Origin of the sequence: Desulfosarcina sp. (genome assembly GCF_046496365.1) — a bacterium.
Classification (GTDB): domain Bacteria; phylum Desulfobacterota; class Desulfobacteria; order Desulfobacterales; family Desulfosarcinaceae; genus Desulfosarcina.
Genome location: NZ_JAWOHB010000175.1, coordinates 1 through 43,840, shown reverse-complemented (window position 1 = coordinate 43,840; position 43,840 = coordinate 1). Strand labels below are relative to the sequence as shown.

Sequence of the window (43,840 nt, the reverse complement as noted above, 5' to 3'; positions counted from 1 at the left end):
AGGTGCGCCTTCAGGGAATCACTGTTGGCCACCGGGATTCGTTCGAAGCCATGACCCGGGCCATAGCCCAGCATCAGGTAAAGCCAGTGATCGATCGGGTATTCGCCTTTGAAGAACTTAAAGAGGCCATGGAATATCTGCGGCAGGGGAAGCATTTCGGAAAGATCTGCATCCGGTTTTAATCTTGAAGGTTCCGTAAAAAGTCGAAATTTCAGGTTTATTGTCATCCTCGCGAAGGCGGGGATCCATAAGATTCAGATAGTTATAGACTCCCGCCTCCGCGAGAGTGACACTGTTTGTGACTTTTTACGGGTTCATCAATCTTGAAGGGGAGATAAAAATCGGCGTTGAAGCATCAAATTCCGGAGCAAGTGATGAAAGGCTTTCAATCCTTTTGCCAACTGGCGGTGCCGGCCAATCGTAATGACCATCACGGAAGCAAACGGGGCCGTCAACATAAGTGGGTGCTCAGCGGTGTGGCATGCAGGCGCCAACATAAACCGCCCCTTTTTTTCTTGCGGTGATCGATGGTTCTGGATATGTAAATGCGTTGCCCTGTCAACGCACCCGTTTTACGTCGAAAGGAACCCAGCACCATGACCGAGGCATCCATCCCCCAGCGGATCATCATCGGCTGCGACCATGCGGCCTACCGCTTGAAAGAAACCCTGAAAACGGCCCTGCAGAAGCAAGGAATCGCCGTCACCGACGTCGGCACCTACAGTGAAGCCGCCATGGATTATCCCGAAACCGGCAGGGCTGTGGCCCAAAAGATCTCATCGGGTGACTTCGACCGGGGGATTCTGATCTGCGGCACCGGACTGGGCATGTCCATGGTGGCCAACAAATATCCCCACGTGCGTGCAGCCCTTTGCAACGACCTCTTCTCAGCTGCCATGAGCCGGCGACACAACAACGCCAATATTCTGGTCATGGGTGGTCGGGTCATCGGTGATGGTCTGGCACTGGAGATCCTGAAAGCCTGGCTGGAAACCCCTTTCGAGGGGGGGCGGCATCAGCGCCGGCTCGACCGGTTCGACACGATTTGATCGGCAGACGCGGCACCCTGCCGGCAGGTAACCGCGGCCGAAGCCGAATGCCCCCGCTGAAAGCCGCTCCTGCGACGAAGCCGGCGGATGAATAGAAGGAGAGACGCAGACGTTGAACACCGACCTGATTCGAGCAACCGACCCCGAGATCGCCCGCGTGATCGAGAATGAAGCGATGCGCCAGCAGTCTCACCTGGAACTGATCGCATCTGAAAACACCGCCAGTCAGGCGGTCATGGCCGCCCAAGGAAGCATCTTGACCAACAAATACGCCGAAGGCTACCCCGAAAAGCGCTATTACGGGGGTTGTGAATTTGTCGACCGGGCCGAACAGCTGGCCATCGACCGGGCGCTGAACCTGTTCGGCGCCGAAAGCGCCAACGTGCAGCCCCATTCGGGATCCCAGGCCAACATGGCCGCCTACTTCGCACTGCTCGAACCGGGTGACACGGTGCTGGGTATGGATCTGGCCCACGGTGGCCACCTGACCCACGGCGCCGCGGTCAGCTTTTCCGGTCGGTTTTTCCGCTTTGTCCATTACGGAGTGAACCGGGAGACGGAAACCATCGACTATGACCAGGTCAAACACCTGGCCCGGCAGCACCGACCGAAGATGATCGTTGCCGGTGCCAGCGCCTATCCCCGGTTCTTCGATTTTAACGCCTTTTCGGAAATTGCCCGCTCAATCGATGCCCTGCTGCTGGTCGATATGGCCCACATCGCCGGCCTGGTGGCAGCCGGCGTACACCCGTCCCCCATACCCCATAGCGACGTGGTCACCTCCACGACCCACAAGACCCTGAGAGGCCCCCGGGGCGGGCTGATCCTGGCCCGGGAAGCCTGGGGCAAAAAAATCAACAGCCAGGTCTTCCCCGGTATCCAGGGCGGCCCGTTGATGCACGTCATCGCCGCCAAGGCGGTGGCCTTCAAGGAGGCCCTGGGCTCACCCTTCAGGCAATACCAGAAAAACATTGTGACCAATGCGGCCGCGCTGGCCGAGCGCCTGAAAGCGCAGGGACTGGACCTGGTATCCGGCGGTACGGACAACCATCTCATGCTGGTCAACCTTACCCGTCTGAGCATCACCGGCCGGGATGCGGAAGCGGCCCTTGGGCGCGCCGGCATCACCGTCAACAAGAATGCCATCCCCTACGAAGCCCGCAGCCCGCATGTAACCAGCGGCATCCGCATCGGTACGGCGTGCGTCACCAGCCGGGGAATGCTGACCGAACAGATGCAGGCAATCGGCGGCCTCATCGCCGATGTCCTGCGCAATCCCGACGACTCGTCCGTGATCGATAAAACCAGGCGTCGTGTGCAGACCTTGTGTGATGCATTTCCCCTGTACCCCCGGACAGCAGGTCTGGAAAGCTAAAGGAACCGGTTTCATGCGCACAACCACCAGCGGCAAACGATCGGGATATCTCTCCTGGGACGACTACTTCATGGCCGTGGCCCTGCTCTCAGCCCAGCGCAGCAAGGATCCCAACACCCAGGTGGGCGCCTGTATCGTCAATGGCCAGAAACGCATTGTCGGGGTCGGATACAACGGTTTCCCCACCGGCTGTTCCGACGACACCCTGCCCTGGTGCCGAGAGGGAGACTTTTTGGACACCAAATACCCCTATGTCTGCCACGCGGAACTCAACGCCGTTTTGAACAGTGTGCCCGGCAATCTCAACGGCTGCGCCATCTATACGGCCCTTTTTCCATGCAACGAGTGCGCCAAGGTAATCATTCAGGCAGGTATCCGCGAGGTGGTTTACCTGTCCGACAAGTATGCCGTCACCGACTCGGTGCGCGCATCCAGGCGCATGTTCGACCAGGCCGGAGTGAGCTGCCGGCAACTGGAACCGGCCCATGCGACCGTGACCATTCGGTTGACGGACGACGGATGATGTTCAATTGGCTGCATCGTTGTTCGGTTCTTCAACGTGTCGATTGGAAACGGACCCAATCAGCGGCAGGGCCGGGTTGTGGCCATTGGTTCCTGAATGCCCGTCAAGGGTTGCATGCAGGCGGCCGGCAACCATTGATGCAGCCAGGCAGGCACGTGCGCGGACAGGCCGGTTTTATTCAACCGGTATCGTCACGATTCTTAAGCAGCCAGCGGGAGGGTTGGTCATGAAATGTCCATTTTGCGGGGATTTTGACAACAAGGTCATCGACTCACGGGTCAGCAAGGACGGCAGTGTGATCCGGCGCCGGCGGGAGTGCATCGACTGCACCCGGCGCTTCACCACCTACGAGCACATCGAAGAGATTCCGATAATGATCATCAAAAAGGATGGCCGCCGGGAGGTCTTCAACCGTGAAAAGGTGGGTTCCGGCATCCGCAAGGCCTGCCAGAAGCTGAGCATCAGCATGAACGTCATCGAAGAGTTCATCGACGATCTGGAACGGGACCTGCGGGAGACCGGCGAAAAGGAAATTCCCTCCCACGATATCGGCGAGCGGGTCATGGTCAAACTGCATGAACTCAATGACATCGCCTATGTGCGCTTCGCCTCTGTGTATCGCGAGTTCAAGGACGTCAACGACTTTGTTTCGGAACTCAAGCGCCTGTTGAGTCATCCGGCCAAGTAGGAGCGAATAACGTTCGCCCCCGCGGTTGGGAAATCAATTATGGATAGGATTGCGTGAACATGATTCCGTATGCACCTTAAAATCCATGGAAGATCGAAAATACATGCTACAGGCCTTGGACCTGGCCGAAAAGGGCCTGGGCCGGACCTCGCCCAACCCCATGGTCGGCGCCGTGCTGGTCAAGGACGGCCGGGTGGTGGGCCGGGGATATCATCAGCGCGCGGGAGAACCCCATGCCGAGGTCAACGCCATCGACGATGCCGGTGAGCATGCCCGTGGGGCGACCCTTTATGTCACCCTGGAACCGTGCAACCACTTCGGCCGCACGCCGCCCTGCACCCGCAAGATCCTCGATGCCGGAATTCGGCGGGTGGTGGTGGCGATGGATGACCCCAACCCCGGCGTCCAGGGTGGTGGCGTCAGATACCTGCAGGACCAGGGCATCGACGTGACCACAGGCGTTTGTGAAAAATCGGCCCGGACACTGAATGAGGCGTTTATCACCTGGGTCACCACCGGCAGGCCCTTCGTGATTGTAAAATGCGCGGCCACCCTCGACGGACGCATTGCCACACGCACCGGCGATTCCCGCTGGGTCACCGGTCCAGCCTCACGTCAGTTCGTTCATCGACTCCGCCATGCGGTCGACGCCATCATGGTCGGCGTGAAGACCGTAATAAAAGACGACCCCAGCCTGACCACACGCATGGATGGTCAACCCGGCGCCGACCCGACACGCATTATCCTGGACACGCGTTTGTCCATCCCGCTGACATCCAAGCTGCTGCGCCTGAAGTCCCATGCGCCCACCTGGATGGTTTGCGGGGTCAACGCAGCGGCAGAACGCCGAGCCGCATTGGAAAACGCCGGGGCACGGGTCGTCACCGCCCCGTTAAAGGGCCGCCGCATCGACCTGTCAGCCCTGATGCGGCAACTGGGGGAAATGGGTATCACCAGCCTGCTGATCGAGGGCGGGGCCACGGTCATCGGTTCAGCTTTTGCAGCCGACATCGTGCATAAAGTCTGTTTCTTCTACGCGCCGAAAATACTGGGGGGTGATGACGGCGCTCCCATTTGCCGGGGGGCGGGACCCGAACACATGCGCGAGAGCATCGCCGTCCATGATTTGTCGGTGTTCCGATTCGACGCGGACGTCATGCTGCAGGGCTACCTGAAACCCCTTTGATTCATTGACAACAACCGTTTACACATTATTTTTACGAACATGTTCACAGGAATCATCGAAGGCTTAGGCACCATCACCGCCATCCACCCGTCCGGTCAGGGCAGCCGGATTGCGATCACTTCGGATTTCGATCTTACGGGAACCCGCATCGGAGACAGCATTTCCGTAAACGGCGCCTGCCTGACCGCCGTGATTCTTCACGGCCGGCGGTTTAGCGTGGATGCATCCCCCGAAACACTGATGCGCAGTGTATTGGGCAGGATAAAGCTCGGTGAACGGGTCAATTTGGAGCGGGCACTGCGGCTGTCGGACCGACTGGACGGCCACCTGGTTTCGGGCCACGTGGACGGCATCGGCACCCTGAGCAAAAGAGAGCCGCTGGCCAACGCCATCGTCATCACTTTCAGCGTAGCCCAGTCCCTGGCCCGTTACATGATCGAAAAAGGGTCCGTGGCCGTGGACGGCACCAGCCTGACCATCAACCGCTGCGACAGCACCACTTTCGAGGTGAGCATCATCCCCCATACGGCCGGTTTAACCACCATCGGCTTGAAAAAGGTGGGTGATGCGGTCAATATCGAAGTCGACATGATCGGCAAGTACGTTGAACGTTTTGTTACCAACCGGGGGTCGGGGGACCGCCGGGCCGGGGAATCCGGCGGCGGCATCGACATGGCCTTGCTGGCCAAATCCGGATTTATTTGACCATTGGACAACACCGGCTCCTCGCCTTCGCGGGGATGACACAATCACCGCAACTTCGACTTATTGCGATTCGATCAAAATCAAAGCACTTCAGGAGAAAGATCCAGCATGTCAAAAATTACCATCGATCAGGCCATCGAGGATATCCGCAATGGCAAAATGGTCATCCTCGTCGACGATGAAGATCGGGAAAACGAAGGCGACCTGACCATGGCGGCCGAAAAGGTGACTCCCGAAGCCATCAACTTCATGGCCAAGTACGGCAGGGGCCTCATCTGCCTTTCACTGACCGCTCAAAAATGTGCCCAGTTGAACCTGCCCATGATGGTGCAAAACAACACCAGCCCATTTGAAACCGGATTCACCATCTCCATCGAAGCCAAATGCGGGGTCACGACCGGCATCTCGGCCGCCGACCGGGCCACCACCATCGCAGCTGCAGTGGCCGAAGACGCCAAGCCCGGTGACCTGACCCGGCCCGGCCACATATTCCCCCTGCGCGCCCGCGATGGCGGTGTCATGGTGCGGGTGGGGCAGACCGAAGGGAGCGTGGACCTGGCCAGACTGGCCGGTCTCAAACCGGCGGGTGTCATCTGCGAGATCATGGATGACGACGGCACCATGGCACGTATGCCCGCGCTGGAAGAATTCAGCCGGCTGCACGGCATCGGTATCTGTACCATCGCCGATCTGGTGGAACACCGCATTCGAACGGAAAGCTTCGTTCACCGGGCCGCGGAAACCATCATCCCCACCCTCCACGGCGGGGACTTTAAAATGATCGCCTTTGAAAACGACGTGGACAACCTCACCCACATCGCCCTGGTGAAAGGGGAGATCGATCCGGAAACCCCAACCATGGTGCGCGTACACTCGGAATGCATGACCGGTGACATCTTCGGCTCCATGCGCTGTGACTGCGGTGACCAACTGCACAAGGCCATGGAAATGGTGGCTGCCGAAGGGTCCGGGGTTCTGCTCTACCTGCGCCAGGAAGGTCGGGGCATTGGGCTGATCAACAAACTCAGGGCCTACGAACTGCAGCGCTGCAAGGGCATGGACACGGTGGAGGCCAATCTCAAGCTGGGGTTCAGGGATGACATGCGAGACTACGGCATCGGCGCTCAGATGCTGGTCAACATCGGTGTACGCAAGATGCGCCTTTTAACCAACAATCCCAAAAAGATGGTTGGGCTCCAGGGATATGGACTCAGCGTTGAGGAGCAGGTGCCCATCGAGGTTGAACCGAACGAGTACAACCGGTGCTATCTCGAGTGCAAAAAACTTAAAATGGGCCATACGCTCAGTTTTGACGAAACCGTTAAACATCAATAAGGAGAGGAAATCCGTCCTATGCCGAATATCATCGAAGCCGGCCTGGTTGCCAAAGGCAAGCGGTTCGGTATCATCGCCAGCCGTTTCAACGATTTTATCACCGACCGACTGGTGGGAGGCGCTTTGGATGCGCTGACCCGCAGTGGAGCCAAGGACGCGGACATCGATCTCGTCAAGGTTCCGGGTGCCTTCGAAATTCCCATGGTGGCCCAGCGCATGGCCAAAAGCAAAAAATACCATGCAATCGTGTGTCTAGGGGCGGTTATCCGTGGCGCCACCCCTCATTTTGACTACGTTTGCGCCGAAGCCTCCAAGGGCATCGCCCAGGTGAGCATGGAGACCCAGGTGCCGGTCATTTTCGGCATTGTCACCACAGACAGCATCGAACAGGCCATTGAACGGGCCGGCACCAAAGCGGGCAACAAGGGCTGGAGTGCGGCCATCGCCGCCATCGAGATGGCCAACCTGATGGAGACGGTGGACAAGGGATAGCCATGGGAACCCGCCGATTATCCAGAGAGCAGGCCCTGCAGGCCCTCTTTTTTATGGACATGCACCGCGACCCACTGGAGGACCCCGTTGGACAGTTCTGCAGCAGTTTTGCCCAGGACAAACCCACCCAGCCGTTTTTCCACCGGCTGGTGGATGGGGTTCAGGAAAACCGCAAAACGATCGACGCGGTGATCGAACAGTTCTCCAGCAACTGGAAACTGGCGCGCATGTCCTGCGTGGATCGCAATGTATTGCGCATCGCCGTATTCGAACTGCTTTTTTGCGCCGACATCCCACCCAAAGTTTCCATCAACGAGGCCATAGACGTGGGCAAGCGCTTCGGCACGGATGAATCCGGCGCCTTTATCAACGGCATCCTGGACAGCATCCGGCTGGCCATGAAGGCAGACAGGATCGCCTTCGTACCCAAAACCACCGAATGATGGCTGCCGACCCCGGCAGCGGGCGTCGATTTAATGATCAACGACTAATTTAGGATTTTGGAGGTACGCATTGATTATCCGTCAAATGGCCTTGGGCCCCATTCAGGCAAACTGTTTCATTCTCGGATGTAAAAAGACGCGCCAGGCCGTGGTCATCGATCCCGGGGACGATGCCGACCGTATTCTGACCAGCCTGGCCGGGGAGCGGTTGACCGTCGTCCATATCATCAACACCCATGGCCACTTTGACCACGTAGGCGCCAACAAGCGGCTCAAAGAGACCACCGGTGCAGATATCCTCATCCACAGTGCCGACGCCCCCATGCTGGCACAGCTGTCGGCCACGGCGGCCGCCTGGGGACTGGCTGCGGAAAATTCACCCCCGGCAGATCGGCTGCTGGAAAACGGAGACACCATCTCCTTCGGCACCCATACCCTCAAGGTACTTCACACGCCCGGCCACACCACCGGCGGCATCTGTCTTTACACCGAATACCCCCACGCAGGCGCCCAGGAAAAGGCGGTATTTGTCGGCGACACCCTCTTTGCCGGCTCAATCGGCAGAACGGACTTTCCCGGCGGCAATTTCGACACCCTGATCAACAGCATTCGTACCCAGCTCTTTAGCCTGGATGAAGAGGTCAAGGTTTATCCGGGGCACATGGGCAGCACCACCATCGGGGTTGAAAAACGGACCAACCCTTTCTGCGGGATGGGGTAATATGCCTTTTCCCATCTCCCGGAAAAAAACCCGCCGCATCACGGTGGGGGGTGTTGCCGTGGGGGGCGGGGCGCCCATCAGCGTCCAGTCCATGACCAACACCAAAACCGATGACGTCACGGCTACCGTGCGACAAATTCAGCAGTTGACCCAAGCCGGCTGTGAGATCGTCCGTGTGGCCGTTCCCGACCTGTCGGCTGCCGATGCCATCCCCCGGATCAAAAAACAGATTGCCATACCCCTGATTGCCGACATCCATTTCGACCACCGTCTGGCCATCACATCGGCCAAAAACGGTGCGGATGGCCTGCGGTTCAATCCCGGCAACATCGGCAGCCGACGGCACATCAAAGCCCTGGTCGATTGCGCCAGGGACCACCGGATTCCCATCCGCATCGGCGTGAACGCGGGCTCCCTGGAAAAGGATATCCTCGATGCGTACAAGGGAGCCACCGCTGCAGGCATGGTCGCAAGCGCACTGCGGCATGCGGCCCTGCTGCAGGATCTGGATTTTCACGAAATCAAGATATCCATCAAGGCATCGGACGTGCCCCGAACCCTTGAAGCCTATCGATTGCTGTCGCAAAAAACCGACCTGCCCCTTCATGTGGGGGTTACCGAAGCAGGGTCGCTTTATTCGGGCATCGTCAAGTCGGCCCTGGGTATCGGCACCCTGCTGGCCGAGGGTATCGGGGACACCTTGCGGGTGTCCCTCACCCGTGAACCGGTGGAGGAGATCCGGGTGGGCTACGAAATCCTTCGGGCGCTGGACATCCGCCACCGCGGGCCCGAAATCATCTCCTGCCCCACCTGCGGGCGATGCGACATTCCCCTTTTCGACATCGTGGACAAGGTCGAAAAAGCGCTGATGACACACACCACACCGGTAAAACTGGCAATCATGGGCTGCGTGGTCAACGGGCCCGGAGAGGCCCGCGAAGCAGACATCGGCGTGGCCGGCGGCTGCGGTGTGGGCATCCTGTTTAAAAAAGGGCGGATAGTCAAAAAATTTCCCGAAGAACGGCTGGTGGAGGTGATATTAGAGGCAGTAAACGAATTTGAGCGGCAGGCCGCAACCGAGCGGACAACACTTTCCAAAACCGATAAAAACAGTTAGGAACGACACATGGGGAAACCGCACAAAAACGCCATCTCACCTACGCGAAATGAAGACTATCCAGAATGGTATCAGGAGGTTATAAAAGCATCAGATATGGCTGAACGCGCGCCGGTGCGGGGCTGTATGGTCATCAAACCCTGGGGATACGCCCTGTGGGAAAACATCGTGGCCCGGATGGACCGCATGTTTAAGGCCACCGGGGTCAAAAACGCCTATTTTCCGCTCTTCATTCCGATCAGTTTTCTGGAAAAAGAGGCTGAGCATGTGGAAGGGTTTGCCAAGGAATGCGCCGTGGTCACCCATCACCGGCTGGAGAAGGGGCCCGGCGGCGGACTGGTCCCCGGCGGTCCCCTCACCGAACCCCTGGTGGTCCGTCCGACTTCCGAAACCATCATCGGCGACTCCTTCTCCAAATGGGTGAGCAGCTACCGCGACCTGCCCCTGCTGATCAATCAGTGGGCCAACGTGGTACGCTGGGAAATGCGTACAAGGATCTTCCTGCGTACCAGCGAATTCCTGTGGCAGGAGGGGCACACCGCCCACGCCACGGACACGGAGGCTATCGAGAGGACCAAGATGATGCTGAAGGTTTATACCCGCATGGTCCAGGACGATCTGGCCATGCCGGTCATCGAAGGCCGCAAGACTGCGGCGGAACGCTTCCCCGGAGCCGTGGACACCTTGTGCATCGAAGCCATGATGCAGGACCGCAAAGCCCTGCAGGCGGGAACCTCGCACTTTCTGGGACAGAACTTCGCCAGGGCCTCCAATATCCGCTTTCAGACCGAGAACGAAACCGAGGATTTCGCCTGGACCACTTCCTGGGGGACCTCCACGCGCATGATCGGCGGTCTGATCATGACCCATGGTGACGATGACGGCGTCATCATGCCGCCGCGGGTAGCACCAGCGCACGTGGTTCTGCTGCCCATTTTCAGAAGTCCGGACGACCGGCAGAAAGTAATGGATTATGTCAACGGCCTGGCTGGGACCTTGAGAGAGACGGTCTACGCCGGGCGGGATCTGGTGGTGGAGATAGACGACCGGGATATAGGCGGCGCGCGGGGATGGGACTGGATTAAAAAAGGCATTCCCGTAAGGGTGGAAATCGGACCGCGGGATATGGCCGAAGATTCCGTTTTCTTCGGCCGGCGAGACCGATCGCACCGCGATAAAACCGCCCTGAAGCGGGAGGCCTTCGTGGCCCAGTTGCCCGACATCCTCGACGACATCCAGCGCAACTTGTTCCAGCGGGCCTGCCGGTTCCGGGATGAACACACCCTTACGGTAGACGACCGCAACGATTTCTATGCCTGGTTCACGCCCAAAAATTCGGAAAAGCCCGAGATCCACGGCGGCTTTGCCATGTCACACTGGTGTGGGGAAGCGGCCTGCGAGACCCGCATCAAAACGGATCTCAATGTCACCATCCGCTGTATCCCTTTAGATGCGCCCAAGGAGACGGGAGCCTGTATCTGCTGTGGCAGACCGAGCCCCATGCGTGTGGTCTTCGCCAAGGCATATTAATGATTCGAATCACCGACATTCTCGACAAGGTCCTCGAAAACCACCCTGATGCGGAGGTGGACATCGTCGACCGGGCCTATATCTTCTCGGCCCGGGTCCATGACGGCCAGATGCGCCTGTCCGGTGAGCCTTATCTCTCGCATCCGCTGGAAGTAGCCGGCATTTTGGCGGACATGAAGCTGGACTCGGTAAGCATTGCCGCAGGCCTGCTTCACGATGTCATTGAGGATACCCACGCCACGGAAGCCGAAATTACTGAAATGTTCGGCCCTGAGGTGCTGCACATCGTCTCCGGCGTAACCAAACTCAGCAAACTGCCCTTCAACAGCGCCCAGGCCAGGGAGGCGGAGAGTATCCGCAAGATGCTGCTGGCCATGGCTGACGACATCCGGGTCATCCTGATCAAACTGGCCGACCGGCTCCACAACATGCGGACCCTCGAGTTTCACCGCAGCGAAGCCAAAAAGAAAAAAATCGCCAGGGAAACCATGGATATCTATGCGCCCATCGCCGCCCGGCTGGGCATCTACTGGATTAAGAACGAACTGGAAAACCGGTCCTTTCAGTTTATGAATCCCGAAGCATACGAAGATATCCGCCGCCGGGTGGATAAGGACAAGGCGGACCGGGAAAATTATGTGCAAACCGTTAAACGCTACATTCAGAAAAAGCTGGACGAGAGCCACTTGGAAGCCGAGGTCAGCGGCCGCTACAAGCACTTTTTCAGCATCCACCAGAAGATGCTGAGCCAGAACCTGCCCTTCGAAGAGATCTACGACATCATCGCCTTCAGGATCATCCTGAACACCATTCCCCAATGCTACGAGGCGCTGGGGCTCATGCACAGCCTGTGGCGGCCCATTGCCAAAAAGTTCAAGGACTACATCGGCATGCCCAAGCCGAACATGTATCAGAGCCTACACACCACCGTCATCGGCCCCTTTGGTGAGCGCATCGAAATCCAGATCCGCACCCACGAGATGGACAGGGTGGCCAAATCGGGTATAGCCGCCCATTGGAGCTACAAGGAAGGCAGGGTCATCGACGAGAATGCCTCCAAAACCTTTGCCTGGGTGCAGAACCTGGTCGAAAACCAGGAGGCCTTCAGAGACCCGAATGAATTCCTGGAGAATGTTCGCATCGATCTTTTCCCCGACGAGGTCTATGTCTTTACCCCCCAGGGGCAGATCAAGTCCCTGCCCAAAGGAGCAACACCGGTGGATTTTGCCTACCTGATCCACACGGAGGTGGGTGCGCAGTGCGTCGGGGCCAAGGTTAACGGTCGCATGGTGCCGCTGAAATACGAGCTTCAGACCGGAGAAATCGTTGAAGTCCTCACCAGCAAAGGGCACCACCCGTCCAAGGACTGGCTCAATTTTGTCAAGACGGTCAAGGCGCGCTCACGCATCCGGCAGTGGATCAAGACCCAGGAAAAGGAACGCAGCCTCTCACTGGGCAGGGAAATGTGCGAGAAAGCGTTCCGCAAGTACCGGCTGAACTTCAACGCCCTGATCAAAACCGAAGAGATGGAAGCCGTCGTGGAGAGCTTCGGGTTCAAGCAGACCGAAGACCTGATTGCCAGTGTGGGCTACGGCAAGATCACGCCGCTGCAGATCATCCGCAAGATCACACCCAAGGAGCAGGTTGAAGACACCGAGTCCCTGTTCAACAAGATCGTCTCCAAAGAGAGAAAAAAAAGGGAGAAAGGCGGCGTGGTGGTCAAGGGGGTGGACGACATATTGGTCCGCTTCGGCAAATGCTGCCAACCGGTGCCCGGCGACCCCATTACCGGCTACATCACCAGGGGATACGGCGTAACCGTTCACCGCACCAGCTGCGTCAATGCCATGAAGGTGAATCCGGAGCGTCAGATCGAGGTGGAGTGGAACCAGGAAATTAAGGATTCCTACCCGGTCAAGATACTGGTGCGGTCCCTCGACCGGGTAGGCCTGTTAGCGGATGTGGCGGCCAATATCAGCAAAAGCGGCGCCAACATATTGAGTGCCAACACGGAGACCAAGGATAACCAGACCGTGGACAGTTATTTTTCGTTGTCGGTCCAGGGTACGGAACATCTGACCCGTGTGGTCGAGTCGTTAAAGCAGGTCAAGCTGGTACTGGAAGTCAAACGATTGGGTTAGGGCAGCGGACCGCCAAAACCGTTCAAACAGAAACCGGATCGGATGTCGACCCTCAGGACGCCTTAACCACATGGCCCGACTTGATACACTGGGTGCAGACCACCAGCTTTCTCACCTGGCCGTTGTGAAGCGCCCGAACACTCTGCAGGTTGGGGTTGAACCGGCGTTTGGTGACGTTATGGGCGTGGCTGATGTTGCTCCCCACCATGGGTTTCTTCCCGCATATTGCACACATTTTTGACATGACCGCTACTCTCCGTTGCTTGGCTTTGATCAATTTTCGGGCCACATGGGCCATTCGCTGTCGACTTTTTTTTCAAACTTGGGCTTGTTACATTAAATTTTTACGCATGTAAAGTCTTTTCGTAGCCGCCCCATTGGCAGAGGCAGGCCTCGATCGGGAATCAAGGAGCCGCCACCACTTTGGGAGGCTGCAGCCGGGACTGAATCCAGGCGTCGCAGTTGGCCAGGTAGGTGAGTGCCTCGTGGTGGTAACCCACATCCGGATACCTTTCCACCACAGCTGTAAAGCGTGCCTTGGCAGCTTTGTAGCTTTTATTCTTGTAGTAGAACTGCCCTATATAAAAATCATGGCCTGAAAGGCTCCGGTAGCAGGCCACCATATCACTTCTGGCCATGCCGGCATAGACATCTTCAGGATACTGCTGGACCAAGCGGCGGTAGGTTTCCAGTGCCTTGACAGCATTGGATTGATCCCTGTCTATGGTATCGATCTGGTTGAAGTAGGAACGGCCGATTCGATAGATCACGTAAGGGACGGCTTCGTTGCGGGGGTGGAGCTGCTCGAACTCTTCGTAGGCAAAGATGGCGTCGGCATAGGATTCCAGATTGAAATAGGCGTCCGCAATCTTCAGCTCGGCCAGAATCGCATATCGGGAAAACGGATACCAATCACGCAATTTCTCAAAGGATTCAATGGAACTTTTATATTTCCCGGCCTGAAAATCATCGACCCCGTCTTGAACAAGCTCCTGGGCGGTTTTTTCCTCTTTGGGTTCGAACCAGGCACATCCGGAAAAGAGCAACGACACACCCAAACACGCAAGCAGTAACCGTTTCATGATCAGCGACACCCCACAGCAAAAGAGATACCGATGGTTCTCGTTGGCATGACCGCAACCGGCGGTGTCCATTTTGGAACACCGCCGGCGAATCCTCGAAACAACAGGGCATGCGGCCAAATCAGGACAAAACGTTTTTCAGGGCCTCTTCGAGCTTGGATTTGGCCACCATGCCGGTAATCTGGTCGGCCACTTCACCGTTTTTGAAGAAGATCAGGGTGGGAATTGCCTTGATACCGAATTTTCCCGGTGTAACCGGATTATCGTCCACATTGCACTTGGTAAATTTGACTTTATGACCATAGGTTTTGGCCAACTCATCAAGAATGGGTCCGATGGCCTTACAGGGGCCACACCAGGGTGCCCAGAAATCAACCACGGCGGGCTTGTCGCTCTTGGTGATCTCAGCATCAAAACTGCTGTCTTCTATTTCCATAATACCGTCTGCCATGATGGAGTGTCCTTTCGATAGGTGTTGGGGCCTGCAAATTTTCAACAACATAATAATACGGTCCTTAATTGTCAACCATTGCTGCAGGCCTCGCAATCAAGGACCCGCGCACCCGCAGGCGCCGATCCATTTTTCGGTAAGGCCGGCATTTTCACGCCGAGGGGTTGGCTGCAGCCCGTGTACTTCAGGATGCCTTGGCAGCCACATCGGTCCACTTGCAGGCTTGCAGATAGAGGGAGGGAAGGGTTTTCCCATTGAGTTTGAGCGCTTCGGCGAGGCGGGACACCCGGTCCCATTTCCCGCTCTCATATGACCGCACCAGTTCGATATATCCGGCCAGTCGTCCCTTGCTTTCAATCAGGGCCCGTTTGATCTGGCTGGAAAGCGGGAGTTCATCCAATATCTTGTCCATGGGCTGGTCAATGACGGCATCGATGAGGGAGAACATACCCAGGGTAAACATCTCCGACGGGGTGGTCTGCTCATGGGCGTCGGTGCCCATGAGCTCACAGAATTTACCCCGGATGCAGGCCGACAGGATCAATTCGCTGGGTTTTCCTTCCGCCAACCTGGACATGGCGATGAGGGAAACAAAGCGGCGGGTTTCCTTTTCTCCCAGAAAAACAAGTGCCTGCTTCACGGAGGAGACTTTGCTGACACGTCCAAAAAATGCGGAGTTGAGATACTTGAACAATTTGTATGAGATGCCGATGTCCCGGGAAATCAAATCCTCCAGTTCGTCGCAGCTGAAGGAATTGCTGTTGATCTGGGCCATGATCATCATCAGATTCAACTGGAATCCCTGGATTTCACGCCCCTGGATGATCTCCGGCCTGCAGAAGAAGTAGCCCTGGAACAAATCAAACCCCATTTCCTGAGCCGATTCAAATTCCTCGTGGGTTTCCACCTTCTCGGCCAGCAGGCACACATCGGTTCTGGAAAGTTGCTTCAGGTAGCCATCGATTGCCGCTTTGGGCGTATGACGGAAATCAAACTTGATGATGTGCACCAAGGCGATGAGCGGCTCCAGATGCGGCAAACAGACGAAATCATCCAGGGCAAGGGTGTAGCCACAGGCAGCCATTTGCGCACAGGCATCCATCAGCACGGGACTGGGATTGACGTCTTCAAGGATTTCGATCACCGTGGTTGCCTTGGGCAGCAGAAGCGGAACTTTTTTTTCCAAAAGATTCTGGGTGAAATTGATAAAAGACTTTCTTCCAGCGGACAGGGTGTCCATGCCAATCGTGAAGAAGGTGTTGGCCAAGAGGGTTGTGGTGGCTACATCTCCGTCAATATCGGGCACATGGTTGGCCGTGCCGTCGCGAAACAACAGTTCGTAGGCGTATATGTTCTTATGCTTGTCGAATATGGGCTGCCGGGCAACGTAAACATCTTCCATAGGGGGTTTTACCAGATTGTCGCTTGAGGTTAGGAGCTGCTTTCGGCTGGTTCATGGGAAGTGCCGACGGTGTCCCGTACAGTTTATTATCGAACCCGGGGGCCATAACTTTAACCGTGATAAAGCCATCGGTAGAATTGACACGGGTCGGACAACTCTGCTACCTCTTTTATTCAGACATGCATCCGGCCGGTCACAAACAACCGCAAGGTGAAAAGGGGTAGGCAATGGGTGAAAAAATTCGCATCGGCGCACTGATTTCAGGAGGCGGGACCAATCTTCAGGCGATCATTGATGCCTGCGAAGACGGACGCATCGATGGCGCAATGGCTTTCGTGGGATCGGACCAATCCGGGGTGAAGGGCCTGGAGCGGGCCGAAAGGCACGGCATCGCCGCTTTCGTCGTGGAATACGGGCCGTTCACCCACGCCTATCGGCAGAATCCGGAACAGTTCGCGCTGCCTGACGATTTCGACTTTTCAGAGGTAATGGCCAAACAGCACCTCTTTCCCGCCGCTGCCGCCAAGCAGCGGGTCCGGGCTTTTTTATGCACCCGGGCTGCCGCCGAAAACCGCCTGCTGGCTGAAATAAACGCCCACGGCCCGGTGGACCTGCTGGTGCTGGCCGGCTTCATGCGCAACCTCACACCCTACTTTATCGACCGCTTCAACACCGATCCGCACAATCCACGCATCATGAACATCCATCCGGCCCTACTGCCATCATTTCCCGGTGTCGACGGTTACGGGGACACGTTCCGCTACGGGTGCAAAGTGGGGGGGTGCACCGTCCATTTTATTGATTACGGGGAAGATTCGGGTCCCATCATCGGCCAGCGGGCCTTTCCGATCCTGGAAACGGACACCCTGGACGACGTGAAGCGCAAAGGACTGGAGCAGGAGTGGCTGCTCTATCCGCAATGCATCCAGAATTTTGCCCGCGGGCGCCTTAAAACCTTAAAAATGACGCACCACCTGGACGACGGCCATGTTTACCAGCGCACCGTGGTAAGGATCGCGCAGCCCGCATAGGGGGATTGAGGAATTGTGAATTGCGGGGTTGGGGATTCAAGGATGGGAATCGATATTCGCAGCGATCGACAGCAGACCTTCGATCCCTCAATTCCTTAATCCATACTTCCCGAATGCTTCACAAATATTTCATCATCATGGGAATGGCCACAAAGGTCCCGACGGTGCTGCCCAGGTTGGTAAAGACGACAACCAGGAGAATTCGCGTGACCTTGTTGCGCCAGAAGCCTTTGACCGAGAGAATATCGGTGGGAAGGCTCTCAAAATCCCTGACCTTGGGCTTGCGTGAAAAGGCCTCCACCAGGCCGGACACCCACCCGGCGGCAATCATGGGGTTAAGGGAGGTCAACGGCGCCGCCAGTATGGACGAGAGAATCGTCAGCGGGTGGCCCAGGGCGATCAAGGCACCCAATCCGGCCAGAATGCCGTTGGCCAGCACCCACCAGAAGACCATATCGGTACCGGCACCGGCACCGCCACGGAAAAAACCATAGATGATGAGTGTGCATATACAAATGGGAATGAACCACTTAAAAAATCCGATCAGCGGGTTTTTGGAAGGCAGCGTCTCCAGGGATCCGATGTCGATGGGCTGCTCCCAGTATCGCTTGATACCAGGCACGTGGCCGGCGCCCACCACGGCAACAATCGTCTGACCGGGTGCCGAACGGATCTTTTCCGCCAGGTAGCGATCCCGTTCGTCGATGAGGCTGGTGCGCACCTGGGGCAGGGATTTGCCCACCTCCTCCAGGATCAACACCAGCATGTCCTGCTGCTTCATTTTCTCCACATCCGCTTCGCTGATCTCGTCCACCTCCCCCAGGGACATCATCAATTGGAAGATCAGCTTGAGCTTGCCCCACGGGCCCATGCTCCCCCAGGTCCGCGACAAGGTGGTACGGATATCCCGGTCCGCCAGAAAAACTTCGGCGCCGACATCTTCGGCCGAGGCCATGGCCTGAATCATCTCCTGGCCGGGAGCCACTTCCAACCGGTCGGCAATCCGTTTCTGAAAGGAGGCCAGCATCAGGTTGGAAAGCAGGAGCAATGCCTTTTTCTCTTTGATCACCCTGATGATGTCCATCTCCTGCCAGCGGTCCTTCTGGCGGATGGACTGAGCCCGGCTCTCACAAAGTTCCACGCAGACCGTATCGGGTTTGACATCATCGATGACGGCTTTGACCAGATCCACACTCGCTTTGGAAACATGGGCGGTGCCCACAAGGATGATCCGCTTGCCGTCATGATCCAGATGGTGCAGCATCTGGCTGTTGAGTTTATCGTCCATCGATTATATGTTACTCTCCTTGATGCCGGGGTTGTGTCCCGGCGATTTAAAGCTGAGCCAATATATACGCTCCGGCGGTGATGTCAAATACTGATTCCCGGCAGGCGGTTGCCCCGTAAGCCAACCGCCGACGTCTGTGATGCCGGTGCAAACAACCCAGGGTTGGATAATCTTATGCAGGAAAGCAGCGCTTCGAGAAACCCGTTCACCATCGAGACCGAACCCTTTTACCTGGCAACCGGAGATGAGGTTCGCTTGTTCGAGGCAGCGGCAGCGGCCCGTCTGCCGGTCATGCTCAAAGGGCCTACCGGATGCGGAAAGACCCGTTTCGTGGAGCACATGGCCTACCGGCTCAAACGCCCCCTGGTCACCGTGGCCTGCCACGAAGACCTCTTCGCATCGGACCTGATCGGCCGCTACCTGCTCAAGGACGATGAAACCGTCTGGGTGGACGGCCCCCTGACCCGGGCCGTGCGCATGGGCGCCATCTGTTATCTGGATGAAGTGGTCGAAGCCCGCAAGGATACCACGGTCGTTATTCATCCGCTGACCGACAACCGGCGCACCCTGTCCATCGATAAAAAGAGCGAGGTGCTCCAGGCCCATCCTGATTTCCTCATGGTGATCTCCTACAATCCGGGTTACCAGTCGGTACTTAAAGACCTGAAGCAGAGCACCCGTCAGCGCTTCGTAGCCCTCACCTTCGACTATCCGCAACCCCAGGACGAATCCCGAATCGTGGCTGCCGAAGGCGATGTGGACGACCATACGGCCACACGGCTGGTGACCCTGGCCGGCAAGATCCGCAATATCAGGGAGCACGGCCTCACGGAAGGGGCCTCAACCCGGCTGCTGATTTATGCCGCCGGCCTGATACGAACGGGCATCACCTTTAAAAGCGCCTGCATGGCAGCCCTGTGCCAACCGCTCACCGATGATGAACGCCTGCAGGAAACCCTCAACGACCTCATTGACGATCTGATGTGATATGGATCCGGCCCGGTCGTCCCCTCCAGAGCATAAAACCCCGGACCAGATGATCCGGCGCCTGATGGATCATCTATCCGTTGCCGATCCACAGGCAGCGCAGCGGATGGGCAGCCATCTGAAGGGCATGGATTTGTCAGCAATCGTCCATCGCCTGGGACAGGTTGTGGATGACGTCATCGAAGCCCTGACCGTGGAAACCTCCTATGGACGCAGCCTGGCCGATGGCATGGGCCGGATGCTGGCCGCCGGTTCCCCGGCCGATCTGGAGAGATACTGCAGGCTGGTAAAAGCGGCCGCTGTCAGGGGTCCAACCCTGGCCGGTCTCTTTGCACGGCACCTGGTGCCGGTATTGGTCTGCGGGGACGCCCGCCTCGCACAGGGGTTCGAGCAAACCACCCGAATCATGCTGCAAAAGGGCACGTATACACTCAACGCCCCCATGGAAACGCTCTCCGCCATGATTGAAGCGCGTGACCTGGCTTGCGCCGACGCATTTCTCGACCTGTTGGCCGCAACCTACTCCCGGGACACATCCTACAACCGAACGGTTTATCTGACCCACACCCTGCCGCGGGCGGTGGACGGATTTGCCCGTTCCCGCCGGTTGTTCCAGATCCGGGGACTGGCACGGATCATCCGCACGGATGAACGCTTGGCCGACAGCTACCTGCAGGGATTGGCCGCGGGTCTGAACCTGCTCCGGGAAACGGCCCTGAACGAATTTCTGGATCAGGCGATCCGGCGTTATCGCAAGGCAACACACCTGGGGACTCGGTTTCTGGCTCTTGAATCCCGCGAGGGGGTGGACGTGTGCCGTGCGCTCCAGGTGGCGGTGCCCCTGTCGACCGTCCGGTCCGGCTTGGAGCGTTATCTGCTTGCCCGCACCGGCCTGGCCGTGGCAGTCCGCCCCCTTGCTTCGCTGCCGGAAAAACACACCCACGGGAACCTGGATTCATCGCTGGTGCGATGCGATGGACGGTCCCTTTACGTGCCTGACGAGATGGACCTCATGGAACGGTCAAGGGACAATGCCGCCCTTTACAAACTGTTGGTCAGATTGGAAGCCGGCGCCATTGAATTCGGCACCTATGACCTGGATGTGGAAAAAGCGATGGATGGCGCATCGGCTGAAAAACCGCTGGACAGCACGGAAATCCCAGCTGCCGAATCCGACCTGGGGCGCTTCCTGCGCGGATTCGAACACCCGGTCCTGGCCCTGGATCTGTTCATTGTGTTTGAACACGGCCGCATCGCCCGCAAGGTGAGCCAAAACTATCCCGGGCTGCATGGCAGACTCACCGAGGCCCTGCGCGATGAACATCTGTCGGCCAGGACCGGCCACAAGCTCGGCGGCACCTTGTTCCCCCTTTACCGATTCCTGGTGATGGGCCAAAATCGGTTGGCGGATCCTGCTTTCGAATCGATGGGTCAGACGATGGCGGATTGCCTGAATCAGGCCGTCGCGTCGCCCATCGACACGGTTGAAACCAGTGCACGCCTGACCATGCAATTCTATCCGAAGCTGGCCGCGCATACCGCCGTAAACGGGAAGTCTGCCTATGGACCTTTGGAACTGCCCTTCGGCCGGCGGCTGGAGCCTGCTTTTTTTGGCCCCTTTCATACCGCCTATCATCGACTGGCGGTAGATATCCACAACCATTTGAGACAAAAAAAAATTCGGGTCTACCGGTCGGACATTCAACGGGTTCTCGTCCGGCAAAGCGGTCAGGTGTCCGCAGCGGATATCCAGTCCCTGATCGTGAACCCGTCAACGACGGCAGCCCCCGTTGACCTTTCCGGGCAGGACCTGGCGTCTCTGATATGCAGCCACGGTCTCGGTTCCCCGGCGGACGGCACAGACGGCGCCGATGCCTTTCGCTACCATGAGTGGGACTGGTGCCTGGGCGACTATCTTCCGGATCGGGTCAGGGTGCGGGCGCGTGAACTTGAGGGACTGGATACCGGATTTTACCGGCAAACCCTCGACGACTTCGGCGACCTGGTCAGGCGCGTCCGATACGCCTTCGAACTGCTGCGCCCCGAAGAGATGACCATCCTGCGCCAGTGGCGGGAAGGGGACGCCTTCGACTACCGGGCCCTGCTGGACTATGCCCTGGACAGGAAGGCCGGTTTGATGCCCTCGGACCGCCTGTTCATCAAACGGATCAAAAGGGTGCGGGATGTGGCCGCCCTGTTATTGGTTGACCTTTCCCGGTCCACGGCCAACGCAGTCGACGAGCGGGGTACACGGGTGCTGGATGTGGAAAAGCGGGCCATCGTGTTGCTTTGCGAAGCCCTGAATGTGGTGGGGGATCGTTTCGCCATCGCCGGTTTTTCCGGCACCGGCCCGTTGGGAGTGGATTATTACCGGATCAAAGACCTGGAGGCATCCTTCGACGATGCCGTAAAGGGGAGGATCGGCGCCATGGCCCCCCAGCGCAGCACGCGCATGGGGGCGGCCATCCGCCACGCCACCGCCCTGCTTGCACCCGTAGCGGCAAAGGTGCGCCTGATGATCATTCTGGGAGACGGCTTCCCCAACGACCTGGCCTACAAAGGATCCTACGCCGTGGAGGACACCCGCCGGGCCGTCATGGAAGCCCGCACGGCCAACATCCACGTCAAAGCCATCACCGTCAATGCCGGCGACAACGGGCAGTTGAACCGGCTTTACGGCGCTTTCCACCACACCATTATCGATGATGTCCGCGACCTGCCCGACAGATTGGTCAGGGTTTACAGCGCACTGACCCGGCATTAAAATAGGGGACCCGGTTTTTAAAGCCTGAGATAGGAGCGCCTTTGAAAATCTTCGACGACGTCTTGAACTGGGACGGGTATGGCGGCAAGTTCAACCTGGCTGCCGGCCGCTGCCGGCTGCGTCTGTTTGACCTCTCTAAAGATGATAAAACGAGGGTGCCGCTGCTCAAACCCATCATCGCCGTGGTTTGCGACCTGCCCGGCGATCGGCTGCCCGCCATGAAGAAGGTCTCCGTGCGGGCCTGTATCAGTCATGTGGCCACCACCATCGTCCACCGCTTCAAGATCGACCCCAGCCGCATGGTACTGGTCGAGTACTATCCGCGTGAGACCTACGGCCGGGAGTCCGAAAAAGTCATCCCGGAAAAGTTCGATGTGGTCGATCTGAAATGGCACGGTGACAAGGCCCTGTTTCCGGGATGGCGCCCTCTGAAACCACCCCTGCTGGACATCGTCCGCAACCTGGTTACCGGCAGTCCATAAACTGCCGTGCACGATCTCATCCCAAGGGTCATATACCGGCATGGACCATTTCTTCGTGGGTTCAATCGGACGACATGGGGCGCCGTGCCCCCGTCATTTATCAGGCCGTGGCTCCTTTTCCAGGATGGCCTTGGCCGGAATCAGACCCGTAGCGGCCGCCGAGACGATGTTGCCGGCCACGCCGGGACCGTCGCCGGCCACATACATGCCTCTGACCAGGGTTTCCAGCTGCGGGGAGGTCTCCACCTGGGTGGCGAAAAACTTGATCTCCGGTGCATAGAGCAGGGTTTCGTCGTTGGACACCCCCGGCACGACGCCGTTCAATTGTTCCAGCCCGTCAATGATGTTGGTCAAAATGCGCTCGGGCAGGGCCATGGCGATGTCACCGCACACCACATTGGTGAGGGTCGGCTCGATGTAACCCTTGCTGATGCGGTTCCAGGTGCTGCGGCGGCCGCGCTTGAGGTCGCCGAAACGCTGCAGGATCGGTTTACCGCCGCCGATGAGGGTGGCCAGGCGCCCGATGGCCTCGCCATAGGCCTGGTTGTCCGTCACCGGCTCGGTCAGTACCACCTTGGATAGAAAGGCGAAGTTGGTGTTGGCGGATTTGCGATCGTGGTAGGCATGGCCGTTAACGCAGACGAAGTCGCTGTAGCTTTCCAGGGAGACAAAGCCGCCCTGATTGGTACAGAAGGTGCGGGTCTGGTCATCGTATTTACCGGTCTGGACGAAGAAAGTGGGGTCATAGATCACGTCGCACAGGTCCTGCATGATGTCGTTGTGCACCTCCACCCGCACCCCCACCTCGATGCCCCGCTGGGTGAGGCCGATGCCCAGTTTTTGCGCCACACGGGCCATCCAGTCCGCCCCGCTCCGTCCCGGAGCCAGAATCACGTTGTCGCAGCGGTGCTCCCCTCGGCTGGTTTGAACCCCGACCACCCGGCCCTTTTCGACCCTGACCGCGTTCACCTCCTCGGAGGTATGGATGGTCACGCCCCTGGACTTGATATGGTCGGTCATCGCGGCGATGTAGCCGGGCAGTCGGTCGCTGCCCAAATGCTTCTGCTTGATCAGCAACAGGTCGATGCCAAACCGCTTGGCCAGTTTTCTGATCGTCCTGGCCTGGTCCATGTCTGTGGGGTAGACCGGGCCATCCATGCCGAAGTGGTTGAAGATGGCCTCGGTTTCGTCAATCAGGGCCTGGGCATTGGAGACGGGCATGAACTGGGTCAGGTCGGTCTTGCCCAGCTTGTGAATGAAATTGAGTTTACCGTCGGAAAACAGGCCGGCCCCGCCGATTCCGCACAAGATGTTGCAGGGCCGGCACTGGGTGCAGTACTGCCGGTCGGTCACCGGGCAGACACGCTTGAGGGGCCCCTTGCCCCGCTCCAGAAGCAGCACTTTCAGGTCTGCATGTTCACTGAGGTAATAGGCGGAAAAAAGGCCGGCAGGCCCCCCGCCGACAATAACCACATCGAAGAAACCAGCGCTTGCAGGTGCGACTGACAATGGAAGACGCTCCTTGTTGAACCGCGAGGCAGAGGCGTCTGCCGCTGCGCGCGGTGGGTTGGTCCACAGGGTGAAACGGGCGCGATACCCACCAAAGGGGATCGGATCCCGTAGGTTGCACCCGGCATCCGCCGGTTTCACCGATCAGCGGCTTACGGGCTTATCTATAGTTCACCGACCGCCGCCGATCAAGGGGTGGTTGACTTTTCAAGGCCGATCGCGCAACATACCTGCAAAGGATACGGTTTCCAACAGATGATCAAAAAACGACCCCAGCCAGGCAGTCGACCCCAAGGCCCCAGGATTATCAGAAAAGGGAATCCACCCCCGTGCATCCTGAACGGATGCCAGTGCCGCGGATGCTTCGGGTGGCAGAACATGCTGCACGCGGCAGAGACAACACCTGCGTGGCGCAGATACCCGCTGTGCTGCCAGATGACCGGCCTGACCCTGAAATATTAAACGGGTCCCGGGTTGGCAGCAGAATTCCGATGACTGACCCCTGATTTGAACCCTGAACACGCACGCCGTTGAAATCGATTTTCATCCCTGCCGAGCAGCCGAGGTGGCGTGGCCGTACCGCCGGATCAACCGGTCGATGCCGGTGCGGAAACGCCCGCACTCCGGCAGCAGACTCAGCACCACGAACCCTTCCCGGGAAAAATCGTAAAAAATGCCCGGGTGGATCAGTATATTGTCACGTTCGAGCAGTTCCAGGGCACGCGTCTCATCGGCAATGGCGTCATCGATCGTCAGCACCCCATACCACCCCCCCTCACGAATCAGCAGTCCCATGTTGCCCGCCCGTTGCACCCGAGCCGCCAGAAAGCGCGAATTTTCATCGATGCGGGCGACAATCCGGCGCTGAATGTCACTCCGCCGGGCCAGCATCTGCGGCAGACCGACCTGCACCGGCGTCGCCACACACAAGTAGAAATCCATCAGGGTTTCCAGGTGGGACCGGGCGCAAATCACCCCCTCCCGGCTGCCACCGATCACGATCCACCCCAGCTTCATCTGGGGCAGCCCGAGGCTCTTGGAAAGCCCGTTGAGGACGAAGGTCGGCACCGTGGTACGGTTCAAGGCGGTTCTGGCATGCTGCAGCGCCGCGCTTCCCGCAAAATCGGCAAAGACTTCGTCAACGATCAGGGCCATATCGTGCCGCCGGCACAGGGCATCGATGGCCGCCAGTTCCTCCGCCTTGACATAGTTGCCGGTCGGATTGTTGGGGTTGACCACCACCACAGCTCTTGTCCGGACGGTTATCAGGGCCTCCAGCAGATTCAGGTCGACCTGCCAGCCCCTTCCGGCTTGGTGGCGCAGCGGATAGGAATGGCAGGTGAGGCCCTCAAATCCGGCCAGATGCGAAAGCAGCGGATAACCTGGCCGGGGAATCAGGATCTCGTCGCCCGGGTCGGCCAGCAGCTTGAACAACAAACCGTATGCCTCACTGGTGCCGGCGGTCAGCAGGATGTCATCCGGGTCGATGGTTTCCCCAAGCTCTCGGTAGTATCGGGAAACCGCCTCCCGTGCCGCCTGTAACCCCCGCGGGGCAGGTTCATAGACCACGGCTTCGGCCCGTGTCAGAAAGGAGAGGATGGTTGTATCGGCGAATACCAGGCCGGTCCGCGTCGGGTTTGCATCGGTGAGATCGATGACGTCATGGTTCCCGGCCACCTTGGCCTGCATGGCTGCACTCAGCGGGTGGATGCCGGCATCCCATTTGAATCGGGTTGAAAACATAATTCCAGAAATGCGGCAAGGCGGCAGCACACGCCTTGCGCTCGGTTCTACACGGACGCGTCAATAATTGTTCTGATCTTTTCGGACAACGACTGCAGGTTAAACGGCTTCTGAATGAAACCGTCGCACCCCCGGTTTAAAATTGCGGAAGCCTGGCCATTGATGCTGTATCCGCTTGAAAGCAGCACGTTGATGCCGGGGTCGATGGCCTTCAATTGATCGAACGTCTGACCGCCCCCCAGATCCGGCATGATCATGTCAAGAATAACCAGACGGATCTGGTCCCGATGCTTGCGGTAGAGCGCAAGGCCCGCTTTGCCGCTTCTGGCCGTCAGAACCTTGTGACCCAGCGCGGTCAGCATGGCCTTGCCCACGTCAAGAATCATAACATCGTCATCAATCAGCAGGATTGTTTCACTTCCTTCGCGCGCAGGTGCCTGCGGCTCATCTGCATCGGCCGGCTGTGCGTCGGACGCTCTCAAATGGATGCTGAAGGTCGTACCGTGTCCCACCGTGCTGTGCACATCGATAAAACCACCGTGATTACGGACTATGCCATAGGCGGAGGCCAGGCCCAGCCCGGTCCCCCGATTCATGGTCTTGGTAGTGAAAAAGGGGTCGAAAATTCGCTGCATGGTGGCCGCATCCATGCCCGTCCCGGTATCGGTGATGACGATTTTAACATATCGTCCAGGCTCGGCACCATGGGACGATACCTGTTTTTCTTCCAGGATGGCGTTGACCGTTTCCAGACAAAGGTTACCGCCGTCGGGCATTGCCTGCCATGCATTGATAAACAGATTCAGCAGCACTTGTTCGATCTGGCCTTGATCCGCATCCACCGTCCAGGCATTTTCCTGGTACTTCTGAACGATTCTTAATTCCTGTCGGGTTCGTCCAAACATATCGATGCTGTTTCGAATCAGCGCATTGATGTCGGTGGGTTTGACCTGGTATTTGCCCATGCGGGCAAACCCGAGCAGCTGCTGGGTGAGTCTGGCGCCACTTTGCACACAGTCCCGGATGGTTGCAAGCCGGTCGCTGTGGACATGGGTCGGTCCCATATCCAGGGCCATGAGCTCCGCATTGCCCTGGATGCCCATGAGCAGGTTGTTGAAGTCATGGGCGATGCCCCCGGCCAATGTTCCGACGGCTTGCATTTTCTGGGACTGGACCAGTTGGTCCTGCAGCCTTTCCTTCTCGCGGCTCATCTGCTCGCGCTCTTGGATTTCCCCCCGCAGTCGCGCATTGGCCTCGAACAGTTCGGCGGTGCGCTGGGCCACGCGTTCCTCCAACTGGTCATGGGACAGTTGGAGGGCCGCCTCGGCATTTTTTCGTTGGGTGATGTCGCGGGCATTGACCACAAGGCCCTGCACCGCCGGATTGTCCAGCAGGTTGTTGCTGGTGGCTTCGAGGGTATGCCATGATCCGTCGTGGTGGCGAAAGCGGATTTCCGATGGCCCCTGCATGTGATCGTCGCAAAGACGACTGTCAAACAGGGCACGGGCATGATCCAGGTCATCGGGATGGACAAAATCAAAGGCGCACCGGCCCATCAACGTGTCCCGTGGATAACCGAGTATTCGCTCGATGGAGGGACTCAGGTAGGTCATGCACCCTTGAACATCCACAATAGCGATGATGTCGGATGTATTTTCGATCAGGGATCTAAAGTGCGCTTCCCGTTGCTGCAGAGCGGTCAACGTCTCCTGGAGATGGTCGGCCATCTGGTTGAATACCCGTGCAACACGGCCGAATTCATCCTGCGAACGGATCGAAACACGGGTGTCGAGGTTGCCATTGCCGATCCGCTCCACACCAACGGTCAACAGCCTCAGGGGGTGCGTAAGTTTGCGGGTCAAGAGCATCAGCACCACGGCCATGACCAGAAAGCCGCTGATCCCCAGCCCGATCAGATAGGGCTGCATGCGGTTGGCCACCCCGTATACCTCACGTTCAGGGTCGCTGGCCAGTATGTACCATTCCCATGGCTCGAAAAAGTCGACCATGGCCAGGTTCCTGCCCGCCGGTGTCAGATGGATCAGGCGTTTTCTTTGGGGTTTGAGCTGTTTGAACCAGACCTCCTGACGCACATCTTGTCCCACCCTGGCGGGGTCCGGATGCATGACGATGGTGCCCTGCCGATCGATGGCGAATATGGTGCCCTGTTTACCTACCTCGATGGCCGACATGGCCACACCGGCGTCCATCTTCGCTTTGGCGATGCTGGCAGGGATATCCTCCAGACCATAGCGACGAAGCATGGCATCATGCCCGACAGCAACCTGAATGGCTTCCGAGAGGCGCGTGGCCAGCCAGGTCTCAGCCAGTTCGGTGAGGGCCGCGCGTGAAAAGTGATAGGCGATGCCGACTGTGGATAAAAGCAGCACAAAAACCAGTGGAATGGTGGTGAGCAAGATTTTGGAATAGGTGCTCATCGGTTTTTCCCTATCTGAAGTTGGCCGTGGAGCCTGGTCTACGGGTTCCGGTTCAGCTTGGTATTCTCGGTAAACTGGGGATACAGGGCCATGGTTGAAACCAACGGGTGTCCATATTCCACACACAAACTGCGGGCATAACACTGTTTGGTGGTCATGATCGGGAATGCGGCCATATCATCCAGGATCAGGATCTGGGCCTGCACCCAGAGCCCGGTCTGCATTTTCGGATTGATCTCCAGCCGGGCCGCCTCGATCAGCTGGTCGGCTTTATCGTAACGGGAAAAATTGGTGTCCGGTTTGGAGCCGCTTACGACAATGGCTTCGGAATGGAAAAAACGGCTTAAATAGGCATCCGCATTGGGGCGCCAGGCGACATAAACCACAATCGGCAGCGGTTCCCGGCGAATCCGCCTGTGCATGGTTGAATGGGTCTCAACGCTGATGCGGCAGTCGATGCCGATCTGCGCCAGCTGCCGGCCCATTTCCTCATAATAGGTTCGGTAAAGCCGCTTTTCCGAGGTCACCAGGTCGAGCGTAAACCCGCCAGGATAGCCGGCGTCAACCATCAATTGCCTAGCTTTGGCAAGATCCTGATCATAAGTCAATTTTAAAAGTTCGGCTTCGGCCTGCGTCAATCCGCCAGGCAGGAATTCAGCCGGCACCGGGGAAAAAACGCTGCCTACGAAGCGTTTGCTCGTGGTGTTCAAAAACCCCTTTCGGTTCAATGCATATGCAATCGCGCGACGAACACGAATATCGTCCAGCGGTTTCATCTTGGTGTTGAGGTAGATGGTCGCCACCTCGCCGACACCATGGGTATCGACCGCTATCTCTGGCTCCTGGGTCATCTTTTCAACCCAGCCTTTCTCTCCTGAGCCCATGATCACATCCAGCCGACCGTCTTTTAAGGCCGACTCACGCATTCCGATTTCAGGCATGAAATGGAACTGAACGCCATCAAGCAGCGGCCGGCCCCGAAAATAACTTCCATGGGCTTTCAGGAACAAATTTCCACCGGATGTGTAGTGGCTGAACATAAAAGGACCGGTTCCCACCGGATGCTGCTTGAAGCGATCATACCCCATGGTTTCGATGGCCCGCCGGCTGACGATAAAACCCCCGGCATAATTGGTCAGCTTGGGCAGGAAAAGAATCGCGGACAGGGGTTTTTCCACAATGATGCGAACCGTGTAGCGATCCACCGGAACAACGGACATGCCCTCATATTCTCCCGCATAGGCGCAAAACTCGCGACTGGCTGACTTTTGAAGGGAAAAAACCACATCGTCGGCGGTCAATTCATGGGCAGCGGTCATCGGTCCGGGATGGAAAAAAACCCCTTTGCGCAGATTGACGGTCCACACCTGCTGACCACCGACCATTTCAAACCCGGGGACGTGTTCAGCCAGATCCGGCTCTATTTTGGGTGCGTTTCCCGGCTGATAGCGCAGCAACCCATTGAAAAGCATGTCTGCGAGGGCCCGGTCCTGGGAGCCAGCGGCAAAATGGGGGTCAAGATTGCCTATTCCGCTTACGTGAACCCCAAAGCGAAGGATATTGGCCGTGTTCTCCGAGCGGCAATCCCGGGAGGCCGGCCTGGCGGAATCGATCAGCGGCCCAAAAAGAACCAACATGCCAAGCAACAGCAACAGTGGGGGCCTAATCTTCACGGCAGTCACTCCACAATCAAAGCTGCGGGTCGATACCCCAACCGGTCAGGGGTCAGTGATCACGCCTGGCACGATCCAGGCTGCGATACTGGATGGCCTCGGTGACATGGTGAATCTGAATGTGGTCCATGGCATCCAGATCGGCAATCGTCCGGGAAATCTTTAATATGCGATTATAGGCCCTGGCCGACAGTCCCAGGCGGTCAATGGCCGCCTCCAGCACGCTGCTGGCATCATCCCCAATACGGCAGTGGGACCGGATGTGGCGGCTGGCCATCTGGGCATTGGCGTAAATTTTTGTTCGTTGGAACCGTTGGGACTGGATCTTACGCGCGGCAACCACCCGTAGGCGGATGGCCGCTGAACTTTCGCTGCGAGCGTTGATCATCAGGTCTTTGTGGGGAACGGCAGGCACTTCGATGTGAATGTCGATGCGATCCAGCAGCGGTCCGGAAATTTTAGATCGATAGCGGTGGATCTGGTGGGCGGTGCAGCGGCATGCATGCCGCGGGTCGGTGAAAAAGCCGCACGGACATGGATTCATGGCGGCAAGAAGCATAAAGCTGGACGGATAGGTCAAAGTGGATGCCGCCCGGGAAATAGTCACCTGAAGATCTTCGAGGGGCTGGCGCAGCACCTCGAGCACATTTTTTTTGTACTCGGGCAGTTCATCCAGAAAAAGAACGCCGTTGTGGGCCAGGCTCACCTCCCCGGGTCTGGGGATGTGGCCACCGCCGATGAGACCCGCATCCGAGATGGTGTGGTGAGGCGAACGGAAAGGCCTCCGGGTCACCAGGGGCTGCTCCCGGTCCAGCATCCCCACGACGCTGAAGATTTTGGTGGTTTCAATGGCCTCTGCAAAAGACATGGGCGGCAGAATCGTGGGAATCCGCCGGGCCAGCATGGTCTTGCCCGAACCGGGGGGACCCACCATAATCACATTATGGCCGCCGGCTGCAGCGATTTCCAGGGCACGCTTGGCATGCTCTTGCCCCATCACTTCCGCAAAATCCGTCCCCGAACAATCAGGGGCATCAAACACGGCCCTCAAATCCGTCTTTTGGGGAGGAATGGACGTAAACCCCCTGAGGAAATCCACGACCTGGCCCAGGGTGTGGACCGGATAGACACAAAGGTCCGTTACCACACACGCCTCTTTGCCGTTTTCCGCGGGAACCACAATGCCTTGATAGCCGGCCCTTTGTGCCGCAATCGCCATCGGCAGTGAACCGTTGACCGGTTTGATCCGTCCGTCCAGAGAAAGCTCACCCAAAAAGAGGTACGCGGAGATGGATTTTTCGGGAAGGATACCGGTGGCGGACAGAATCCCGAGTGCCATGGGCAGGTCAAAGCCTGTTCCCTCTTTCTTGATGTTGGCGGGTGCCAGATTTACAGTGATCCGATCCGCCGGAAACGTGTAGCCAGAGTTGGTGATGGCGGATTTGACGCGCTCGCGGCTCTCTTTGACCGCCGCTTCGGGAAGCCCCACGGTTGTGAACGTCGGCAGCCCCTGGGCGATATCCACTTCCACCTCAACCAGATAAGCATCAATGCCGATGACTGCACTGCTCAGCACCCTGGCCAGCAAATCCCACCTCCCGGAAAAAACCCGATTGCGTCGTACGCAACATGCGTGGTCGGATGTATATCAATCCCGCCGGGCAAGAACAACGTTTTTGTATGTAAAACGCAAATAAATGGGCATGGCAATTAATTGTTGTCAAAAGGAAGCCAGGTGATTAAGATTGTCGAAAAGCCTGTGCCATCAGGCAACACCCGTCGATTAAACGGGCATTGTCAACCAGACAAGAACAATTGGTGGGAATCGGCCGCGCATGACCTTGAAAAATGACGTTACGGCCCAGACAGCCGGCTTGGGTTGATTGCTGCCTTTCGGGACATAGAACATGAAACACCACCAGCAAACCATCCGCAAGCCGGCGAGTTGCACCGGTATCGGCGTTCATTCGGGCAAGACTGTGAACCTTACCATCAAGCCGGCACCGGTCAACCACGGCATCCGTTTCGTACGCATCGACCTTCCCAACCAGCCCGGCGTCACCGCCCATTTCAACAATGTGGTGGACACCAGCCTGGCCACCGTCATCGGTGCCGAAGGCTGCATCGTCTCCACAGTTGAACACCTGCTGGCCGGATTCACCGGTATGTCCATTGACAACGCCGTTGTCGAAGTCGACGCCTATGAATTGCCGATTATGGATGGCAGCGCCGGCCCCTTCACCGAAATGATAAAGTCAGCGGGAACCTGTCACCAGGAGGGGCGCAAATACTATTTCAAGGTGAATGAACCCATCTGCCTTGCTGAAAACGGTAAGTCGGTGGCGGTTTACCCGGCGGATGAATTCAGAATAACCTGCACCATCGCCTATGATCACCCGCTCATCGGAACCCAGACATGCGATTTTGTGATTGGCCGGGAAACATTCGAGAAAGAGATCTGCTCGGCCCGGACCTTCGGTTTTCTCCACGAGGTGGAAATGATGAAGCGCTACGGTCTGGCCCGGGGCGGCTCTTTGGACAATGCCGTGGTGATCGACGGCAACCGGGTGCTCAACGAGGGCGGGCTGCGTTACGCGGATGAATTCGTTCGCCACAAGACCCTGGACTGTATTGGAGATTTTTCCCTGATCGGCATGCCCATCATGGGACATGTTGTGGCCAGTAGATCCGGCCACGCCTTCAACCATGCCTTCCTGGAGATGTTCTTCAAAAATAAGGGTTCCTGGGAAACCTGCACACTGGCCACGGATCCGACCTAAAACGGGTCCATGCCCCCTGCACCCGTCGCAAAACACCTTGCCATTTTTCAACGGTTCCGGTATGTTCTTTTCTTATTATTTTCTTCTATTTAGAAGCCGTTAACATTTACCTGGGAAATACAGTGGTACGTCCATGCAACCATGCGGTCAGCGGATTACCGGTTTTCTCGCGTTGAGCATCCTTTGCATCTCTTTCCATGGTTTGGCCATGGCCAGGGATGCCCAACTCACCAATATAATCGTCACCAACACCAGGGATGATCTGCTGGTGTACCTGTCGGTGGAGGGGGCCTTCACCCCCAAGATGGAGGAGGCCGTTAAAAACGGCGTGCCGGCTTCATTCTCATTTTTCGTGAATCTGTACCGGACCCGCGGCATGTGGTTCGACAAGGAGTTGGCGGATCTGACCATCACCCACACCATCAAGTACAACAGCCTGAAAAAAGAGTATGCCGTGTCCCGCTCGTGGGACAGCGGCAGTCCCGTCGTCGTTCAGTCCTTCGGCACGGCCAAAAAGCTGATGACCGAGATCGACAGCCTGAAGGTGGTTCCCCTGGAGCTGTTGAAAAAGGGCGACCGATACCAGATTCAGGCGAAGGCAAAACTCAGTCGGATAACACTGCCCTATTATCTGCACTATGTGCTTTTTTTTCTCTCTCTGTGGGATTTTGAAACCGACTGGTACACCATCGATTTTATCTACTAACTAACCGTTTTTCACAAACGCCCCCATGATTTTCGGTAAACGCAGCCCGACGCCAAAACCGATCCTATCGGAAGAAGAACGCAAACGCCGAAAACGCGAAGTGGTGCTCATCGCTGCCATCATTGTCGTGGTGGCGCTGCTCACCCTCGTGGAAAACCGGGTGATCAACTTCGGTGCCGGCATCCCGGTCTCCAACACCATCTTGATGTTCATCCTGATCAACATCAACCTGCTGCTGCTGATACTGTTGATCTTTCTGGTTTTTCGGAACCTGGTCAAACTGCTCTATACCCGTCGCCGCAAAGTCATGGGCAGCCGGTTGCGGACCCGCCTGGTCATGGCCTTTGTGGCCCTGTCCCTGCTGCCCACGATCATCTTGTTTTTCTTTTCGATCAACTTCATCACCAACAGCATCGAATTCTGGTTCACCGTTCCCGTGGAACAGGCCCTGGAAAAATCCCTTCTGGTAGGTCAAAAGTACTACCGGGAGAACGAAAACCGTCACCGATTTTTTCTGGAGCGGATCTCCTATCAGCTCCAGCGCAAGAGCATGACCGATCCGGATAAAATCAAGGAGCTCAACCATTACATTCAGGTGGTTCAGCGCGAATTCGATCTCGACGCGGTTGAGGTCTATTCAGCCAACTACAACCGTCTCACCTATGCCCTGGGAATAGACCTGGAGAACGTCGCCATCGAGACGGCGCCCCCGAGTGCTTTTGTCAAGGATGCCGGCGAAAGGGACGTGCGCACCTTCACTGAAATCCTGGGCGACGGCGAACTGCTTCGGACCATCGGAACGGTGCCCTTTGGCGCCGCCCCCGAAGCGACTGACGCCTATGTGGTGATAGGCCTCTTCATCCCCCCGGATTTGGCGGAAAACATGGAATCCATCTCCAGAGGGTTCGATGAATATCAACAGATCAAGCTGCTGAAAAATCCCATTCAGATCACCTATTACATCACCCTGTCAATCGTGGCCCTGCTGGTCATCTTCTGCGCGGTGTGGTTCGGTTTCTATCTGGCCAAGACCATCACCATACCCATCATGGACCTGGCCGAAGGCACACGGCGGGTCGCCGAAGGGGATCTCACCGTCACCATCGACAGCATCGCGGCAGACGATGAAATCGGCAGCCTGGTTGACGCCTTCAACAAGATGACACGGGATCTGCGTTCCGGCCGCCAGCAATTGGAGTTGTCCGCCAGAAAACTCACCGAACAGAACCTGGAGATCGAGGCACGGCGGCAGTACATGGAGATCGTACTGAAAAATGTTTCCGCCGGTGTCATCACCATGGACGCCGATGGCATCATCACCACCTTCAACAAGTCGGCGGAGCGCATGCTTTATATCGACGCCGCTAAAATTTTAGACAAGCATTATGAAGGCTTACTGGCCACCGAGCACCTTCAGTTTACCGATGATATCATGGATCGGGTCACGTCGGTGCGGGATCAGACGCTGGAAATTCCCCTGCGGGTTATGGTAAACAGCCAGGCGCGAACATTTCTCGTTTACGTCAATGCCCTGAAGGACGAACAAGGTGGCCCCATGGGCATCGTCATGGTGTTCGATGACCTCACGGAACTGGAGAAGGCCCAGCGCATGGCCGCCTGGCGGGAAGTGGCCCGCCGCATCGCCCACGAAGTCAAAAACCCGCTCACGCCCATCAGCTTGTCTGCCCAGCGCCTCAAAAGGCGCTATTCAGAACGAATCAACGAGCCGGTATTCGACGAGTGCACCCGTATGATTATCGACCACGTCGACCTGATCCGCAATCTGGTCAATGAGTTCTCCACTTTCGCCCGTTTCCCCACGGCAGATCCCAAGCCCTGCCATCTTTCGCCCATCATCGAAGAGACGGTCTCCCTTTATCGGGAGGGGCATCCGGATATCGTCTTCGATTCCCGGATCGGGGACGACATCCCCCAGATGAGCCTGGACCGGCAGCAGTTCAAACAGGCCATGATCAACCTGGTGGACAACGCCGTGGCCGCCGTCCGCAACCAGGGACACATTACGATCACAGCCGCTTACGACCCCATTTTGAAGTTGGTCCGCCTGGAAGTGGCCGATGACGGCACGGGCATCGCCGACGTAAACAAGATCCGGTTGTTCGAACCCAATTTCTCAACCAAAAAGGCCGGCATGGGGCTGGGCCTGACCATCGTCAACTCCATTGTCACTGACCACCATGGTATGATACGGGTGCAGGACAACCTGCCCAAAGGGGCGAAATTTGTCATCGAACTGCCCGTTTAAACCGCGCTGGCAAACCGACCGACGGCACTATCCGCCGGTAGAAGCGTTGCCGTTACGAATCCCTCGAATCTTTCGACAAACCTGCCGGCCGCCACTGAACCACAGCTTCGAGAAAGGAAATCCTTGATGTTTCCGACCATATTGATAGTCGACGACGAACCCTCGATTCTGCAGTCCCTCAGCGGACTGCTCACCGATGAGGGGTTTGAGGTTATCACCGCCAACAATGGTTATGAAGCCTTGAAAATTATCGACGCGGAGGCACCGGACCTGGTCTTGATCGACATCTGGATGCCAGGCATCGACGGCATTGAAACGTTGAAAGAGGTCAAGAAAAGCAATTCCGCCCTGCCGGTTATCATCATCACCGGCCATGGCAATGTGGAGACCGCCGTCAAAGCCACCAAACTGGGCGCCTACGACCTTATCGAAAAACCCCTGAACATCGACAAGGTTATCGTTGCCATCAACAACGCACTCAACTTCCGCCGCCTGGAGGAGGAAAACCGCTATCTGCGCAAAAAAACCATCGAGAAACACTCGATCAGTGGCAGCAGCCAACCCGTGCAGACACTCAATAAACAGATTGCCGCGGTTGCCCCCACACAATCATGGGTGCTCATCAAAGGAGAGAACGGCACCGGCAAGGAGCTGGTCGCAAGAACCATTCACCAGCTGAGCCCCCGCGCCGAATCCCCGATGATCGATGTCAACTGCGCTGCCATACCTGAAACCCTCATCGAGAGCGAGTTATTCGGTCATGAAAAAGGAGCCCTGTCAGGCTCAAGCACCAAAAAACGCGGCAAATTCGAGCTGGCCAACACCGGTACGATCTTCCTGGACGAAATCGGAGATATGAGCCTGGTCACCCAGGCCAAAATCCTGCGCGTCCTGGATGAGAAAAAATTTCAGCGCATGGGGGGCGGGCGGGTGCTGACCACGGATGTCCGCGTCATCGCAGCCACCAATAAGGATCTGGAGGCGGAAATTGCCAACGGATCCTTCAGAGAAGACCTGTACTACCGCCTCAACGTGGTTCCCATCGAGGTCCCGCCCCTGCGGGATCGGGTCGAAGACATCCCTGCTCTGGTGGAAATTTTTCTGGCGGAGGCCGCCACCAGCAACCGCGAAAAACGCAAGACAATCGCCTCCGATGCCATGCAGATTCTCACACGATACACCTGGCCGGGCAACGTTCGCGAACTGAAGAACCTCATCGAGCGGCTGGCCATCATGGTTCAAAATGATGCCATTACCATCAAGGACCTGCCGGCCAGCCTGTCGGATCCGAAAACGGCCGTGGGTGAACTCTTTTCCATTGATGGCCTGGACAAGGCCCGCATGGCTTTTGAAGCCGCCTATGTCCGCAAGAAACTAGCCGCCCACGACAACGATGTGGGCAAAACCGCAAAAGCCATCGGGGTCAAGCCGAGTCAAATCAAAAGAGTGCTGGCAAAGAGCAAGGGATGAGGGTCATCAGCGGATCCTTGAAAGGCCGGCGGTTGATCGCTCCGGCCGGAATGGCAACCCGACCCACGGCTGACCGGATCAAGGAATCGGTGTTCAATATCCTGGCCGGCCGCATCGTGAACCAGCGCGTTCTGGATCTGTTCGCGGGAAGCGGTGCCCTGGGTATCGAGGCCCTGAGCCGCGGGGCGGTATCCGCCGTCTTCGTTGATCATGCAAAACCGGCCCTTGCCGCCATCCGGTGCAACATCCAGAAGCTGGGCCTGGACGAGCGCAGCCGGGTCATCCACTGGAACATCCTCAAGAACCTCAACTGTTTAAGGCCCCAGCAACAGGCCTTCGACCTGGTTTTTATGGATCCCCCCTATGGGATCAATGCCGTGGCACCCGCGTTAGCCGCCCTGGCATTTTGCGGGGCAATGGCCCGTCATACCCACATCGTCATCGAACACAGCACCCGCGAGCCCATCACCCTCAGGGACGGCTCCCTGACCCTGGTTGACCAGCGTCGGTTCGGGAAAACCCTTGTTTCATTTGTGGATGCCATGCTATAAACGATCCCCGGCAGGCCGCACCTTCCTGATGGGTTTCTTTTGCGCAGTCAACTGCTGGGAGTCCTCATGCAACGCACCGCCATCTATCCCGGATCCTTCGACCCTGTCACCAACGGACACATCGACATCGCCAAACGCGGTTTGAAACTATTTGACCGGATCATCATCGCAATTTTGAACAACCCGGGCAAGCAGCCACTTTTCACTGTCCAGGAACGGCTGGAGATGCTCGAAGAGTCCATGTCGGGCATCGATGGCATCGCCTTTGACACCTTCGACGGTCTGCTGGTGGACTGTGCCCAGAAAAGCAATGCCATCGCCGTGCTCAGGGGCATGCGGGCGGTCTCCGATTTCGAATATGAATTCCAGCTGGCACTGATGAACAGAAAACTCAACCGTGAGATTGAAACCGTATTTCTCATGACCGGGCTGCGCTGGATCTTTACCAGCTCATCGATCATCAAGGAGGCAGCCCGCTTTGGCGGGGACGTCTCCGACATGGTTCCACCAGAGGTAAACCGTCGAATCAAAGCCAAATTCGGATCATAGGCCACCATGGATTTATGGCAGCTTCATATTTTCTGCAAAGTTGTGGACCTCAAGAGTTTTTCGCGGGCAGGCCGGGCGGTGCACCTTTCCCAGCCCACTGTCTCCAGCCACATCAAGGACCTGGAGGATCATTTCGACTGCCGACTGATCGATCGTTTGGCCAAGGAGGCGCTGCCAACCAAGGCCGGTCGTTTGCTCTACCGCTATGCCAAACGATTGATCTCCCTGCGCGACGAAGTTGAAAGTGCCATGTCCGAGTTCAAAGGCAAGGTCAAAGGCAGCCTGGATCTGGGGGGCAGCACGATTCCCGGTGCCTTCGTGCTGCCGGCAATCGTGGGCGCATTTACCACGCGCTTTCCTGAAGTCAGCGTCAGCCTCTCCATCGCCGACACCCAACAGATCATCGAGGCGATTTTGTCCGGGAATCTGGAACTGGGCGTCGTGGGTGCCGTTTCCACCCATGCCAGCATTCTGCAGACCCATCTGGTGGAAGACGAAATGTGCCTGGTCGTGCCGGCCGATCACCGCTGGTCGAACAGGCACCGGGTCACAACCAAACAGCTGTTTACGGTACCCTTTATTCTTCGTGAGCAAGGATCGGGAACCCTCAAATCCATTCAAACCAGTTTTTCAGAGGCGGGTCTGATCTTCAACGATCTGAATGTGGTTGCCCGCATCGGCAGCACCGAGGCGATTCGCCAGGCAATCAAAAACCGTATGGGTGTATCGATTCTCTCATCCATCGCCGTGTCCGACGACGTTGCCGCGGGACGTTTAAAAACCCTGACCATTGACGGTCTGAATCTCAGACGGGCCTTTTACCTGACCCATCACCGCCACCGAAGCCTCTCCCCATTAGGCCACGCATTCATCGATTTCATCAACAGCCAGATCGCGGTCCAAGCGAAAACACCTGCCTGACCTTTGTCAACCTCTGCGCATGGCCGGATGCGTGGAAAAACCCCAGTCGAGATTCTGATTTGATTTTGGCGGTCCATGGGAACTATCGCAGGGTCAGAACACCGCTGCCTGCAGTCTGGGAGGCCACGTGCAGCTTGACGCCGCCGCCGTTAAGAACGGCCTGAACCGCTTGTCTGGCTTTTTCCGGCAAATTGTTCTCCTCGCTCAAGTGAGCCAGGATCACATGGGACAGCCGGTCATGCTGGAGGGCGCCCAGCAGCAGCGCGGTGTCGTCGTTGGAAAGATGGCCGCTGCGGCCGCGGATGCGTTGTTTCAGAGGCCACGGGTAGGGCCCGTCAATCAGCATCTGGGAGTCATGATTGGCTTCGAGAATTAGAATGTCACAGGCTTCCAGGTGCGTTTTGACCACTCCGGTGGCAATGCCCAGGTCAGTTGCCAGGCCTACCTTGGCCCCATTGCACGAAATCGTGAAGCCTGCCGGATCTTCGGCGTCGTGTGAAATGGAAAATGGGTGCACGGCAAGGCTGCCGATGGCAAACGCATGACCGCAGATAAACGGCGATATCCCGAACGGTTTGCCCAAAACAGACCCGGCAGCCTGCCGGGTTGCATCACTGATGTGCACGGGCAGACCAAAACGGCGGGAGAGCACCCCCACACCCTGGATGTGATCGGCATGCTCGTGGGAAACGAGGATGGCATCCAGACGGCTTGGATCCAATCCTTTAGCGGCCATCCGTCGCTGGATCTCCACCCCGGAAAGACCGGCGTCAATCAAAATGGCGGTTTGACCATCAGAGATATAGGTGGCATTGCCCCGGCTCCCGCTGGCCAGAACGCAAACCGACAGCCGGGATGCATTGCCTGGGTCCAATACCTTTCGTTCAGCGCAGTTGGCCATATTCATCGGCCCGTATGCCCAAAACCGCCCAGGCTGCGATCCGTATCGTCGAGTTGTTCAACGACATTGATCCGGGCCTGGTAGACCTGCTGGATCACCATCTGGGCGATGCGGTCCCCCCGTTTCAGCGTCACCGGCGCCCGCCCCAGGTTGATCAGGGCGATCTTTACTTCTCCACGGTAGTCGGCATCAACTGTTCCCGGTGCGTTGACAATGCCGATCCCGTGTTTGACAGCCAGCCCGCTGCGCGGCCGGATCTGTGCCTCGAATCCCCGGGGAAGCGCCATGGCAAAGCCGGTGGGCACCAGGCAGATGGAACCGGGGGCCAGCACCAGATCCTTTTCCAGGGCGGCGCAGATGTCCATGCCGGCACTCTGCGCAGTCATGTAACGGGGCAGTGGAATGTCCTTATTTTTAGCAGGGTCCAGCCTGAGGAGATCAATGCGGGGCGACGTGGTCATAGGCCGTCTTCGATTGTGGCGATTCGCGTAGGGTAAAAAAACGGAGCGATAAAGCTCCGATGCACTACAAGGCCAGCTGCCCGGAAAAGTCGGTTCCGTCAACATGGGGCCCCAGCATGGTCAAGGCCGCCTTGCCGCTGCCCCACAGTTCTTCGGCCAAGGAAAACAGATCAGCCGCAGAAACACCGTCGATACGCTCGATCACCGACTGCATGGGAACGTGCCGGCCGAAATAAAATTCGTTCTGGGCCAGCCGAACCATCTGGTTGTCCGGATTCTCCTCGGCCATGAACAGATTGCCTTTGGTAAATGCGACGGCATCACGCAGCGCTTCTGCGGAAACTAGGGTCCTTTTCAATTGCCGCAGCTGGTCCATGATCAGGTCGATGCAGGCACCCGCGTGCTTGGGTTCAACTGCGGTATAGACCCCGAACATGCCCGTATCGGCGTAGGAGGTCAGAAACGAATAAATCGTGTAGGCCAGGCCCCGCTCTTCGCGGATGGTCTGGAAAAGCCGTGAGCTCATGTTGCCCCCGACGATGGTGTTTAGCAAAGCGGCGGCAAACCGGCGTGAATCGGTCACCGAGACCCCACGCATGCCCAGGCAGATATGCGTCTGCTCCAGATCGCGGTGTCTGCGGGTCATTTCACAACCGTCCGTGGGGGTGCTGCGCGGTGAAAAACCATTACCCGGCGCGATGGTTGCAAAGACAGGCCCCACCATCTGTACAAAACGGTCGTGCATTACATTTCCGGCCACGGCGATCACGATGCGGTCAGGCTGGTAGAGACGGCTGAAAAAGCGTTTGATAGCTTGGCTGTTGAATTTCCGGATGTTTTCTCGGGTACCGAGGATGGATCGCCCCAGAGGATGGGTCCCCCACATGGCCGGACCCATCATGGTGTGAACCCACTCTTCGGGGCTGTCGTCAATCATGCCGATCTCTTGGAAAATCACCGGCCGTTCCCGCGCCACTTCCCTTGCATCGAAAACCGAATTGAGAAAAATGTCGCAGAAGATGTCCACCATGGTTTCCAGCTGGGTATCCAGCACCTTGGCATGGTAGCAGGTGTGCTCCATGGCGGTAAAGGCATTGGTCTGCCCGCCGATGGCATCAAATTCCTTGGCGATCTGGAAAGCGCTGCGACGGGCGGTGCCCTTGAAAATCATATGCTCAATGAAATGACATAGCCCGCTTTCGGTGTCGGTCTCGTCGCGGGCGCCCACGTGCACCCAGACCCCCATGGAGACCGAACGCACGTGGGGCATATGCATGGAAACAATGCGGACCCCGTTTTCCAAAGTGGTCTTATTGACCGCCGGATTCATGGTCCTCTTCCAGAACGGCCTTGTGGCTGAGTCGGATCTTGCCGTCCTTGGAAATTTCCAGCACCTTGACTTTAAGGGTGTCGCCCTCTTTGACCACGTCAGTGACCTTGCCAACCCGGTGGGTGGCCAGCTGGCTGATGTGCACCAGTCCGTCGGTACCGGGAACGATCTGAACGAAGGCTCCGAAATCGGTGGTCTTGACAACCTTGCCCTCGTAAGTAGCCCCGACTTCGGGCTCCATGGTCAGGGATTCGATCTGCAGCCGTGCAGCATCACCGTCTTCGGCGGAAGTGGCGGCAATTTTTACCAGGCCGCTGTCGTCGATTTCGATCTTGGTGTTGGTTTCGCTCTGGATGGCGCGAATGACCTTGCCGCCGGGGCCGATAATGTCGCGGATTTTATCCGGGTTGATTTTAATACAAATGATCTTCGGCGCAAAGGGAGAAATGCCTTGCCGGGGCGTTGCCAGCGCCTGAAGCATCTTATCCAGGATGTGGAGTCGACCCGTTCTGGCTTGGTCCATGGCCTTTTGCAGGATCTCACGGGAAAGTTCGTGGATTTTGATGTCCATCTGCAGCGCCGTGATACCCTCGGCGGAGCCGGCTACCTTGAAGTCCATGTCACCGGTGTGGTCTTCGTCGCCCAGGATGTCCGAGAGAATCACCACCTGGTCACCCTCCTTGACCAAACCCATGGCAATGCCCGAAACGGGCGCCTTGATGGGCACACCACCGTCCATCATCGCCAGTGTGCCGGAACAAACCGTTCCCATGGATGAGGAGCCATTGGACTCCAGCACCTCGGAGACAATGCGGATCGTGTAGTCAAAATCCTCCTTGTCCGGCAGAATTCTTTCTAGGGCACGGGTAGAGAGGCCGCCATGGCCGATATCCCGGCGGCTGGGAGACCCGATCCGCTTGACCTCTCCCACCGAGTAGGGGGGGAAGTTATAGTGCAGCATGAAGGGGCGGTTCTCCTCACCGCTGAGTGTTTCCACCCGCTGCTCATCGCCACCCGATCCCAGCGTCAGGATACCCAGCACCTGGGTCTCGCCACGGGTGAACAGGGCACTTCCATGGGGTCGCGGCAGCACACCCACCTCGCAGGTGATGGGGCGGATTTCGTCGAACCGGCGGTTGTCGATTCGACGGCCCTCCTTGAGAATCATGTCCCGGCAGATCTGTTTCTGAAGGTCGCCGAGGATGGCCCCGATTTCAGCGTGCCGGTCCGCCATTGATTCTCCCAGGGATTCCACGACCTGGTTTTTTGCAACCCGTAAGGCTTCGTAGCGCTTCATCTTTTCAGGAACCGTCAAGGCTTCACGCAACGCTGCGGTAGCCTTTTGGCTGATCATCTCCACTAGGGCAAGGTCCTTTTCAGGTAGCGCAAAGACCCGCTTGGCCCGGCCCGAAGCCGCTTTCAACTGGGCCTGAATGTCGATAAGGGGCTGAATGGCCCGGTGGCCGAAGAAGATGGCTTCGAGCATATCCGCCTCACTGACCACATCGCCGCCACCCTCAACCATAACCACGCCGGTGCGGGAACCGGCGATAATGATGTTGATGTCGCTCAGGAGCGTTTCGGAAATGGTGGGATTGGCCACAAACTGGCCACCGATTCGGCCCACGCGCACCGCTGCAATCGGACCGGCAAAGGGGATATCCGAAATTTCCAGCGCTGCCGACGCACCCACCAGGGCCCCCATGGGGGGCATGTACAAGGTGGTGGAAGCCATGTATGAGCTGGCGTT

General features: G+C 57.5%; 39 protein-coding genes. 25 read left to right on the top strand and 14 right to left on the bottom strand.

Translation table 11 applies throughout. The features are described from left to right. The 14 genes from R6V78_RS17920 to R6V78_RS17855 form a co-directional block, all read left to right on the top strand. A partial coding sequence (locus R6V78_RS17920) for a zinc-binding dehydrogenase (protein ID WP_410290752.1) occupies positions 1-182 on the top strand: 182 nt, incomplete at its 5' end. Positions 183-596: 414 nt separating this feature from the next. Then, on the top strand, positions 597-1,049 hold the full coding sequence (gene rpiB / locus R6V78_RS17915; RefSeq protein ID WP_410290751.1) for a ribose 5-phosphate isomerase B: 453 nt from the start codon (positions 597-599) through the stop codon (positions 1,047-1,049). Between the two features lie 175 nt (positions 1,050-1,224). Then, the gene (gene glyA, locus R6V78_RS17910; protein ID WP_410290753.1) at positions 1,225-2,424 is read left to right on the top strand and encodes a serine hydroxymethyltransferase; all 1,200 of its coding nucleotides are present in this window, start codon (positions 1,225-1,227) and stop codon (positions 2,422-2,424) included. 13 nt (positions 2,425-2,437) lie between these two features. Then, positions 2,438-2,947, top strand: a complete 510-nt coding sequence (locus tag R6V78_RS17905; RefSeq protein WP_410290750.1) for a deoxycytidylate deaminase — start codon at positions 2,438-2,440, stop codon at positions 2,945-2,947. A 226-nt stretch (positions 2,948-3,173) separates the two neighbouring features. Then, complete coding sequence (gene nrdR, locus R6V78_RS17900; RefSeq protein ID WP_410290749.1) at positions 3,174-3,635, top strand: transcriptional regulator NrdR; 462 nt, start codon at positions 3,174-3,176, stop codon at positions 3,633-3,635. Between the two features lie 85 nt (positions 3,636-3,720). Further along, a complete protein-coding gene (gene ribD, locus R6V78_RS17895; RefSeq protein WP_410290748.1) occupies positions 3,721-4,821 on the top strand; it encodes a bifunctional diaminohydroxyphosphoribosylaminopyrimidine deaminase/5-amino-6-(5-phosphoribosylamino)uracil reductase RibD in 1,101 nt (366 codons plus the stop codon). A gap of 39 nt (positions 4,822-4,860) precedes the next feature. Then, the gene (locus tag R6V78_RS17890) at positions 4,861-5,526 is read left to right on the top strand and encodes a riboflavin synthase (RefSeq protein WP_410290747.1); all 666 of its coding nucleotides are present in this window, start codon (positions 4,861-4,863) and stop codon (positions 5,524-5,526) included. A gap of 108 nt (positions 5,527-5,634) precedes the next feature. Continuing rightward, positions 5,635-6,861, top strand: a complete 1,227-nt coding sequence (locus R6V78_RS17885; RefSeq protein WP_410290746.1) for a bifunctional 3,4-dihydroxy-2-butanone-4-phosphate synthase/GTP cyclohydrolase II — start codon at positions 5,635-5,637, stop codon at positions 6,859-6,861. A gap of 18 nt (positions 6,862-6,879) precedes the next feature. Beyond that, on the top strand, positions 6,880-7,353 hold the full coding sequence (ribE, locus tag R6V78_RS17880) for a 6,7-dimethyl-8-ribityllumazine synthase (protein ID WP_410290745.1): 474 nt from the start codon (positions 6,880-6,882) through the stop codon (positions 7,351-7,353). A gap of 2 nt (positions 7,354-7,355) precedes the next feature. Then, positions 7,356-7,796: a transcription antitermination factor NusB gene (gene nusB / locus R6V78_RS17875; RefSeq protein ID WP_410290744.1), complete on the top strand. Its 441-nt coding sequence runs from the start codon at positions 7,356-7,358 to the stop codon at positions 7,794-7,796. 70 nt (positions 7,797-7,866) lie between these two features. Next, a complete protein-coding gene (locus R6V78_RS17870) occupies positions 7,867-8,517 on the top strand; it encodes an MBL fold metallo-hydrolase (RefSeq protein ID WP_410290743.1) in 651 nt (216 codons plus the stop codon). A gap of 1 nt (position 8,518) precedes the next feature. Next, positions 8,519-9,634 carry a flavodoxin-dependent (E)-4-hydroxy-3-methylbut-2-enyl-diphosphate synthase gene (ispG, locus tag R6V78_RS17865; protein WP_410290742.1) on the top strand — a complete coding sequence of 372 codons (1,116 nt, stop codon included), beginning with the start codon at positions 8,519-8,521 and terminating at the stop codon, positions 9,632-9,634. Between the two features lie 9 nt (positions 9,635-9,643). Next, positions 9,644-11,164 carry a proline--tRNA ligase gene (gene proS / locus R6V78_RS17860; protein ID WP_410290741.1) on the top strand — a complete coding sequence of 507 codons (1,521 nt, stop codon included), beginning with the start codon at positions 9,644-9,646 and terminating at the stop codon, positions 11,162-11,164. After that, positions 11,164-13,305, top strand: coding sequence for a RelA/SpoT family protein (locus tag R6V78_RS17855; protein WP_410290740.1), 2,142 nt, complete (start codon positions 11,164-11,166; stop codon positions 13,303-13,305). Before proS ends, R6V78_RS17855 begins: the two co-directional genes overlap by 1 nt. 52 nt (positions 13,306-13,357) lie before the next feature. On the opposite strand, the gene rpmB is transcribed toward R6V78_RS17855, so the two are convergent. The 4 genes from rpmB to R6V78_RS17835 form a co-directional block, all read right to left on the bottom strand. Next, a complete protein-coding gene (gene rpmB, locus R6V78_RS17850; protein ID WP_410290739.1) occupies positions 13,358-13,549 on the bottom strand; it encodes a 50S ribosomal protein L28 in 192 nt (63 codons plus the stop codon). 160 nt (positions 13,550-13,709) lie between these two features. Beyond that, positions 13,710-14,387 carry an outer membrane protein assembly factor BamD gene (locus R6V78_RS17845; RefSeq protein ID WP_410290738.1) on the bottom strand — a complete coding sequence of 226 codons (678 nt, stop codon included), beginning with the start codon at positions 14,385-14,387 and terminating at the stop codon, positions 13,710-13,712. Positions 14,388-14,508: 121 nt separating this feature from the next. Beyond that, entirely contained in the window at positions 14,509-14,838 is a 330-nt protein-coding gene (trxA, locus tag R6V78_RS17840; protein ID WP_410290737.1) for a thioredoxin, read from the bottom strand. Positions 14,839-15,022: 184 nt separating this feature from the next. After that, positions 15,023-16,240 carry an EAL and HDOD domain-containing protein gene (locus R6V78_RS17835; RefSeq protein WP_410290736.1) on the bottom strand — a complete coding sequence of 406 codons (1,218 nt, stop codon included), beginning with the start codon at positions 16,238-16,240 and terminating at the stop codon, positions 15,023-15,025. 227 nt (positions 16,241-16,467) lie between these two features. Between R6V78_RS17835 and purN the strand changes: the two genes are divergently transcribed. Then, on the top strand, positions 16,468-17,271 hold the full coding sequence (purN, locus tag R6V78_RS17830) for a phosphoribosylglycinamide formyltransferase (protein WP_410290735.1): 804 nt from the start codon (positions 16,468-16,470) through the stop codon (positions 17,269-17,271). A gap of 118 nt (positions 17,272-17,389) precedes the next feature. On the opposite strand, the gene R6V78_RS17825 is transcribed toward purN, so the two are convergent. Then, positions 17,390-18,559 carry a TraB/GumN family protein gene (locus R6V78_RS17825; RefSeq protein ID WP_410290734.1) on the bottom strand — a complete coding sequence of 390 codons (1,170 nt, stop codon included), beginning with the start codon at positions 18,557-18,559 and terminating at the stop codon, positions 17,390-17,392. A gap of 174 nt (positions 18,560-18,733) precedes the next feature. On the opposite strand from R6V78_RS17825, the gene R6V78_RS17820 reads away from it, so the two are divergent. The 3 genes from R6V78_RS17820 to R6V78_RS17810 all read left to right on the top strand — a co-directional run bounded on the left by R6V78_RS17820 (position 18,734) and on the right by R6V78_RS17810 (position 22,792). After that, complete coding sequence (locus tag R6V78_RS17820; RefSeq protein ID WP_410290733.1) at positions 18,734-19,546, top strand: CbbQ/NirQ/NorQ/GpvN family protein; 813 nt, start codon at positions 18,734-18,736, stop codon at positions 19,544-19,546. Between the two features lie 64 nt (positions 19,547-19,610). Beyond that, positions 19,611-22,310, top strand: coding sequence for a nitric oxide reductase activation protein NorD (locus R6V78_RS17815; protein ID WP_410290732.1), 2,700 nt, complete (start codon positions 19,611-19,613; stop codon positions 22,308-22,310). Positions 22,311-22,351: 41 nt separating this feature from the next. Then, on the top strand, positions 22,352-22,792 hold the full coding sequence (locus R6V78_RS17810; protein WP_410290731.1) for a hypothetical protein: 441 nt from the start codon (positions 22,352-22,354) through the stop codon (positions 22,790-22,792). Between the two features lie 93 nt (positions 22,793-22,885). Here the strand turns inward: R6V78_RS17810 and R6V78_RS17805 are convergent, their stop codons facing one another. From R6V78_RS17805 to R6V78_RS17785, 5 genes are all read right to left on the bottom strand, one after another. Then, positions 22,886-24,301: an NAD(P)/FAD-dependent oxidoreductase gene (locus R6V78_RS17805; RefSeq protein WP_410290730.1), complete on the bottom strand. Its 1,416-nt coding sequence runs from the start codon at positions 24,299-24,301 to the stop codon at positions 22,886-22,888. Positions 24,302-24,844: 543 nt separating this feature from the next. After that, positions 24,845-26,044, bottom strand: coding sequence for a pyridoxal phosphate-dependent aminotransferase (locus tag R6V78_RS17800; protein ID WP_410290729.1), 1,200 nt, complete (start codon positions 26,042-26,044; stop codon positions 24,845-24,847). A gap of 47 nt (positions 26,045-26,091) precedes the next feature. Beyond that, the gene (locus R6V78_RS17795) at positions 26,092-28,482 is read right to left on the bottom strand and encodes a PAS domain S-box protein (RefSeq protein ID WP_410290728.1); all 2,391 of its coding nucleotides are present in this window, start codon (positions 28,480-28,482) and stop codon (positions 26,092-26,094) included. A 38-nt stretch (positions 28,483-28,520) separates the two neighbouring features. After that, complete coding sequence (locus R6V78_RS17790; RefSeq protein ID WP_410290727.1) at positions 28,521-30,155, bottom strand: ABC transporter substrate-binding protein; 1,635 nt, start codon at positions 30,153-30,155, stop codon at positions 28,521-28,523. A gap of 52 nt (positions 30,156-30,207) precedes the next feature. Then, positions 30,208-31,743, bottom strand: coding sequence for a YifB family Mg chelatase-like AAA ATPase (locus R6V78_RS17785; protein WP_410290726.1), 1,536 nt, complete (start codon positions 31,741-31,743; stop codon positions 30,208-30,210). A 319-nt stretch (positions 31,744-32,062) separates the two neighbouring features. Here R6V78_RS17785 and lpxC point away from each other — a divergent pair, with 319 nt between their 5' ends. From lpxC to R6V78_RS17750, 7 genes are all read left to right on the top strand, one after another. Continuing rightward, positions 32,063-32,935 carry a UDP-3-O-acyl-N-acetylglucosamine deacetylase gene (gene lpxC, locus R6V78_RS17780; protein ID WP_410290725.1) on the top strand — a complete coding sequence of 291 codons (873 nt, stop codon included), beginning with the start codon at positions 32,063-32,065 and terminating at the stop codon, positions 32,933-32,935. A 133-nt stretch (positions 32,936-33,068) separates the two neighbouring features. Next, a complete protein-coding gene (locus tag R6V78_RS17775; protein ID WP_410290724.1) occupies positions 33,069-33,641 on the top strand; it encodes a DUF4390 domain-containing protein in 573 nt (190 codons plus the stop codon). A 25-nt stretch (positions 33,642-33,666) separates the two neighbouring features. Beyond that, the gene (locus tag R6V78_RS17770; RefSeq protein WP_410290723.1) at positions 33,667-35,907 is read left to right on the top strand and encodes an ATP-binding protein; all 2,241 of its coding nucleotides are present in this window, start codon (positions 33,667-33,669) and stop codon (positions 35,905-35,907) included. Between the two features lie 126 nt (positions 35,908-36,033). Then, positions 36,034-37,377, top strand: a complete 1,344-nt coding sequence (locus tag R6V78_RS17765; RefSeq protein ID WP_410290722.1) for a sigma-54-dependent transcriptional regulator — start codon at positions 36,034-36,036, stop codon at positions 37,375-37,377. After that, positions 37,374-37,928 carry a 16S rRNA (guanine(966)-N(2))-methyltransferase RsmD gene (gene rsmD, locus R6V78_RS17760; protein WP_410290721.1) on the top strand — a complete coding sequence of 185 codons (555 nt, stop codon included), beginning with the start codon at positions 37,374-37,376 and terminating at the stop codon, positions 37,926-37,928. The genes R6V78_RS17765 and rsmD overlap by 4 nt, the downstream gene beginning before the upstream one ends. A gap of 66 nt (positions 37,929-37,994) precedes the next feature. Then, positions 37,995-38,477: a pantetheine-phosphate adenylyltransferase gene (gene coaD / locus R6V78_RS17755; RefSeq protein WP_410290720.1), complete on the top strand. Its 483-nt coding sequence runs from the start codon at positions 37,995-37,997 to the stop codon at positions 38,475-38,477. Between the two features lie 6 nt (positions 38,478-38,483). After that, the gene (locus tag R6V78_RS17750; RefSeq protein ID WP_410290719.1) at positions 38,484-39,398 is read left to right on the top strand and encodes a selenium metabolism-associated LysR family transcriptional regulator; all 915 of its coding nucleotides are present in this window, start codon (positions 38,484-38,486) and stop codon (positions 39,396-39,398) included. An 82-nt stretch (positions 39,399-39,480) separates the two neighbouring features. Here the strand turns inward: R6V78_RS17750 and R6V78_RS17745 are convergent, their stop codons facing one another. The 4 genes from R6V78_RS17745 to pnp all read right to left on the bottom strand — a co-directional run. Then, the gene (locus R6V78_RS17745) at positions 39,481-40,272 is read right to left on the bottom strand and encodes an MBL fold metallo-hydrolase (RefSeq protein ID WP_410290718.1); all 792 of its coding nucleotides are present in this window, start codon (positions 40,270-40,272) and stop codon (positions 39,481-39,483) included. A 29-nt stretch (positions 40,273-40,301) separates the two neighbouring features. After that, the gene (gene dut / locus R6V78_RS17740; RefSeq protein WP_410290717.1) at positions 40,302-40,760 is read right to left on the bottom strand and encodes a dUTP diphosphatase; all 459 of its coding nucleotides are present in this window, start codon (positions 40,758-40,760) and stop codon (positions 40,302-40,304) included. A gap of 64 nt (positions 40,761-40,824) precedes the next feature. Continuing rightward, positions 40,825-42,090 carry a M16 family metallopeptidase gene (locus tag R6V78_RS17735; RefSeq protein WP_410290716.1) on the bottom strand — a complete coding sequence of 422 codons (1,266 nt, stop codon included), beginning with the start codon at positions 42,088-42,090 and terminating at the stop codon, positions 40,825-40,827. Beyond that, a partial coding sequence (gene pnp, locus R6V78_RS17730) for a polyribonucleotide nucleotidyltransferase (protein WP_410290715.1) occupies positions 42,071-43,840 on the bottom strand: 1,770 nt, incomplete at its 5' end. The genes R6V78_RS17735 and pnp, both read right to left, overlap by 20 nt.

Coding starts and splice junctions, on each gene's coding strand:
- rpiB (WP_410290751.1), top strand. CDS start 597: ATGACCGAGGCATCCATCCCCCAGCGGATCATCATCGGCTGCGACCAT.
- glyA (WP_410290753.1), top strand. CDS start 1,225: ATGCGCCAGCAGTCTCACCTGGAACTGATCGCATCTGAAAACACCGCC.
- R6V78_RS17905 (WP_410290750.1), top strand. CDS start 2,438: ATGCGCACAACCACCAGCGGCAAACGATCGGGATATCTCTCCTGGGAC.
- nrdR (WP_410290749.1), top strand. CDS start 3,174: ATGAAATGTCCATTTTGCGGGGATTTTGACAACAAGGTCATCGACTCA.
- ribD (WP_410290748.1), top strand. CDS start 3,721: ATGGAAGATCGAAAATACATGCTACAGGCCTTGGACCTGGCCGAAAAG.
- R6V78_RS17890 (WP_410290747.1), top strand. CDS start 4,861: ATGTTCACAGGAATCATCGAAGGCTTAGGCACCATCACCGCCATCCAC.
- R6V78_RS17885 (WP_410290746.1), top strand. CDS start 5,635: ATGTCAAAAATTACCATCGATCAGGCCATCGAGGATATCCGCAATGGC.
- ribE (WP_410290745.1), top strand. CDS start 6,880: ATGCCGAATATCATCGAAGCCGGCCTGGTTGCCAAAGGCAAGCGGTTC.
- nusB (WP_410290744.1), top strand. CDS start 7,356: ATGGGAACCCGCCGATTATCCAGAGAGCAGGCCCTGCAGGCCCTCTTT.
- ispG (WP_410290742.1), top strand. CDS start 8,519: ATGCCTTTTCCCATCTCCCGGAAAAAAACCCGCCGCATCACGGTGGGG.
- proS (WP_410290741.1), top strand. CDS start 9,644: ATGGGGAAACCGCACAAAAACGCCATCTCACCTACGCGAAATGAAGAC.
- R6V78_RS17855 (WP_410290740.1), top strand. CDS start 11,164: ATGATTCGAATCACCGACATTCTCGACAAGGTCCTCGAAAACCACCCT.
- rpmB (WP_410290739.1), bottom strand. CDS start 13,549: ATGTCAAAAATGTGTGCAATATGCGGGAAGAAACCCATGGTGGGGAGC.
- R6V78_RS17845 (WP_410290738.1), bottom strand. CDS start 14,387: ATGAAACGGTTACTGCTTGCGTGTTTGGGTGTGTCGTTGCTCTTTTCC.
- trxA (WP_410290737.1), bottom strand. CDS start 14,838: ATGGCAGACGGTATTATGGAAATAGAAGACAGCAGTTTTGATGCTGAG.
- R6V78_RS17835 (WP_410290736.1), bottom strand. CDS start 16,240: ATGGAAGATGTTTACGTTGCCCGGCAGCCCATATTCGACAAGCATAAG.
- purN (WP_410290735.1), top strand. CDS start 16,468: ATGGGTGAAAAAATTCGCATCGGCGCACTGATTTCAGGAGGCGGGACC.
- R6V78_RS17825 (WP_410290734.1), bottom strand. CDS start 18,559: ATGGACGATAAACTCAACAGCCAGATGCTGCACCATCTGGATCATGAC.
- R6V78_RS17820 (WP_410290733.1), top strand. CDS start 18,734: ATGCAGGAAAGCAGCGCTTCGAGAAACCCGTTCACCATCGAGACCGAA.
- R6V78_RS17815 (WP_410290732.1), top strand. CDS start 19,611: ATGGATCATCTATCCGTTGCCGATCCACAGGCAGCGCAGCGGATGGGC.
- R6V78_RS17800 (WP_410290729.1), bottom strand. CDS start 26,044: ATGTTTTCAACCCGATTCAAATGGGATGCCGGCATCCACCCGCTGAGT.
- R6V78_RS17795 (WP_410290728.1), bottom strand. CDS start 28,482: ATGAGCACCTATTCCAAAATCTTGCTCACCACCATTCCACTGGTTTTT.
- lpxC (WP_410290725.1), top strand. CDS start 32,063: ATGAAACACCACCAGCAAACCATCCGCAAGCCGGCGAGTTGCACCGGT.
- R6V78_RS17775 (WP_410290724.1), top strand. CDS start 33,069: ATGCAACCATGCGGTCAGCGGATTACCGGTTTTCTCGCGTTGAGCATC.
- R6V78_RS17770 (WP_410290723.1), top strand. CDS start 33,667: ATGATTTTCGGTAAACGCAGCCCGACGCCAAAACCGATCCTATCGGAA.
- R6V78_RS17765 (WP_410290722.1), top strand. CDS start 36,034: ATGTTTCCGACCATATTGATAGTCGACGACGAACCCTCGATTCTGCAG.
- rsmD (WP_410290721.1), top strand. CDS start 37,374: ATGAGGGTCATCAGCGGATCCTTGAAAGGCCGGCGGTTGATCGCTCCG.
- coaD (WP_410290720.1), top strand. CDS start 37,995: ATGCAACGCACCGCCATCTATCCCGGATCCTTCGACCCTGTCACCAAC.
- R6V78_RS17750 (WP_410290719.1), top strand. CDS start 38,484: ATGGATTTATGGCAGCTTCATATTTTCTGCAAAGTTGTGGACCTCAAG.
- dut (WP_410290717.1), bottom strand. CDS start 40,760: ATGACCACGTCGCCCCGCATTGATCTCCTCAGGCTGGACCCTGCTAAA.
- R6V78_RS17735 (WP_410290716.1), bottom strand. CDS start 42,090: ATGAATCCGGCGGTCAATAAGACCACTTTGGAAAACGGGGTCCGCATT.